General features: G+C 73.4%; 54 protein-coding genes, 1 pseudogene and 1 riboswitch (1 of these 56 cut by a window edge). Of the genes and pseudogenes, 15 read left to right on the forward strand and 40 right to left on the reverse strand.

The window, feature by feature from the left end:
- The 12 genes from ACPZVR_RS21490 to ACPZVR_RS21545 form a co-directional block, all read right to left on the reverse strand.
- Window positions 1-221, reverse strand: a 221-nt coding sequence (locus tag ACPZVR_RS21490; protein WP_436701731.1) for a hypothetical protein, incomplete at its 3' end; no start/stop codon positions are given.
- Between the two features lie 39 nt (window positions 222-260).
- Window positions 261-1,271, reverse strand: a complete 1,011-nt coding sequence (locus ACPZVR_RS21495; protein WP_436701732.1) for an IS481 family transposase — start codon at window positions 1,269-1,271, stop codon at window positions 261-263.
- Window positions 1,272-1,396: 125 nt separating this feature from the next.
- On the reverse strand, window positions 1,397-2,821 hold the full coding sequence (locus ACPZVR_RS21500) for a DUF6880 family protein (RefSeq protein WP_436701733.1): 1,425 nt from the start codon (window positions 2,819-2,821) through the stop codon (window positions 1,397-1,399).
- A 289-nt stretch (window positions 2,822-3,110) separates the two neighbouring features.
- Window positions 3,111-4,586: a flavin-containing monooxygenase gene (locus ACPZVR_RS21505; protein ID WP_436701734.1), complete on the reverse strand. Its 1,476-nt coding sequence runs from the start codon at window positions 4,584-4,586 to the stop codon at window positions 3,111-3,113.
- 126 nt (window positions 4,587-4,712) lie between these two features.
- The gene (locus ACPZVR_RS21510) at window positions 4,713-5,447 is read right to left on the reverse strand and encodes an SDR family NAD(P)-dependent oxidoreductase (RefSeq protein WP_436701735.1); all 735 of its coding nucleotides are present in this window, start codon (window positions 5,445-5,447) and stop codon (window positions 4,713-4,715) included.
- Complete coding sequence (locus tag ACPZVR_RS21515; RefSeq protein WP_436701736.1) at window positions 5,447-6,388, reverse strand: alpha/beta hydrolase; 942 nt, start codon at window positions 6,386-6,388, stop codon at window positions 5,447-5,449. Before ACPZVR_RS21515 ends, ACPZVR_RS21510 begins: the two co-directional genes overlap by 1 nt.
- Before the next feature lie 58 nt (window positions 6,389-6,446).
- Window positions 6,447-7,829 carry a glutamine synthetase family protein gene (locus tag ACPZVR_RS21520; protein ID WP_436701737.1) on the reverse strand — a complete coding sequence of 461 codons (1,383 nt, stop codon included), beginning with the start codon at window positions 7,827-7,829 and terminating at the stop codon, window positions 6,447-6,449.
- Window positions 7,826-9,091, reverse strand: a complete 1,266-nt coding sequence (locus ACPZVR_RS21525; protein WP_436701738.1) for a glutamine synthetase family protein — start codon at window positions 9,089-9,091, stop codon at window positions 7,826-7,828. Before ACPZVR_RS21525 ends, ACPZVR_RS21520 begins: the two co-directional genes overlap by 4 nt.
- Window positions 9,088-10,179 (reverse strand): hypothetical protein, encoded by a 1,092-nt coding sequence (locus ACPZVR_RS21530; RefSeq protein WP_436701739.1) that lies wholly within the window; start codon window positions 10,177-10,179, stop codon window positions 9,088-9,090. The genes ACPZVR_RS21525 and ACPZVR_RS21530 overlap by 4 nt, the downstream gene beginning before the upstream one ends.
- The gene (locus ACPZVR_RS21535; protein WP_436701740.1) at window positions 10,176-10,955 is read right to left on the reverse strand and encodes an SDR family NAD(P)-dependent oxidoreductase; all 780 of its coding nucleotides are present in this window, start codon (window positions 10,953-10,955) and stop codon (window positions 10,176-10,178) included. The genes ACPZVR_RS21530 and ACPZVR_RS21535 overlap by 4 nt, the downstream gene beginning before the upstream one ends.
- Window positions 10,956-10,958: 3 nt before the next feature.
- Window positions 10,959-12,239, reverse strand: coding sequence for a YlbE family protein (locus ACPZVR_RS21540; RefSeq protein ID WP_436701741.1), 1,281 nt, complete (start codon window positions 12,237-12,239; stop codon window positions 10,959-10,961).
- Window positions 12,233-12,964, reverse strand: a complete 732-nt coding sequence (locus tag ACPZVR_RS21545) for an SDR family NAD(P)-dependent oxidoreductase (protein ID WP_436701742.1) — start codon at window positions 12,962-12,964, stop codon at window positions 12,233-12,235. The genes ACPZVR_RS21540 and ACPZVR_RS21545 overlap by 7 nt, the downstream gene beginning before the upstream one ends.
- A 217-nt stretch (window positions 12,965-13,181) precedes the next feature.
- Here ACPZVR_RS21545 and ACPZVR_RS21550 point away from each other — a divergent pair, with 217 nt between their 5' ends.
- A complete protein-coding gene (locus tag ACPZVR_RS21550; RefSeq protein ID WP_436701743.1) occupies window positions 13,182-13,916 on the forward strand; it encodes a FadR/GntR family transcriptional regulator in 735 nt (244 codons plus the stop codon).
- Here the strand turns inward: ACPZVR_RS21550 and ACPZVR_RS21555 are convergent.
- Together ACPZVR_RS21555 and ACPZVR_RS21560 are read right to left on the reverse strand one after the other, a co-directional pair.
- Window positions 13,906-14,679, reverse strand: a complete 774-nt coding sequence (locus ACPZVR_RS21555; RefSeq protein ID WP_436701744.1) for an SDR family oxidoreductase — start codon at window positions 14,677-14,679, stop codon at window positions 13,906-13,908. The two genes, ACPZVR_RS21550 and ACPZVR_RS21555, sit on opposite strands and share 11 nt — an antisense overlap.
- Before the next feature lie 56 nt (window positions 14,680-14,735).
- Window positions 14,736-16,262: an APC family permease gene (locus ACPZVR_RS21560; RefSeq protein WP_436701745.1), complete on the reverse strand. Its 1,527-nt coding sequence runs from the start codon at window positions 16,260-16,262 to the stop codon at window positions 14,736-14,738.
- Window positions 16,263-16,446: 184 nt separating this feature from the next.
- Here ACPZVR_RS21560 and glsA point away from each other — a divergent pair, with 184 nt between their 5' ends.
- Both glsA and ACPZVR_RS21570 read left to right on the forward strand, forming a co-directional pair.
- Window positions 16,447-17,394, forward strand: a complete 948-nt coding sequence (glsA, locus tag ACPZVR_RS21565; protein ID WP_436701746.1) for a glutaminase A — start codon at window positions 16,447-16,449, stop codon at window positions 17,392-17,394.
- Between the two features lie 43 nt (window positions 17,395-17,437).
- Complete coding sequence (locus tag ACPZVR_RS21570) at window positions 17,438-18,208, forward strand: gamma-glutamyl-gamma-aminobutyrate hydrolase family protein (RefSeq protein ID WP_436701747.1); 771 nt, start codon at window positions 17,438-17,440, stop codon at window positions 18,206-18,208.
- Here ACPZVR_RS21570 and ACPZVR_RS21575 read toward each other — a convergent pair.
- The 15 genes from ACPZVR_RS21575 to ACPZVR_RS21645 form a co-directional block, all read right to left on the reverse strand.
- The gene (locus ACPZVR_RS21575; RefSeq protein WP_436701748.1) at window positions 18,205-20,847 is read right to left on the reverse strand and encodes a DUF4153 domain-containing protein; all 2,643 of its coding nucleotides are present in this window, start codon (window positions 20,845-20,847) and stop codon (window positions 18,205-18,207) included. The two genes, ACPZVR_RS21570 and ACPZVR_RS21575, sit on opposite strands and share 4 nt — an antisense overlap.
- Window positions 20,844-21,539 carry a response regulator gene (locus ACPZVR_RS21580; RefSeq protein WP_436701749.1) on the reverse strand — a complete coding sequence of 232 codons (696 nt, stop codon included), beginning with the start codon at window positions 21,537-21,539 and terminating at the stop codon, window positions 20,844-20,846. The genes ACPZVR_RS21575 and ACPZVR_RS21580 overlap by 4 nt, the downstream gene beginning before the upstream one ends.
- Before the next feature lie 134 nt (window positions 21,540-21,673).
- Entirely contained in the window at window positions 21,674-22,897 is a 1,224-nt protein-coding gene (locus ACPZVR_RS21585) for a CynX/NimT family MFS transporter (protein ID WP_436701750.1), read from the reverse strand.
- Window positions 22,898-22,955: 58 nt separating this feature from the next.
- Window positions 22,956-24,122 carry a DUF418 domain-containing protein gene (locus ACPZVR_RS21590; protein WP_436701751.1) on the reverse strand — a complete coding sequence of 389 codons (1,167 nt, stop codon included), beginning with the start codon at window positions 24,120-24,122 and terminating at the stop codon, window positions 22,956-22,958.
- A gap of 107 nt (window positions 24,123-24,229) precedes the next feature.
- Window positions 24,230-25,837 (reverse strand): class I adenylate-forming enzyme family protein, encoded by a 1,608-nt coding sequence (locus ACPZVR_RS21595; RefSeq protein ID WP_436701752.1) that lies wholly within the window; start codon window positions 25,835-25,837, stop codon window positions 24,230-24,232.
- Entirely contained in the window at window positions 25,834-27,072 is a 1,239-nt protein-coding gene (locus tag ACPZVR_RS21600) for a saccharopine dehydrogenase family protein (RefSeq protein ID WP_436701753.1), read from the reverse strand. The genes ACPZVR_RS21595 and ACPZVR_RS21600 overlap by 4 nt, the downstream gene beginning before the upstream one ends.
- The gene (locus ACPZVR_RS21605) at window positions 27,057-27,890 is read right to left on the reverse strand and encodes an ABC transporter ATP-binding protein (protein ID WP_436701754.1); all 834 of its coding nucleotides are present in this window, start codon (window positions 27,888-27,890) and stop codon (window positions 27,057-27,059) included. The genes ACPZVR_RS21600 and ACPZVR_RS21605 overlap by 16 nt, the downstream gene beginning before the upstream one ends.
- Window positions 27,884-28,828 (reverse strand): ABC transporter ATP-binding protein, encoded by a 945-nt coding sequence (locus ACPZVR_RS21610; RefSeq protein ID WP_436701755.1) that lies wholly within the window; start codon window positions 28,826-28,828, stop codon window positions 27,884-27,886. The genes ACPZVR_RS21605 and ACPZVR_RS21610 overlap by 7 nt, the downstream gene beginning before the upstream one ends.
- Window positions 28,825-29,700 carry an ABC transporter permease gene (locus tag ACPZVR_RS21615; RefSeq protein WP_436701756.1) on the reverse strand — a complete coding sequence of 292 codons (876 nt, stop codon included), beginning with the start codon at window positions 29,698-29,700 and terminating at the stop codon, window positions 28,825-28,827. Before ACPZVR_RS21615 ends, ACPZVR_RS21610 begins: the two co-directional genes overlap by 4 nt.
- On the reverse strand, window positions 29,697-30,650 hold the full coding sequence (locus tag ACPZVR_RS21620; RefSeq protein WP_436701757.1) for an ABC transporter permease: 954 nt from the start codon (window positions 30,648-30,650) through the stop codon (window positions 29,697-29,699). Before ACPZVR_RS21620 ends, ACPZVR_RS21615 begins: the two co-directional genes overlap by 4 nt.
- Complete coding sequence (locus tag ACPZVR_RS21625) at window positions 30,623-32,284, reverse strand: ABC transporter substrate-binding protein (protein WP_436701758.1); 1,662 nt, start codon at window positions 32,282-32,284, stop codon at window positions 30,623-30,625. Before ACPZVR_RS21625 ends, ACPZVR_RS21620 begins: the two co-directional genes overlap by 28 nt.
- Before the next feature lie 29 nt (window positions 32,285-32,313).
- On the reverse strand, window positions 32,314-33,963 hold the full coding sequence (locus ACPZVR_RS21630) for a CocE/NonD family hydrolase (RefSeq protein ID WP_436701759.1): 1,650 nt from the start codon (window positions 33,961-33,963) through the stop codon (window positions 32,314-32,316).
- Window positions 33,964-33,982: 19 nt separating this feature from the next.
- The gene (locus ACPZVR_RS21635; protein ID WP_436701760.1) at window positions 33,983-34,612 is read right to left on the reverse strand and encodes an MSMEG_1061 family FMN-dependent PPOX-type flavoprotein; all 630 of its coding nucleotides are present in this window, start codon (window positions 34,610-34,612) and stop codon (window positions 33,983-33,985) included.
- Window positions 34,612-35,595, reverse strand: a complete 984-nt coding sequence (locus ACPZVR_RS21640; protein WP_436701761.1) for a PDR/VanB family oxidoreductase — start codon at window positions 35,593-35,595, stop codon at window positions 34,612-34,614. The genes ACPZVR_RS21635 and ACPZVR_RS21640 overlap by 1 nt, the downstream gene beginning before the upstream one ends.
- Complete coding sequence (locus tag ACPZVR_RS21645) at window positions 35,592-37,265, reverse strand: amidohydrolase (protein ID WP_436701762.1); 1,674 nt, start codon at window positions 37,263-37,265, stop codon at window positions 35,592-35,594. The genes ACPZVR_RS21640 and ACPZVR_RS21645 overlap by 4 nt, the downstream gene beginning before the upstream one ends.
- A gap of 134 nt (window positions 37,266-37,399) precedes the next feature.
- On the opposite strand from ACPZVR_RS21645, the gene ACPZVR_RS21650 reads away from it, so the two are divergent.
- The 5 genes from ACPZVR_RS21650 to ACPZVR_RS21670 all read left to right on the forward strand — a co-directional run bounded on the left by ACPZVR_RS21650 (window position 37,400) and on the right by ACPZVR_RS21670 (window position 41,894).
- Window positions 37,400-38,113 carry a TetR/AcrR family transcriptional regulator gene (locus ACPZVR_RS21650; protein WP_436701763.1) on the forward strand — a complete coding sequence of 238 codons (714 nt, stop codon included), beginning with the start codon at window positions 37,400-37,402 and terminating at the stop codon, window positions 38,111-38,113.
- Window positions 38,114-38,132: 19 nt separating this feature from the next.
- A riboswitch (cobalamin riboswitch) is annotated at window positions 38,133-38,340 on the forward strand.
- Between the two features lie 59 nt (window positions 38,341-38,399).
- On the forward strand, window positions 38,400-39,395 hold the full coding sequence (locus ACPZVR_RS21655; protein ID WP_436701764.1) for an ABC transporter substrate-binding protein: 996 nt from the start codon (window positions 38,400-38,402) through the stop codon (window positions 39,393-39,395).
- Window positions 39,395-40,492 carry an iron chelate uptake ABC transporter family permease subunit gene (locus ACPZVR_RS21660; RefSeq protein ID WP_436701765.1) on the forward strand — a complete coding sequence of 366 codons (1,098 nt, stop codon included), beginning with the start codon at window positions 39,395-39,397 and terminating at the stop codon, window positions 40,490-40,492. Before ACPZVR_RS21655 ends, ACPZVR_RS21660 begins: the two co-directional genes overlap by 1 nt.
- Window positions 40,489-41,265 carry an ABC transporter ATP-binding protein gene (locus tag ACPZVR_RS21665; RefSeq protein ID WP_436701766.1) on the forward strand — a complete coding sequence of 259 codons (777 nt, stop codon included), beginning with the start codon at window positions 40,489-40,491 and terminating at the stop codon, window positions 41,263-41,265. Before ACPZVR_RS21660 ends, ACPZVR_RS21665 begins: the two co-directional genes overlap by 4 nt.
- The gene (locus ACPZVR_RS21670; RefSeq protein WP_436701767.1) at window positions 41,262-41,894 is read left to right on the forward strand and encodes a (2Fe-2S) ferredoxin domain-containing protein; all 633 of its coding nucleotides are present in this window, start codon (window positions 41,262-41,264) and stop codon (window positions 41,892-41,894) included. The genes ACPZVR_RS21665 and ACPZVR_RS21670 overlap by 4 nt, the downstream gene beginning before the upstream one ends.
- A 107-nt stretch (window positions 41,895-42,001) precedes the next feature.
- Here the strand turns inward: ACPZVR_RS21670 and ACPZVR_RS21675 are convergent, their stop codons facing one another.
- The 7 genes from ACPZVR_RS21675 to ACPZVR_RS21705 form a co-directional block, all read right to left on the reverse strand.
- Complete coding sequence (locus ACPZVR_RS21675) at window positions 42,002-42,631, reverse strand: hypothetical protein (RefSeq protein ID WP_436701768.1); 630 nt, start codon at window positions 42,629-42,631, stop codon at window positions 42,002-42,004.
- On the reverse strand, window positions 42,628-43,077 hold the full coding sequence (locus tag ACPZVR_RS21680; RefSeq protein WP_436701769.1) for a MarR family winged helix-turn-helix transcriptional regulator: 450 nt from the start codon (window positions 43,075-43,077) through the stop codon (window positions 42,628-42,630). The genes ACPZVR_RS21675 and ACPZVR_RS21680 overlap by 4 nt, the downstream gene beginning before the upstream one ends.
- Window positions 43,078-43,210: 133 nt before the next feature.
- Complete coding sequence (locus tag ACPZVR_RS21685; RefSeq protein WP_436701770.1) at window positions 43,211-44,632, reverse strand: cytochrome P450; 1,422 nt, start codon at window positions 44,630-44,632, stop codon at window positions 43,211-43,213.
- Complete coding sequence (locus tag ACPZVR_RS21690; protein WP_436701771.1) at window positions 44,632-45,123, reverse strand: GNAT family N-acetyltransferase; 492 nt, start codon at window positions 45,121-45,123, stop codon at window positions 44,632-44,634. Before ACPZVR_RS21690 ends, ACPZVR_RS21685 begins: the two co-directional genes overlap by 1 nt.
- A gap of 65 nt (window positions 45,124-45,188) precedes the next feature.
- Window positions 45,189-45,443, reverse strand: a complete 255-nt coding sequence (locus ACPZVR_RS21695; RefSeq protein ID WP_436701772.1) for a hypothetical protein — start codon at window positions 45,441-45,443, stop codon at window positions 45,189-45,191.
- Between the two features lie 2 nt (window positions 45,444-45,445).
- Window positions 45,446-46,024 carry a TMEM165/GDT1 family protein gene (locus ACPZVR_RS21700; protein ID WP_436701773.1) on the reverse strand — a complete coding sequence of 193 codons (579 nt, stop codon included), beginning with the start codon at window positions 46,022-46,024 and terminating at the stop codon, window positions 45,446-45,448.
- A 249-nt stretch (window positions 46,025-46,273) separates the two neighbouring features.
- Window positions 46,274-46,633, reverse strand: a complete 360-nt coding sequence (locus ACPZVR_RS21705; protein ID WP_436701774.1) for an ArsR/SmtB family transcription factor — start codon at window positions 46,631-46,633, stop codon at window positions 46,274-46,276.
- A gap of 95 nt (window positions 46,634-46,728) precedes the next feature.
- On the opposite strand from ACPZVR_RS21705, the gene ACPZVR_RS21710 reads away from it, so the two are divergent.
- Together ACPZVR_RS21710 and ACPZVR_RS21715 are read left to right on the forward strand one after the other, a co-directional pair.
- Window positions 46,729-48,051, forward strand: a complete 1,323-nt coding sequence (locus tag ACPZVR_RS21710) for an NAD(P)-binding domain-containing protein (RefSeq protein WP_436701775.1) — start codon at window positions 46,729-46,731, stop codon at window positions 48,049-48,051.
- 37 nt (window positions 48,052-48,088) lie between these two features.
- A pseudogene (locus tag ACPZVR_RS21715) lies at window positions 48,089-49,192 on the forward strand (MFS transporter); the annotation flags it as partial.
- A gap of 103 nt (window positions 49,193-49,295) precedes the next feature.
- Here the strand turns inward: ACPZVR_RS21715 and ACPZVR_RS21720 are convergent.
- Window positions 49,296-49,982 carry an arsenate reductase/protein-tyrosine-phosphatase family protein gene (locus ACPZVR_RS21720; protein WP_436701776.1) on the reverse strand — a complete coding sequence of 229 codons (687 nt, stop codon included), beginning with the start codon at window positions 49,980-49,982 and terminating at the stop codon, window positions 49,296-49,298.
- 37 nt (window positions 49,983-50,019) lie between these two features.
- Between ACPZVR_RS21720 and ACPZVR_RS21725 the strand changes: the two genes are divergently transcribed.
- The 3 genes from ACPZVR_RS21725 to ACPZVR_RS21735 all read left to right on the forward strand — a co-directional run bounded on the left by ACPZVR_RS21725 (window position 50,020) and on the right by ACPZVR_RS21735 (window position 51,526).
- Window positions 50,020-50,748 carry an aquaporin gene (locus ACPZVR_RS21725; RefSeq protein ID WP_436701831.1) on the forward strand — a complete coding sequence of 243 codons (729 nt, stop codon included), beginning with the start codon at window positions 50,020-50,022 and terminating at the stop codon, window positions 50,746-50,748.
- 20 nt (window positions 50,749-50,768) lie between these two features.
- Complete coding sequence (locus ACPZVR_RS21730; RefSeq protein WP_436701777.1) at window positions 50,769-51,185, forward strand: arsenate reductase ArsC; 417 nt, start codon at window positions 50,769-50,771, stop codon at window positions 51,183-51,185.
- Window positions 51,186-51,307: 122 nt separating this feature from the next.
- Complete coding sequence (locus ACPZVR_RS21735) at window positions 51,308-51,526, forward strand: amphi-Trp domain-containing protein (protein WP_436701778.1); 219 nt, start codon at window positions 51,308-51,310, stop codon at window positions 51,524-51,526.
- 18 nt (window positions 51,527-51,544) lie between these two features.
- Here ACPZVR_RS21735 and ACPZVR_RS21740 read toward each other — a convergent pair whose 3' ends face one another.
- Both ACPZVR_RS21740 and ACPZVR_RS21745 read right to left on the reverse strand, forming a co-directional pair.
- Window positions 51,545-51,781, reverse strand: coding sequence for a hypothetical protein (locus tag ACPZVR_RS21740; protein ID WP_436701779.1), 237 nt, complete (start codon window positions 51,779-51,781; stop codon window positions 51,545-51,547).
- A gap of 95 nt (window positions 51,782-51,876) precedes the next feature.
- The gene (locus tag ACPZVR_RS21745) at window positions 51,877-52,710 is read right to left on the reverse strand and encodes a sigma-70 family RNA polymerase sigma factor (protein ID WP_436701780.1); all 834 of its coding nucleotides are present in this window, start codon (window positions 52,708-52,710) and stop codon (window positions 51,877-51,879) included.
- A gap of 43 nt (window positions 52,711-52,753) precedes the next feature.
- Here ACPZVR_RS21745 and ACPZVR_RS21750 point away from each other — a divergent pair, with 43 nt between their 5' ends.
- Window positions 52,754-53,374, forward strand: coding sequence for a hypothetical protein (locus ACPZVR_RS21750; protein ID WP_436701781.1), 621 nt, complete (start codon window positions 52,754-52,756; stop codon window positions 53,372-53,374).
- A gap of 25 nt (window positions 53,375-53,399) precedes the next feature.
- Here ACPZVR_RS21750 and ACPZVR_RS21755 read toward each other — a convergent pair whose 3' ends face one another.
- The gene (locus ACPZVR_RS21755) at window positions 53,400-54,875 is read right to left on the reverse strand and encodes a SulP family inorganic anion transporter (protein WP_436701782.1); all 1,476 of its coding nucleotides are present in this window, start codon (window positions 54,873-54,875) and stop codon (window positions 53,400-53,402) included.
- An 82-nt stretch (window positions 54,876-54,957) separates the two neighbouring features.
- Here ACPZVR_RS21755 and ACPZVR_RS21760 point away from each other — a divergent pair, with 82 nt between their 5' ends.
- Window positions 54,958-55,066 carry the 5' portion of a MerR family transcriptional regulator gene (locus ACPZVR_RS21760; RefSeq protein WP_436701783.1) on the forward strand. It continues 263 nt past the right edge of the window, so 109 of the gene's 372 nt are visible here — the first part of the coding sequence; its start codon is at window positions 54,958-54,960; its stop codon lies beyond the right edge, outside the window.

The following is a 55,066-nucleotide window of genomic DNA, read 5'->3' on the forward strand; positions in this document are numbered from 1 at the left end:
TCCTTGGTCGAGGCCCATCCGAGTTCGCGCACGACGTCGGTCGCGTCGAGTCGGGCGATGCCGCGCAGCAGTGCCGCGTCGAGGAGCGCTCGTGCGGTGGTGATCGCCTCCACGCCGGCGACCGCGTCGGGTCCGGACAGCGAGTTCCAGTCGCCGGCGGCGAGGTCCCGGGCGTGCTCGACAACAGCCGTGGCCGTGTCGAGCGCTCCGGAAGAAGTCATGCGCTCATCCTATCGAACGTATGTTCGAATAGTCAAGGCCTAGGTGTGATGCCCAGCCAGGTTGTCCAACCTGGTGATGGGCGCGGCCTTCCCGATTGCTGAGTGGGGCCGGTGGTGGTTGTACTCGTGGACCCATGCTGGCAGAGCCGCGAGCCGGGCTGACTCGGAGTTGTAGAACTTCTTGAAGGCCCAGCCTTCGGCCAGGGTCCGGTGGAAGCGCTCGATCTTCCCGTTCGTCTGGGGACGGTAGGGCCGTGTCTTCTTCGGCGTGATGCCCAGGTCGGCGCAGGTGTCGCGCCAGAGGTGGGACTTGTAGCAGCTGCCGTTGTCGCTAAGCACCCGCTGCACGGTGACGCCGCGGTCGGCGAACCAGGCGACCGCGTTCTTGAGGACCTCGGTCGCGGTCTCCTTGGTCTCGTCGTCACGGGCCTCGACGTAGGCGACGCGGGAGTGGTCATCGATGACGGTGTGCAGGTAGCAGGTGCCGATCAGCGGGTTGTGCCACTTGTTGCGCGGCTTGCCGGTGCGTTCAACGGTCGCTGAGCGGTTTGTGTAGCCCTGTTGGCGGCCGACGTAGCGCCAGCCGCCGCCGTCGGGGATCTTGCCGAGCTTCTTGACGTCGACGTGGATCAGGTCGCCTGGCTTCTCGTGTTCGTAGCGGCGGATCGGCTCCCCGGTGGCGCGGTCGATATGGGAGAGCCGGTTGATCCGGCACCGGACCAGGACCGCGTGCACGGTCGAGGAAGCCATGCCGAGCTGGTCGGCGATCTCGACCGGCCCGAGGCGCTGCTTCCAGCGCAGGTGCACGATCTTGCGGACCATCGGTGCCGGCGTCCGGTTCGGTTGATGGTGTGGTGCCGAAGACCGGTCGTGCATGCCGGCCGGGCCTTCGTTGCGGTAGCGGTCGGCCCACTTCTTCGCGGTCCGCCACGAGACGTCATAGCGCTCAGCAGCACGGGCCGGTGGCCAGCCGTGGTCGACGATGAGGCGCGCGAGCCTGAGACGGGCGCGTGGGGTCAGGGCTGCGTTGGCGTGGGTAGCGTGTGACACGAAGGCCTCCTGCGGTGGCGGAGCGGTTCCTAGACAGCTCCACTCCACACCGGGGAGGCCTTCGTCCATCTACAGGTCAGAGCGTGTCGTCACACGATCTCGACCAACGTGCCTGGGCATCACACCTAGGTCAACCCGGCCCGATCCAGAGCCGCCATCAAGGACGGGCGACGACGGTAGGACTCCCGGATCACGGCGAGATAGGCCACGAACGGCTCCACTGCGCCGCCCTTCTCATGGAGCTCTCGCATCTGCACCAGCCGTTCGGCGATCACCGGATAGCGTTTGGTGTCGGCGTGCCTGAGGTCCTCGTCGACGTGACTGCGCAGGAGACGAGCAGCATCGAGAGGCCGCGAGTCGGCGCTGGCCCCGACCAGCGGCTCCCAGCTGTAGCCCGCGCCGAACTCCCGCTCGGCCTGCCAGGCCAGGTCGAGATCGTCCTCGGCGATCGCGATCTCGATCAGGGCTGCTCCGTTGCGGTACGGCGTCGTGGCGTGGGCGCGTGCGGTTGCGAGCGCCCAGTCCCGCTCCGCATCCCGTCGACCCACCTCGTCGGCGAACCCGGTGAGCAGCCGGAAGGTCCCGATGCCGGGCTCGCGGGCGAACTCGGCGCGCAGCACATCGAGCGCATCCTCGATCCGGTCGACCGAGCGATAGACCTGCGCGACGTCATACGGAAGGAGACCGTGCATCCCGCTCGGGCCATGACCGCGCACCTTGCCGGCCGCGACCGCGCGATCGAGCCACTGGAGCATCTCCTCGACGCGGCCGGCGGCGCGGAGGCGCTCGACGATCCCGGCATGGTCGACCCGCTCGCCACCGGCGAGCAGCGTTATCGCCGCATCGACGTCGCCGTCGTGGTCGGCGAGCTCGACCAGCATCTCGACGACCTCGCGTCTGGCCCACGCATCGGCATCAGCGCGCTGCCGAGCCAACGACTCGATGCCGCGCCGATACTCGGTCAACGCCTTCTCGTCGAATGCCGCGACGAAGTCGTCGAGCACTACCCGCGGCCAGCCGGGCGACTCGCCGCGGAACTTCACCAGCCATCTCGCCAGCCTCGTGCGGTCCGGCGCACCCTCCCGGCACGAGCGGGCGTAGAGGCTGACCGCGCGCTGGCAGGCATCACCGATCACGCCGCCGGAGTCGTCGGCCTGGCCGGCGAGCCTCTGTAGCCGCACGGTGGCCTTCTGCAGCGCCGGGGCCACCGCGTCCGCCGCACCTCGATCGAGATGCTCCTCGAGCTCGTCGAGGATCTCCTCCGCGGCTGCCGCGAGCTCGAAGGACCGGCGGTAGTCGATGAAGCCACGGGTCGCCAGTGCATCCCGCACGCCCTTCACCAACTCGGCCACGGCGTTCTCGTCCGGGCGCCTCAGGAGCAACGACCGGCGGACAGCGTCGTCGCGCGCCGCGACATCCAGAACGATGGCCCTCAGATCGTCGACGGACATGGTGGCGACCACCGTCGCCACCTCGTCCTCCGCTTCGGCGGGCCCCTTCTCGTCGGCTCGCCCGTCACTCGGTCGGCTGTCGACGACCGCGAGGCCCACGGCCACCAAGTGCTTGCAGAAGTGACCCTTGGAGCGGTGCGGGCAGGTGCAGGTCCCGTGCACGTCACCGTCGTCCCAGGCGATCTCCACGAGGTAGACCCGGCGGGCCTGGATGGTCGCCGTGGCCCCCGAACCGACCACGCGCAGACCGCGGACGTAGCCGACGTACTCCTCACCGCGCCGGAAGCTCGTCGAGCCGGCGGCGGCGAGCAGCGACTCCTCGGTCAAGACGGCGGCCACGCCACCCAACCTAGATGAGCACCCCGACCGTCGGTCGGCGCCCTGTGTGTTAGTCGATCCGCACCGCCCACCGCCGCAGCAGCCGCGTGGCGAGGATGTAGGCGGTGGGCCCCTCCGGCCACTGCGACACGATCTTGCCGCTGCCCGCCTGGAAGTAGTTGTCCGTCGCGGCCCACACGGTGCGGCGCAGCCGGCGCTGGAGCCAGGTGTTGAACCGGCGCATGGCGTCCTCGCGCACGCGGATCCGGCGACGCTCGCCCCCGAGCCGGGCGATCAGGCTGGCCGCGAAGGCCGCCTGCGCCTCGTAGAAGTGGACGAGGGGGATGGAGTTGGTGTTGGGGCCGTACATCATGAAGAAGTTCGGGAACCCGGGGACCATGAGGCCGAGGAACGCCTCGGGCTCACCCTGCCACTGGTCGTGCAGGGAGCGGCCGCCCTCGCCGTAGACCCGGAAGTTGCCGAGGTAGTTGGCCGCGTCGAAGCCGGTCGCCAGCACGACGAGGTCGAGGTCGTGCTCGTCGCCGTTGGCGTCGACGACGCCGGTGCGGGTCAGCTCCTTGACGCCGTGCGGGACCAGGGTGACCTTCGGGTCCAACAGGGCCGGGTAGTAGGTGTCGCTGATGACGGTACGCCGGGCCTCGAACGGGAAGTTCGGCGTCGCGTGCTCGATGAGCTCGGGGTGGCCGGCCAGCGAGGTGTGCAGGAACTCGAGGGAGGCCTGCTTGCGCCGGGTGTTGGACCGCCCGCCGATGCGGGCGTGGCCGGAGCGGAACTGCCGCAGGTCGTAGTCGAGGTAGAGGCGCAGCCGACGCCAGGCGTAGACGGGCGCGAGCCGGTTGAGGCGGCGTTCGCACGGCGTGAAGGCCCGGGCGTTCTTGGGCAGCAGCCAGTTGGGCTCGAGCTGGAAGATCTTCACCTCGCGGGCCGCGCGGGCGGCCTCCTGGATGATCTGGACCGCCGAGCTCCCGGTGCCGACCACGGCGACCGAGCGCCCCGCCATGCTCAGGCCCTCGGGCCAGGTCGAGGTGTGGCAGAGGTCGCCCTCGAAGGCCGTCTCGCCGCGGGCGAACGGCGGCACCGCGGGGATGTTGAGGAAGCCCACGGCACTGATGACCGCGACGAAGGGGCCGTGCTCGACGCCGTCGGCGGTGCGCAGCGTGTGGGTGGCGGACGCCTCGTCCCAGCGGACCTCGTCGACCTTCGTGTCGAGCCGCACGTGCGGGGTCACGCCCCACTTGTCCGCCGTGCGCTCGAGGTAGCGCTGCAGCTCCTGCCAGCCCGCGTGGGTGCGGGTCCAGTCGCTGCGCTCGAAGGAGAAGGAGTAGACGTGTGACTCCAGGTCGACCTCGGCGCCCGGGTACCGGTTCTTCCACCAGGTGCCGCCGATGCCCTCGGCCGACTCGAAGACGACGTAGTCGATGCCGCGCCGGCTCAGCGCGACGGCGGCGGCGATGCCGCTGAAGCCGGCCCCGATGATCGCGACCCGGTGCTCAGGTGCCGGGTGCGCGGGTGCTGCTGAGTTCACCGCTGTCTCCTCCGTGCCAAGCCATCCAAAGGCTTATTGGTCTATTGTTTAGGTCTTTTGTGGGACTGTCAAGGAGCGCCCGGCGTCGCCGGAGCGACGTCCGTCACGCCGCGCGGGCGGCCCGCGCTACTTGATCTGCGCCGTCCAGCCGCCGTCCACGACCAGGTCGGTCGCGGTGACGAACGCGGCGTCGTCGGAGAGCAGGAAGGCCACGGCGCCGGAGATGTCCTCCGGCAGCCCGAGCCGACGCAGCGGCGTGCGGCTCTCCATGTCGAGGCGGCGCTCGGGCGCCCGCTCGTAGAGGAAGTCGATCATCGGGGTGAGCACCGCTCCCGGACACACCGTGTTGCAGCGGATGCCCTCGGGGCCCAGCTGCAGCGCCAGCGACCGTGAGAGCGAGACGACCGCGGCCTTGCTCACCTGGTAGGCGTCGAGGGGTGAGTCCATGCCGCGTACGCCGGCGGTGCTGGCCACGTGCACGATGCTGCGGCCCTGGCCGTTGCGCACGAGGGGGACCGCGGCGGCGGTGAGGCGGCGCAGGGCATGGAGGTTGACGCCGAGCGTCGTCTCCCAGACCTGCTCGGAGGTCTCGAGGAACGAGCCGTCGTCGTCGAAGAGGGCGACGCCCGCCGCGTTGACGAGGTGGTCGAGGCTGTCCCAGCCGGCCAGCAACTCCCGGGGGTCGCCGGACAGCAGGTCGAAGGGGACGTACTCCGCGCCCGTCGGCAGGTCCACGTCGCCGGCGGGACGCACGTCGGTGGCGCGCACCCGCATCCCGTCGGCGACCAGGCGGCGGACGATCGCCGCCCCGATCCCGCCGCCCGCCCCCGTGACGAGCGCGGTGCGGCCGGCGGCGGACATCAGGAGCCGTCCCGCGAGAACGCCGCCGCGAGCCGCTCGCCGGCGAAGCGCATCGAGTCGACCGCCGTCGGGAAGAGCTCCTCGAGGCCGAAGAAGCCGTGGATCATGCCCGGCGTCTCGCACACCTCGACCGGGACGCCCGCGTCGGCCAGTGCCTTGGCGAACAGCGCGCCCTGGGGGCGGATCGGGTCGCACTCGGCGAGGATCACCGTCGCCTCGGGCAGGCCGGCGAGCTCGGCGTCGAGGACGGAGACCCGCGGGTCGGTCGCGTCGGCGGGCGAGGCGAGGTAGTTGTCCTGGTGCCATTGCAGCTCGTCGCGGTAGAGCATGATGCCCTCGTAGTCGGCGTCGAAGCCGATGCTCAGGTCGCAGGTGGTGACCGGGTAGACGAGCAGCTGGTGACGCAGCGCGACGGCGCCGGACTCCCGCAGCGCGACCGCGGTGGCGGCCGCCAGGTTGCCTCCGGCGCTGTCGCCCGCGACGGCGACCCGCGACGCGTCGACCCCGGCCAGGCGACCCGGCTCGGCCGCCCAGACCACGGCGTCGTACGCGTCCTCGGCCGCCGTCGGGAAGCGGGACTCCGGTCCGCGCCGGTAGCCCACGCTGAGGACCGCCGCGCCGGAGGCGAGCGCCAGCAGGCGGGTCGTCGTCTCGTGCGACTCGATGCTGCCCAGCAGCCAGCCGCCCCCGTGGAAGTAGACGGTCAACGGCAGGTCGCCCGTGCCCTCCGGCACGAACAGCCGAGCCGGGAGCTCCGCGCCGTCGCGGGTCGGGACGACGACGTCGACCACCCGGGCGACCGGCGGCTTGGCGAGGCCGCCCAGGTCGGCGTCGAAGTTCGCCCGCGCCTCCGCGACCGGCAACAGGTGTGCGTTCGGCCGGGGCGAGGCGTGGGCGTCGTCGATGAGCTTCTGGGCGAGGGGGTGCAGCGGCTGGGGCATGACGGCTCCGATCGTCGGTGTCGTGTCGTGTCGGTGGGGCGGGCGGGGCGGGCGCGGCTCAGACGCGCTCGTAGTAGCGCTTGACCTCCCAGTCGGTGACGGCACCGGACTCGAAGGAGGCGAGCTCGGCGGCCGCCGAGGCGTGCAGGTGCTCGAACACCTCGTCGCCGAAGGCGGACCGGGCGAGCTTGGAGTGCGAGAACCGCTCGACCGAGTCGTGCAGCGACGAGGTCATCGTCTCGACCGACCGGTTCCCCCAGGCGTTGCCGGCGAACACCGGCGGGGTCGGGTCCCCGGCCTCGATCCCGGCCAGGCCCGCGGCGATGGTGGCGCTGAAGGCGTAGTAGGGGTTGACGTCCGCGCCGGGGATCCGGTTCTCCACCCGGTACGACGCCCCGCGGCCCACCAGCCGGAAGGCGCACGAGCGGTTGTCGTGCCCGACCGCGATCGCGGTCCCGGCGAACTGGTCGGGCTGGAAGCGCTTGTAGGAGTTGACCGTGGGCGCGAACAGCAGGCCGAGCTCGACGGCGTGCGCCAGCTGCCCGGCGACGAAGGAGCCGAAGCGCGGCGACATGCCGCCGGTCTCCTCCGACCAGCACAGCGGCGAGCCGTCCTCGGCGTCCCACATGCTCACGTGCAGGTGGCACGACGAGCCGACCTCGTCGATCTTCGGCTTCGCCATGAAGGTCACCGTCAGGTCCGAACGGTGCGCCAGCTCCTTGATGCCGTGCTTGAAGAGCACGTGGCGGTCGGCCATCTCCAGCGCCGCGCAGTAGTCGAGCGTGATCTCCTGCTGCCCCAAGCCCCACTCGGGCTTGGAGGACTCGACGGGCACGCCGAACCTCGGCATGTCCTGCCGGATCCGGTGCACGAACCATTCGTCCCGCCCGCCCTGCACGACCTGGTAGTCCGAGCGGTAGTCCGACAGCATCCGCAGGTTGCGGTACTCGGCCTGCCAGGCCTCGGCCGGCGAGACCGCGGCGACGAAGAACTCCAGCTCCGAGGCGAACTGGAAGGCCAGCCCGTGCTCCCGGGCCCGGGCCAGCTGGTGCTTGAGGATCGTGCGCGGCGCCACGGGCAGCAGCACGTCGGCGTCGCCCTCGTAGGCGTCGCAGATCACCAGGAGGGCGTGCGGCTCCCACGGCACCCGCCGCAGGGTCGCGAGGTCGGGCACCAGCCGGATGTCCACCCAGCCGTTCTCGGCGTTGGACACCGGGAGGTCGAGGGGGTTCATCTCGAGGTCGACGGCGAAGACGAAGCTGCTCGCGTTGACGCCCTGCCCCTGCAGGCACAGCGTGCGGAACGCGTCGATCGTCAGCCGCTTGCCGACCAGCCTGCCGTACGGGTCCGGAGCGGCGCAGATGACGGTGTCGACCTCGCCCCGGCGGGCGAGGTCCTCGAAGGTGTCGAGGTCCACGATCGGGCCAGCGGGTTGGTTCACAGGTGCTCTCCGTAGCGTCGAAGTTCCCAGTCGGTGATGGTCGTCCGCAGCCACCGCTCGTAGCGGGCGGCCTCGTCGCGGCGGGTGGCGACATAGCCCCGGACGAAGTCCTCCCCGAGGACCGTCTTGGCGTGGTATGACGCCTCGAGCCGGTCGGCGGCGGTCCGGAGGTCGGCCGGCAGCGGCTCGGCGTCCGGGCGCGGTCCGGGCGGCGGGAGCGTGAGCCCCTCGTCGATCCCGACCAGTCCGCCGCCGAGCAGCGCCGCCGCGACCAGGTAGGGGCTGGCGTCCGCGCCGGGGCGCCGGTGCTCGACCCGCGCGCCCGGCACCGAGTCGAGCAGGACCCGCAGCGCGGTGCTCCGGTCGTCCGGGCCCCATGTCGCCGACTCGGCCACGAACATCTCCTTGTCGAGACGCTTGTAGGAGTTGACGAACGGGAGCACCAGGGCCGACAGGTCGCCCATCGTGGCCAGCAGTCCGGCCAGGTAGCGCTCCGCGAGCGGCGAGGCCTCGCCGGGGCGCTCGGCGAAGACGTTCTGGCCGTCCCGGGCCAGGCTGGAGTGGACGTGGCCGCCGGCACCCGAGCGGTCGCCGTACGGCTTGGCCATGAAGGTGGCCCGCAGGCCGCGGTCGGCGCACAGGTCGCGGAAGTACTGGCGGGCGCGGGCGGCCCCGTCGGCCGCGCGCAGGGCGGGCTGCGGCTTGAGCGCGAACTCGAAGAACCCGGGCCCGAGCTCGGCGTGGAACGCCTCGACCGGCGCCCCGACGTGCTCCATGCGGTCGACGAAGGTCGTCGCGAGCTCCTCGGTCTCCCGCAGCCGGGTCAGGCTGTAGGCGTTCTCGGTGCGACCGAGCGGGGAGCGCGTCGCGGCGTCCTCGATCCACAGCTCGTACTCGAAGCCGAGCACCGGCTCGAGGCCGAGCTCGGCGTACCGGTCCGCCAGGCGGCCGACCAGCCCTCGCGCCGAGGCCGCGATCGGTACGCCGTCCGCGTCGACCAGGTCGCCGATGGCCGCGGTCACGGAGCCGGTGCGCCAGGGCAGCTCGACGACCGTGTCGGGATCGACCCGGACCCGGGCGTCCGGATAGCCGTTGGCCGCGTTGCTGGTCGGGGTGTCGGTGACCTCGTCGGTCAGCGACAGCCCGTGCACGATCGTGCAGAACGCGAGCCCCTCGCCGTCCAGCTTCTCGGTGCGCACCAGCTTGCCGCGGAGCCCGAGGTCGTAGTCGGGCACCTCCAGCTGGGTGAGCGCGACGCTCATCGCGTCCCTCCTTCCGCGCGCGGGCGGCGCCGGGGACTGCGGCCGACCCGCTCGTAGCCAGCGTCCGGCACCAGCGCGGGATCGCGGTAGATCCACCAGGTGCAGGTCGGGTTCTCCTCGGTGGCCGGCCAGGTCGGCGCGTCGATGACCCGGGTCGGGTAGCCGAGCCGGTCGATCGGCATCACCTCGTTGAGCTGGCAGCAGTGCACGCAGTAGGAGCAGACGCCCACCTTGTTCCACGCCCAGTCGTGCGGCCGCGTCGTCACCGCGAAGCCGTACGGCGCCGCCGCCCGCGGGCTGCCACCGGTGATGCCGGCGGCCAGCGAGCGTCCGCCGGAGCCGCACGGGGCGAACCGGAAGCCGATCCGGTCCGGCTCCTCGATCACCTCGACCGCACCACTGCGGTCGGGGCCGGTCAGGTGGGCGTGGAAGCCGTCGAAGACCGCGACGGCGAGCTGCCGCGCCGACTCCGCCCAGGGTTGGCTCGCCAGCGCGTAGCGGCGCTCGTGGGCGTCGTACCAGTCGGCCATGAGGTGGTCCCACAGCTCGCCCAGCGCGTCCTCGCCGACCAGCCGGACCGCCAGGTCGACCATCCCGGAGACCAGGTCGACGGCGTCGTCGTGGATGCCCTGCCAGCAGGCGCGGGCGTCCTCGACCGCGGCGGCAGCGGCGGTCCCACCGTCGCGACAGAGCCGGGCGGCGTGCTCGGCCCGCTCGACGTAGGTGCCCCAGCGCTCGGCGATCCCGTCCGCGGGCTCCTGGCCGAGGAGCCGGAGCAGCCGGGTCTCCTCGCGCTCGAGCACGGCCGGGTCGATCCCGCGCGCCCGCACCCAGGCCGCGGTCGTGGCGGGCCAGCGTCCGTAGACGTCGCGCAGCTCGTCGGCCTCCAGGACCGACACCTCGAGCAGCTGCGCGGCCTCCTCCCCCCGACCGGCGGCCAGGGCCCGGCCGGCCGCGGCGAAGGTGCCCTCGCCCAGGTCCTGCCACGAGCCGGTCCGGGTCGCCCGGCCGAGCGACGGCTCGTCGGCGACCGGACCGGGGCCCGCGACCAGCGGGTCGGGCAGGATCGTCGGTGTCTCCGCGCTCATGTCAGCTCGAACCCTCCGTCGATGCGCAGGTCCGCACCCGTCACGTACGACGCCTGGTCGGCCAGCAGGAAGGCGATCGCCGCGGCGACCTCCTCGGCGCGGGCGAACCGGCCGAGCGGCACCCGCGGCGCCAGGGCCGCCGGCAGCTCCGCCGCCGTGCCGTGGGCCGCGGCCATCGGGGTCGCGACGAAGCCCGGCGAGACGGTGTTGACCCGGACTCCGCGGGCCGCCAGCGCCCGGCCCGCCGTGCGGGTGAGCATCGCGAGCCCGGCCTTGGAGGCCGCGTACGCCGGGTTGGGGTCGGGGTTGCTCAGCGCGATCACCCGGTGCGCCTCGATCGACCCGACGTTGACGACCGCGCCGCCGGCCTCGGCGAACCGCGGTCCGGCCGCGTCGAGCACGCGGTAGGCACCCACGAGGTTGACGTCCAGGGTGCGCAGCCAGCTCTCGGCGCCGACGCCCGAGAAACCGGTCTCGTCGAGGATGCCGGCGCAGTTGACGACGTACGAGAGCGGGACGTCCGCGCGCAGCCCGTCGAGCGTGGCGCCGAGGCCGTCGGCGTCGGTCACGTCGACCGCGGCACAGCGCCGGCGGCCGTCGTGCCCGCCGTCGGCCGCCGGGGCGATCCGGTCCAGGCACAGCACGGTGAGCCCGGCGTCGAGCAGGAGCGCCGCGGTGGCCGCGCCGATCCCGCCGGCGGCGCCGGTCACGACCGCGACCTCGCCCGCGTAGGTCAGGCTGGTCGCGCGCGGGTTCTCGGGCAGGGAGTCGGGCATGGCTCAGTCTCGGCCATACCGGTCGGCATGCGCCGCCTGGGCCGCCTCGAAGCAGGCCCGCGGCGCGCGGATCACGCCCGCTCCGATCTGGCCGCCGTCGCGTCCGGCCAGGCCGACGTCCATCACGGGCAGGATGTCGGTGGCGAGGACCTTGCGGACGTCGACCGCCGTCGGGGTGCCCCGGAAGGAGAAGAGCGGGATCCGGTAGTCGGGGTTCTCCCCGTGCGTGATCTCGTACATCTCCTTGTTGCGCTCGATCATCACCTCGGGCGAGCCGCCCTGGTAGTCCTGCAGCGACAGCGCGCAGGCCTGGGCGAAGCCGCCGAGACCCACCGTCTCGGTGATCGGTGACTCGCCGCCCATCCAGGTGATCTCGTCCTCGGTGTGCCCGGCGAAGAGCTTGCCCTGGTGGATCGGCGGCGGGCCCTCGAACCACTGGTCGCCGAGCCCGGCGACCTTGATCGCGAAGCCACGGCAGCTGAACGCCATCGCCGAGACCAGCGTGGAGCCGGCGACGTCCTTCATCGCGTCGGCGCTGGCCTTGGAGGCCGCCATCGACAGGCGCAGGAAGAAGTAGTCGTTCTCGGCGAGGTGCAGCATCGTCTCGCGGACGTGCGGCAGCCCCTCCTCGATCATGTCGAGGACGGCCGGCAGGATCTCGCGGTTGAACAGCACGGACGCCGCCGCGTTGCGGCTGTGCACCTCGTCGCCCATCCGCAGCGCCCGGGCGATGAGCGGCTTGAGAGCGATGCCGCCCTGTCGGCGGATCGCCTCGCCGACGACCGGCGCCAGCACCTCGTTGACGTGCAGGAGTCGCTCGTGGACGCCCTCGTCGTAGCAGCCGTAGTTGAGCCGGCGCGGCTCCTTGCCCTCGTAGAAGTTGCAGAACCCGACGTTGCCGTGGGTCCGGTTCTCGACCACGAAGACCGGCATCGAGGCGGTGTAGATGCCCGCCAGCGAGCCGACCGCGCCGTAGTCGTGGCAGGCGCCGACCCGGATCGCACCGCTCTCGAAGCCGGCGATCGCCTCCTCCCGGGTGGCGGCGAGCCCCTCGAAGAGGGCGCCGCCGACCAGCGCCTCGCGCTGGCCGCCGGTGTACTCCGACCAGGCCATGGGCGCCCCGGACGTGAGCACGAGGTCGTCGGTGTAGCCGGGGATCACGTCGCGGGCCGGGCGGACGTCGACGACCCACGGGTCCGCCGCGGTGAGCCGGTCGAAGGCCTCGGCGTTGGCGGCGTCGACGTCGACCACGGCGCTGGTCGCGAGCCCGCTCGTGGTCACCATGCGACGACCCCGCCGTCGACGAGCAGGGTCTGCGCGGTGATGAAGGAGGCCCGGTCGGAGAGCAGGAACTCCACCGCCTCGGCGACCTCGTGCGGCTCACCGATCCGCTTGAGCATGGCGTACGACGCGGACACCTCCTCGCCGCCGGAGACCCGGGCCATCGACGGGCTCATCGGCGCCCGGATCACGCCCGGCGCCACGTTGTTGACGCGGATGCCGCGCCCGGCGAGCTCCTCGGCCGTGTAGCGGGTGTAGGCCGCGATGCCGGCCTTGGTGGCGCCGTAGACGGAGGCACCGCGGAACCGCCCGAAGTGACCGGTGAGGCTGCCGACGTTGACGATGGCGCTGCCGTCGGTGAGCAGCGGTGCGCACACGTCGGTGACCCGCGCCATGCCCGCGATGTTCACCTGGAACATCAGCTCGAGCTTGGCCTCGTCGAGCTCCCCGAGGAACGAGTCCCGCAGGATCCCGGCGCAGTTGACGACGCCGCGGAGCGTCTCGCCCGGGGCGACCGCCGCCGCGACGGCCTGCTCGACGCTGGCCCGGTCGGTCACGTCCATCACGACGGACGTCGTCCCGGCGAGCGCCGGGTCGTCGGGGTCCAGCGCGCCGACCGCGTCCTGGAGGTCGGCCGCGACCGGCTCGAAGCCGCCCTCGACGAGACGACGGCAGATGGCCTGGCCGATGACACCGGCACCGCCGGTGACGATCACTTTGCGACTCACGAACGGGTCCCTTCCGGACGGGCGAACAAGATGGGTCCAGTTTGTGGGCCATTCGAACTAAAGGTCAAGTCTTTAGGACTTTTATTTCGGACCTGCCGCTCACGGGCCTCACCGATTGATTGGCTCAGACAATCGGGCTTTCGACCGGCGCGGTCCGCTAGCCTGTGCGGTCTCGGAGTGCTCTCATCGCGGGCTCCAGGAAGGAGGACGGCACCCCATGGACCCGGAATCGCTCGGCCTGACGCCCGTGCGGCAGATCGCCGCGCACGAGCTGGTCCTCGACCAGATGCGCCGCTCGATGGAGAGCGGCCAGTTCCGCCCCGGTGACCGGCTGCCCTCGGAGCGCGACCTCGCCGAGATGCTCGACGTGTCCCGCACCGTCGTCCGCGCGGCCGTCGCCGTGCTGGAGCGCGAGGGGCTCATCGTCGTCCGCCGCGGCCGCGGCGGCGGCTTCATCGTGCAGGCGCCGACCTACGACGCCGCGGAGACGCGACGCATCATGAAGGCCAACAAGGCGGCGGTGCGCGACGCCTTCGACTTCCGCGTCATCGTCGAGGGGGCGGCCTCCCGGCTCGCCGCCGAGCGACGCCGCGCCAAGGAGCTGGCCGAGCTGCGCTCGCTGCTCACCCAGATGGACGCCGCCCTCACCGCCTCCCTGGAGGACCAGACGCCGCACAAGGTGATCGAGTTCCAGACGCTCGACACCGCGTTCCACATGGGCATCGCGCGCGTGGCGCGCAACCCCGCCCTCTACGACTCGGTGGCCGACGCCCGCCGTCGGATGTGGGCGCCCGTCGGCGCGATCTTCGGCCGGCTGGAGGAGAACGCCAACGACCGCCACGAGGACATCCTCGACGCGATCGCCGACGGCGACGGCGACCTGGCCGCGAGCACCATGGCCGCGCACATCAACGACACCCGGCACACGCTCGAGGCCTGGCTCAAGCGCTGACGGCGTCCGGGTGCTCCGGGAGGACCTGGCCCCCGTCGACGACCAGCTCCTGCCCGGTCACGAACGCCGCTCCCGGCCCCGCCAGGTACACCGCGGCCGCGCCGATGTCGTCGGGCTCGCCGAGCCGGCCCGCCGGGATCACCCGGGTCATCGCCGCGATCGCCTCGGCACCCAGACCGGCGAGGCCCTCGGTGCGGACCGCGCCGGGACTGACCGCGTTGACGGTGATCCCGAGGGGCGCGAGCTCCAGGGCCGCCGTCCGCACGAAGCCCAGCTGGCCCGCCTTGCTCGCGGCGTAGACGGCGAGGCCGGGATAGCCCGTGGTCGGCCCGGTGATCGACGTCGTCACGACCACCCGCCCGCGACCCGACGCGGCCAGGTGCGGCACCGCCGCCTGCACCGCGAAGATCGTGCCCTTGAGGTTGGTGGCGAGCACCTCGTCCACGGCCTCCTCGGTCAGGTCCTCGATGCGCTGCTCCGGATAGACGCCCGCGTTGGCGCAGAGCACGTCGAGCCCGCCGAGCAGGTCCGCGGCCTCGGCGACCATCCGGTGACAGCCCGCCCGGCCGGCGACGTCGGCGACCAGGACGTCGATCGTCACGCCGTCGCGGGCAAGGCGCTCCCGGGCGCCGGCCAGGCGCTCGCGGCTCCGACCGCTCACGACCACCCGGGCCCCGGTCGCGGCGAACGAGCGGGCGATGCCCACGCCGATGCCCTGACTGCCACCCGTCACCAGGACGCGCTGGCTCTCGGTCTCCGGCACGCTCTCCTCCTTCGCTCGCGAACGGTGCCCGCCCGGCCCGGATCCGCGGATCGGGCTCAGACGACGGTGTCGTGGACCTCGTCGAAGACCGTGCTGCCGATCCGGCCGTAGAGCTGCGGCCGGTTCGAGCGCAGGTACGCCGCGACGGCCATCGAGCCCACGAGGAGGCCGACCACGATCCAGGGGATGAGCTTGAAGAACAGCGTGTCGGAGGCGGCACCCGCCGCGGCCTTCATGTTCGACAGCATCAGGTAGGTCACGAACAGCATGCCGAGTCCGCCGATGATCGGAGCGGTCAGCGTCCGCCACCAGTGCGCCGTCTCGGGGTGCTCCCGCTTGACGTGGAAGTAGACGATCGTCGAGACCGAGCAGAGGGTCTGCACGATGAGCAGGCAGATCGTCGCCAGGATCGCGACCAGCACGAACAGGGTGGCGTAGGGGTCGGCGTCGGTGGCCCAGCAGACCGCGAGCAGCACGACCGCGAAGCCGGTCTGCACGAGCGAGGCGACCCACGGCGACGCGTGCCGCGGGTGTGCCTCGCCCATCCGGTGCCACAGCAGCCGGTCCCGACCGAACGCGAAGAGGTAGCGCGCCGCGGAGTTGTGGATCGCGAGCGCGCAGGCGAACGAGCCGAAGACGACCAGCCACTCGAAGGCGGTCACCGCCCAGCCGCCGACGTACTCCCGCGTGGGCGCGTAGAGGAGGTCGAAGGGAGCCGGTCCGGAGGCCAGCTCGACCGACTTCTCGGCGCCGTTGGCGCTGACCGTCATCCAGGAGATGAAGGTGTAGAAGACGCCGATGCCGATCACGGCGATCAGCGTGGCCTGCGGAACGATCCGCTTGGGGTCCTTGGACTCCTCGCCGTAGATGGCCGTCGACTCGAAGCCGACCCACGACCAGAAGGCCATGAGGAGACCGAGGCCGACCACACCGCCGGCGACGTCGTTGGTGCTCAGCGCGCTCAGCGGGTTGACCGAGTCCCAGATGATGCCGTCGGGACCGCCGCCCTGGAACAGCACCGTGAACGCGGTGCCGGCGAGCACCGCGATCTCGAGCACCAGGACCAGGCCCAGCACCTTGGCCGCGACCGAGATGTCGAAGTGCGACAGGACGGCGATCGCAACAGCCGCCGCGACGGCGTACGGCTGCCACCCGAGGTCGACGCCGAGCTGGACGGAGAACGCCTGGTCGGCGAACACGGAGAAGATGCCGATCAGGCCGGCCTCCATCGTCATGTAGGTGAACATCGACATGACGCCGGCGGCGAGGCCGGGGATGCGGGACCAGCCGCGCGACACGAACGTGTAGAACGCGCCCGCGGCGGTGATGTGACGGGCGAGGGCCACGAAGCCGACGCTGAAGATGGTCAGCACGACGGTGGCGATCATGAACCCGGCGGGCGCTCCGACGCCGTTGCCGAAGCCGACCGCGACCGGCAGGTTGCCGGTCATCGCCGTCGTCGGCGCCGAGAACGCGACGACCATGAAGACGACGCCGACCAGGCCGATCGCCCCGGGCTTGAGCCGGGCCTGCTGGGTTGAGGACTCGTCGACTCCCGACGGTGAAACAGGGTTTGCAGACATGCGCTGCCACCTTTCGATCAGATGCCGGGAGACTAGGCCGGAAAAAGGTCTAAAGACAAGACCTACAAACCTATTCGTTCGAAGATTTACGCCGGCGAAACGGGCCACCAAAAGGTCTATTGACTAGTCCTTATGTCTCCCCTACGCTCGGCGCGGGCGGAGGACGAGGAGGAGGACGACGATCGTGAGCACCTGTGGCGTGGCCGAGAGCCCGAGCACGACGGAGCGGTCCGGCGACGAGCTGGTCGCCCACGCGCACGCGGCCGCCGAGCGTGGCCGTGCCGCCGCCGTCGCCGGCGAGGTGTCGGCGCAGATCCCCGAGCTCGGCCGGGTCGATCCCGACCGGTTCGGTCTCGCGGTGGCGCTCCTCGACGGGACCGAGATCCGGGTCGGCGACGCCGAGCAGCCGTTCTCGCTGCAGAGCGTCACCAAGCTCTTCGCGCTCTGCGCCCTGCTCCGCGAGGAGCCGACGGCCTGGGAGCACGTCGGCTGGGACGCCTCGGACGCCGGCTACGGCTCGGTCTCCGAGCTCGAGGCGCACGCCGGGCGTCCGCGCAACCCGTTCGTCAACGCCGGTGCCCTCGTGGTCACCGACCGGCTGCTCCACCACACCGGCGATGCCGCCGGAGCCGTCACGGACCTCCTCCGCGACCTCGGCGGCGAGCACGTCCGCCGCGACCGGCGGGTCGCGCTCTCCGAGGCCGCCCACGACCACCGCAACCGGGCCATCGCGCACGTGCTGGCCGAGCACGGCCGCCTGCTGCACGGCGTGGACACCGTGCTCGCGCAGTACTTCGAGCAGTGCTCGATCACCGCGTCCGCGCTCGCCGTCGCCCGGGCCGCGCTGCTCCTCGCCGACCGCACCGGCCGACGCGGGCCCCTCGACGCCGGCGCCGTACGACGGGTCAACGCCGTGCTCCTGACCGCCGGGATGTACGGCGCCGCCGGCGACATCGCCTACCGGGTCGGGCTGCCCGCCAAGAGCGGGATCGGCGGGGGCGTCGTGGCCGTCCTCCCCGGGGTCGGCGCGATCTGCGTGTGGAGCCCGCGGCTGGACCGCACCGGCAACTCCACCGGCGCCGTCGCCGCCATCGAGGAGTTCGCGCGCCTCGCCGGATGGTCGGTGTTCTGAGCATCCGGACCGCACCCCGACCGAACCCGCACTTGGAGACCCCGTGACCACCCCGCCCCTCGACCGGCCCCTCATCGGCATCACCTACAGCTCCGCCGAGCTCGCGGAGTTCCTGCTGTGGCGCAGCATGTTCCGCGGCGTCGTCGCGGCGGGCGGTGTGCCGCTGGCGATCGACTGCCGCGACCCGCAGCCGCACATCGCCGACCTGGTCGCGCGCCTCGACGGCCTCGTCATCAGCGGCGGCGGCGACGTCGACGCCCGCCGGTACGGCGGCGACCCGGCCGACCCGCTGCTGCGCGGGGTCAACCCGCACCGGGACGACGCCGAGATCGCCGCCCTCGACACGGCCGTCGCCCGCGGCCTGCCCGTGCTCGCGATCTGTCGCGGCGCCCAGCTCGTCAACGTCGCGCGCGGCGGGACCCTCCACGTCGACCTGGGCCGCGACCTGCCCTCCGAGCTGCGTCACCGGGAGAGCGAGGAGGCGCTCGGCGAGCCGCTGCACGACGTCGAGGTCGTCGCCGGCACCACGCTCGCCGCGTGGACCGGCGGCGGCACGATCGGGGTCAACAGCCAGCACCACCAGGGGATCCGCACGCTCGCCGACGGCCTGGTCCCGAGCGCCTACGCCCCCGACGGGCTGGTGGAGGCGTTCGAGCACCCCCCGACCCGGCTCACCGCGATCCAGTGGCATCCCGAGGTGCTCTGGCCGTCCCAGGCCCACGCGCTCGACCTGCTGCGCGGGTTCGTCGGCGCGTGCGGCGGCGTGGGCGCGGACGGGACCCGGGTCGCCTCCGCCGAACGGACCGGGACCTAGTCCCCGTCCCCCGCTTCCCCGCCCCCGGCGAGATCCGCACAGCCGGCCGGCGCGCCTCCCGGCACCGTCCCCGTGCGGTCGAGCGCGTCGGCCGCCCGGGCCCGGCCCAGGTTCCACTCCAACCAGTCGTCGTCGGCGGGGACCCGCCCGGCCAGCGCACAGACCCGGTCGCGACCGGTGCGCTCGGCGAGGGCCGGGACGGCGTCGTCGGAGAGCTCGCGCAGGTAGGTCCAGTCGACGCGGCCGGTGTCGTCGTACCGCGCCAGGTTGTGCCGCGCGATCCACGCGTCCGGGTTGACCAGGGCCAGGGCGAGGAGGCCGGCGGCGCCGCTGAGGAGGGCGAAGCGCGGCAGCCAGGCGCCGCGCAGGCGGATCCCGCTGACGACGACGGCCAGGACCAGGACGCCCAGCCAGCCCTCGAAGACGTCAACGAGCAGCCGCAGCCGGGTGAAGCCGTAGGCCTCCTGGTAGACGTCCATCCGGTAGAGCGCCGACGCGACCACGACGAGGGTCTCCAGGCACAGCGCGCCGAGCCCGACCCGCAGCCAGAGCCGGTCCGACGGCGTCTCGCGCGGCGCCTTGCGGGCGGCGACCGCGATCACGAGCAGGGTGAGCACGGTGGCGACGGTGAGCTGGGCGAAGCCCTCGTGGACGTACTCCGCGTAGGTCAGGCCGGTCGTCCGGCGCAGGTAGGCGTGTCCGCCGAAGACCACCGTCGCCTGCGCGGCGAGGAAGACCGCGAACATGGCGACCACGACGAGGACCGGCGCCAGCCACTCGTAGCGGCGGGCCACGCTGCGGGCCGCCGGGACGTCGCGGTCGACCCGCGGCGGGTTGAGGGCGAGGTACGCCGCAGCGAGCACCGTCCCGCCGACGGCCACCGTGACGAACCCGCGCAGGACGAAGGTGTCGACGGTGAGATCGGGCAGCAGGGCGTCGACCCACTCGGCGACCAGGGCGTCCGCGGACGCGAACAGGGCACCGAAGACGACGAGCCCCAGCGCCGACCAGAGCACGGTCCGCAGCGCCGCGGCGCCGTGGCCGATCACCGGCAGCGCGGCGATGGTGCGGCCCAGCCAGGGCATGCCGCGCAGGCCGGCGACGGGCCACATCAGTCCGGCGAGCACGAACCCGCCGAGGCCGCGCCCGCGGGTGACCCCGCAGACGCAGAGGACCGCGCCGGCGAGCAGGCAGAGCACGACCACCCACTCGGCGTCGCGCACGACGGCCGTCGCGGCCAGGAGCACGCACAGCCCGGCGCAGGTCAGCGTGAACGGGTCGTGGCGGTCCCTGCTCGCGGCGAGCACGACCGCACCGGCCGCGAGCAGCACCACGACGGTGCCGATGCCGAGCGCGCGCTCGGGCAGGACCAGCGCCCCGAGCAGGCCGGTGCCGAGCGCGCCCAGCAGCAGTCCGGCGCGGGCGGGAACGTCGCGCTCGGGCCAGAAGCCGCCGAGCAGGTCGTCGGTCACCGACGGCGGCGGTGGGGCCGGCGCCGGCCGGGGCGGCGGCGTGGGGCGGGGGGCCGGCGTGGGACCCGACGTGGGGACGGGCACCGCCCCCTCCGATGCGGGTACGGCGGCCGGGCGGGCCGCGGGCTCGAGCGGCAGCTCCACCCGCACCCGCGCGCCGACGGCTCCGGCCGGCGGGTCGAGCAAGCCGATGGTCCCGCCGTGCAGGTCGGTGACCCACCGGGCGATGGCGAGGCCGAGGCCGGTGCCACCTGTGTCGCCGGTGTCGCGCAACGTGCCGAACGCCTCGAAGACCCGCTCCCGCGCGTCGGCCGGGATCCCCGGGCCGTCGTCGCGGACCTCGAGGAGGTAGCTGCCGTCGTGCCGCGCGGCGGTCACCACCACCGTGCCGCCGGCCGGGCTGTGCCGGGAGGCGTTGTCGAGGAGGTTGGCGACCAGCTGGTGCAGCCGGGCCGGGTCCGCGGTCACGACGAGGTCGGCCGGGGTCACGCGCACGTCGTACTCCACGTCGCGGCCGAGCACCGCGGCCTCGGCGACGCATCGGTCGAGCAGCTCGGCGATCCGAACCGGTCGGGGCGTGAGCGGCGCGCGGCCCGCGTCGACGCGGGCGAGGTCGAGCAGGTCCTCGACGAGACCACTCATCCGCTCCGCCTGGGTCAGCGCGGTCGCGAGCACGGTGGAGTCGTCGGGGACGACGCCGTCGACGACATTCTCCAGGACGGCCCGCAGCCCGGCGAGCGGCGTCCGCAGCTCGTGGCTGACGTTCGCGACCAGCTCCCGGCGCTGGCGGTCGACCCCGGCGAGGTCCTGGGCCATGGTGTTGAACGCCCGGGCCAGCTCGCCCACCTCGTCCCGCCCGGTGTCGAGCACCCGGACGTCGTAGTCGCCCCTCGCCATCCGGCGCGCGGCGGCGGTCATCTGGCGCAGCGGCGAGGTCATGCCGACGGCGAGCAGCTGGGTCAGCGCGAGCGCGAGCCCGATGGTCACCGGGATGGTCAGCCAGGCGGGGACGCCGCCCGCCCGGCCGAGCGCCGCGACGAGGGCGGCGAGCGTCGCGCTGGCCGCCACCAGCAGGCCCAGCTTGACCTTGATCGAGCGCACCCCGACCAGCGGCTGGGGAGCGGGATGCGCCGACGCGGGTCCCGGGACCGGGGGATGCCCGCTCACCGCTCCGGCACCTCCAGCGCGTAGCCCACGCCGTGGGCGGTGCGCACCAGGTCGGCGCCCACCTTCGCGCGCAGGCCCTTGACGTGGCTGTCGACGGTGCGGGTGCCGGTCGCGCCGTCCCAGCCCCACACCTCGGCGAGCAGCTTCTCGCGGGTGACGACCGCGCCCGGGGTGGCGGCGAGGCACAGCAGCAGGTCGAACTCGGTCGGCGTCAGCCGCACCTCCTCCTCGCCGCGCCACACCCGGCGCGCCGGCGCGTCGACCCGCAGGTCGCCGAGCTCGAGCGCCCGTCGTCCGGCCAGCTCCGCGGCCCGGTCCACCCGGCGCAGCAGCGCGGCCACCCGCGCGACCAGCTCGCGCATCCGGAACGGCTTGGTCAGGTAGTCGTCGGCCCCGACGCCGAGCCCCACGAGGACGTCCGCCTCGTCCGCGCGGGCGGTGAGCATGAGCACCGGCACCGGGCGGTCGGCCTGGATCCGGCGGCACACCTCGTGGCCGTCGTACCCGGGGAGCATGACGTCGAGCAGCACCAGGTCGGGCTGGTGCTCGGCGTGCGCGGCGACCGCGCCCGGTCCGTCATAGGCCCGCACGACGTCGTACCCCTCGGCCCGGAGCCGGTCGGCGACGGCCTGGTTGATGACCGGGTCGTCCTCGACGACGAGGACCCGGCGCTGCACGCTCTGCGCTGGCATGCCTCCGAGGCTACGAGCGCGACGGGCCGGGAGGAGGGGACGACGTGTGCAGGTTCTGTGCAGATCACCGTCGGGACGTGATCCGTCGCGCGGGCTCCGGCCCACGGGACGCGTGACGTCGCGGCGCGAGCGGGTCAGGCGCGGGCGGCCAGCTCGTCCTCGATGGAGCGGTCGCGGGTGGCGTAGAGGCCGCACAGGTAGAGCGGCACGCACAGCGCCAGCAGGACCAGGATGGACACCGTCCAGGTCCCGGTCATGGCGTGCAGCACGCCCACGCCGAACGGGCCGGCGGCGGCGATCAGGTAGCCCGAGGACTGGGTGAACCCGGAGAGCGCGGCGGTGCCCTCGGGGGTGCGGCTGCGCAGGCCGATCAGGGTCAGCACCAGCGGAAAGGTGCTGCAGCCGATGCCGATGGCGAGCGCCCACAGCCAGCCCAGCGGCCGCGGGGCCGCCAGGAAGCCGAGGTAGCCGATCGGGTAGCAGACGATGAGCGCCGTGAGCAGCCAGCGCTGGTCGCGGAACCGGCCGGCGAGGATGGGGATGAGCAGCGACAGCGGGATGCTCGCGCCGGTGACCACGCCGAGCAGGACCCCGGCCGTCTCCGCGGAGTAGCCCGCGTCGCGGCACATCTGCGCGAACCAGCCGAAGACGGCGTACGCCTGCAGCGACTGGAGCCCGAACGCGACGGCCATCGCCCACCCCAGCCGGGTGCGGGCGATCGCGGTGATGCCGAGGCCGCGGGTACGCCGGCCCTCGTGCAGGTCGTGCCCGAGCAGGCCGATCCACGGCAGGATCGCGATCGCGGCGGTCACCGCCCAGGCTCCGAGTCCCCGGGTGTAGTCGACGTCGCCGCCGGTGCCCGCGATCGGCACGCTGAGGGCGGAGGAGAGGGTCAGCCCGATCGCCATCGACGTCGTGTAGACCGCGGTGAGCAGACCGACCCGGCCGGGGAAGTGCAGCTTGACTAGCGAGGGCATCAGCACGTTCGCCGCCGCGGCGCCGGCGAGCGCGGCGAACGACAGGACCAGGAAGAGCCAGCCCTGGTGCACGTGACCGCGCCACCACAGGCAGCCGGCGAGCAGGACCAGACCGAGCAGCGCGACCCGGTGCAGACCCAGCCAGGACGCGAGCCGGGGCGCCGCGCCACCGACGAGCGCGAAGCACAGGACGGGCAGGGTGGTGAGCAGCCCGGCCTCGAAGTCCCCGAGCGGGACGCCGGCGCGGATCTCCTCCAGCAGCGGGCCGACACTCGACGCGGCCGGCCGGAGGTTGAAGGCCAGCACCACGATCCCGAGGACGACCAGGAGACGCTGGAGGCGGGTGTCCCGCACGACGACGGTGGAGGGCGGTGCGGTCACGAGGTCATGTAACACGGCCGGCCCGGCGCGGATTCCGGCGGGCTCCGGCCGGCGGCGCTCAGCGGTAGGTGACGCGGCGGACCAGCACCTCGAACGGTCCCCGACGCCCGCGGCGGGCCAGTGCGTCGGCCACGACGACCGACGCGACCCAGGTCGCGACCGCCAGCAGCGCCGTGGCGGCGACGCTGAGCGTCCCCGCGAGGTCGAGGAGGTACGGCGTGAACACCGTCGCCCACACCACCGACTGCAGGAGGTAGCAGGTCATCGACCGCTGACCGGTCGCGGCGACGGCGTCGATCAACCGGCCGCGACGGCCCTCCACCAGCCCCTCGAGCGGCCGCGCGGCCAGCGTGATGAGCGCGGCATAGCCGAGACCGCCGGCGACGCCCGCCGCGTCGTGGAGCGGCCCGATCAGCGTGAGCACGTCCGCCGACGGCACGGGCGTCACCCCCGCCAGCATCAGCGCCACCGGCTGCGCCCCGGCGACCGCGACGGTGATGCCGACGGCGGCGACGGTGGTGAGCAGCCGGCGGTAGCGCTCGGGCTGCTCGAGCACCCGGCGCCGCCCGGCCCACAGGCCGAGGAGGTAGGGACAGGCGAACCCGATCGGCCCGAGCAGCGCGACGACGGCCACCGCCGCCGGCCGCTCCGCCAGCTGGGTCGCGAGGTCGGGCGGCAGCATCGCGACGTCGGGCGGGTCGGTGCCGACCGACGACGAGCTCGCCGACGGGAGCGCGGTGAGGACGAAGAGGAGGCCGGCCACCGCCAGCAGCCAGCGGTCCGACCAGCGCACGGCGAAGACGCCGACGAGCAGCAGCACGCCGTACATCGCGAGGATGTCGCCGACGTAGAACAGCAGGCCGTCCACCACGCCGACGGCGATCAGGACCGCCGCGCGGCGGCGGAGCAGCCCGCGCACCTCGCGCGCCGTGGCTCCCGACGCCGCGCGACGGCGGGCGATGTGCGCGACGCCGTAGCCGAACAGGAAGCCGAACATCGGGAACGCCCGGCCGTCGACGAAGGTCGCGATCACCCAGGTGACCGCGGAGTCGAGGGCCGAGCCCGCCATCGGGAAGCCGCCGCGGATCGTCGCTCCGGCGGACGTGCCGGTCAGGAAGTAGTGGCTGTTGGCGAGCGCGATGAACAGCAGCATGCCGCCCCGCGCGAGGTCCGGCCCGAGCACCCGCGCCGAGAGCGCGACGGGACCTTCGCGGGTGATGCTCACCCGTCCAGTCAAGTGGCCCGACGCGCTCGCCACATCGGTCCCCGGTCGCGGTCGGCCCCTACTTCGGTCGGTTCCTCAGCCGCCGGGCGCCAGCGCGGCGAACGCCATCACCGCGAGCCGGGCTCCTTCTCGGGGACCGGCAACTCGCGGAGCATCCGGCGCATGATCTTGCCGCTCGACGTCTGCGGCAGCGCGGGGACGAAGACCACCGACCGGGGCGTCTTGTACGCCGCCAGCTCGGCCCGGGCGCAGGCGATCAGCTCCTCCTCCGTGGCCCGGCGTCCGTCGCGGAGCACGACATAGGCCCGCGCGACCTCGCCCTTGACCTCGTCCGGAACCGGTCCGACGGCGACCAGCGCGACCGCCGGGTGGCCGGACAGCACGCGCTCGATCTCGGCCGGGTAGACGTTGTAGCCGCCCGAGATGATCAGGTCGCGACAGCGATCCACCACCCACAGGTTGCCCTCGGCGTCGCGGCGGACCAGGTCGCCGGTACGCAGCCAGCCGCCGGCGAGCACCTCCGCGGTGGCGTCGGGCCGGCCGAAGTACTCGGTCATCACCAACGGTCCGCGCATCCAGAGCTCGCCGGGCCGGTCGACGGCGGCCTCGACGTCCGGACGGTCGAGGTCGGCGACCCGTGCCTCCATCCCCGGGAGCGGCCGGCCGATCGAGCCGTGCACCCGCTCGGTCCCGACCGGGTGCGTGGTGCCCAGGCCGGAGAGCTCGGTCATCCCCCACAGCTCGATGAGCGGCGCGCCGCTGGCCCGCTCCCAGGCGGTCATCGTGGAGACCGCCATGGTCTGCCCACCCACGGTGCAGCGGGTCAGGGTGGCGAGGTCGGCCGGGTCCAGCGCGGGGTCGGCGAGCATCATCGCGTACATCGCGGGCACGCCCTCGAAGAGGGTCGCGCGGTACTCGGCGACGAGGTCCATCGCGGCGCGCGCGGCGAACCTGCCCATCAGCACCACCGTCCCGCCGGTCCCGAAGGTGCCGTTGAGGACCACGCTGCCGTAGACGTGCGGCAGCGGCAGCGCCGTGACGACGACGTCTGCGACGGTCTTGGCGTGCGCTTCGGCGCTGAGCCGCCAGTTGAGCAGGACGGCTCGTTGCGACGGGACGGCACCCTTCGGGTGCCCGGTCGTGCCGGAGGTGTAGCCGATCACCGCTGGGTCCTCGGGCCGGAGCTGGACCGACGCCGGGGTCTGTCCCGAGGCCACCACGTCGTCGAAGGCGACGATCTCAACACCCTCGGCCTCGATACTCTCGTCCCCGTCCGCGCCTGCGCCCGAGTGCGCGTCGAGGACGATGACCGCCCACAGCCGGCTCAGAACGGCACCGTCGAGCGCGGCCAGCACCGCGGCCGTGGTGCACAGGATCCGGGCGTCGCAGTCGCGGAGCACGTAGGCCAGCTCGCTGGTCGTCAGCATGGCGTTGACCGGGTTGACGACCGCGCCGCCGCGCAGGATGCCGTGGTAGGCCTGCACCCACGCGGCGCTGTTGGGGGCGTAGAGCGTGACCCGGTCGCCGGGCCGGACGCCGTGCTCCTGCAGCCAGCCGGCGACCCGGTCGACCCGGTCGACCCGGTCGGCGTACGTGAACGAGCGGCCGTCGTGGACGAGCGCCACCGCCTCCGGCTGTGTGCGGGCGGCCGTGGCGAGCAGGTCCCCGGGCAGGGCGGGGCTCGCCGCACCGGCCGGGAACGCGGCGGCACTCATCGCGGGGTCCGCTCCTCGAGGCCCCACGGGGAGTCGTAGCCGTCGGGCGCGGCCAGCAGTTCGAGGAAGGGCACCGGGTCGAATGCCTCCGGGCCCAGGACGCCGGTGCCCTTCCAGGCACCCGTCGCCAGCAGCTCGAGCGCCACCACGGGGTTGACCGCGGTCTGCCACACCACGCACTGCGTGCCGTACCGGTCCATGCTCCAGGCGTTGTCGACGACGTGATGGAGGTAGACCTCCCGCGGGTTGCCGTCGACGCCCGTCCCGATGACCCACAGGCCCGCGCAGGTGGCCCCGCTCATCGCGGAGCCGAGCCGGGCCGGGTCGGGCAGGCAGGCGGCGACGACGTCGCGCGGCGAGACCTCGACGTCGCCGACCCGGACCTTGTCGGTACGGTCGAGGCCGAGCTTGTGCAGGACCCGCAGCACCTCGATGAACTCCTCGCCCAGGCCGTACTTGAAGGTCACCCGCTCGGCGTCGACCCACCGCGGCATGAGCACGACCTCCTCGTGCTCGACGTTGACGCACTCGACCGGCCCGATCCCACCGGGGAAGTCGAAGACCTCCGGCTCGGAGAACGGCTCGGTGGTGAACCAGCCGCGCTCGCGCTCCCACACCAGCGGTGGGTTGAGGCACTCCTCGATCGTCGTCCAGACCGAGAACGACGGGGCGAAGCCGTGGCCCGCGACCTGCAGGTTCGAGCCGTCCCGGGTGCCGAGCTCGTCGATCGACGAGAACAGGTGGTCGGCGGCGTAGCGCGCGAAGACGTCGGACAGGCCGGGCTCGACGCCGATGCCGACCAGCGCGAGGCGGCCGGCCTCCTCCCACTCCCCCGCCCGGGCGAACTGGTGGTCGCCGAGCATCACGCCACACCGCTCGTACGGCTGCTCGGGGTGCGGCGAGGAGAGGCTCATCGCCATGTCGAGGTAGTCCGCGCCGGCCTCGAAGGCGGCGTCGAAGATCGCCTCGACGAAGCGCGGGTCGACCGCGTTGAGCACGTGGGTGATCCGGTGCTCACGGATCGCGGCGACCAGGCCGGCCCGGTCGGAGGCGTCGAGCCGGATCGCCCGGAGCCGGGAGTCGGGCTCCGCACCGGGCCGGCAGTTCGCCACGGTCGCGCGGGCGCGGGACTCGTCATGGTCGGCGACGACGAGGGACTCGAAGAAGTCGCGGGTCGTGGCGATGCGCACGAAGGCGTCGCCGACGCCCCCGGCGCCGATCAGGAGGACGCGCATGGAGGGCTGTTCCTTTCAACCTGGTGGGGGACGGTGCCCGGGCGGGCGCCGTCGGACCGGGGCGGCACGGCCGCCCGCAGTCGCTGGGTGTAGGGCGCCGACGGCCGGTCCAGGACCTGCGCCACCGCGCCCTGCTCGACGACATCGCCGGCCTTCATCACCAGCACCCGGTCCGCGACCTGGCGCACGACCGCGAGGTCGTGGGTGATGAAGAGGTAGGCCGTGCCGGTGGCCGCCCGCACGTCGGCGAGCAGGTTGACCACCTGGGCCTGGATCGAGACGTCCAGCGCGGAGACGGCCTCGTCGAGGATGATCACCGGGGGCCGCGGCGCCAGCGCGCGGGCGATGGCGACCCGCTGTCGCTGGCCGCCGGAGAGCTCGGCGGGCCGGCTCTCCAGTTGCCGGGCGCTCAGCCCGACGGCCTCGCCCAGCTCGCGCACCCGCGCGGCCCGCTCCGCCCGGTCGCGTACGCCGTGCAGCGCGAGCACCTCGGCCAGGGCGTCGCCGGGCGACTGCCGCGGGTCGAGCGAGGCATAGGGATCCTGGAAGACCATCTGCAGCAGCCGGGCCCGGCGCAGCCGTTCGCTGCGGCGCCGGGCCGGCCGACTGACATCGTGGCCGTCGAGGACCACCCGTCCCGCCGTCGGCGGGAGCAGGCCGGCGATCATCCGCGCGGTCGTCGACTTGCCCGACCCCGACTCGCCGACGATCGCCAGGCACTCGGCGCGCTCCAGGTGCAGGTCGAGACCGGTCACCGCGACCGTCGTCGCGCCGCGGGGGCCGGGGAACTCCTTGCGGAGCGCGGTCACGGTCAGCACGGGATCCTCCCCTCGCGCACGCACCGGACGGCGTGCTGGGTGCCGGTCAGCGGCGGGACCGCCGTACGGCAGGCATCGACGGCCCGGTCGCAGCGCGGGGCGAACGCGCAGCCGGCTCCGGCCTCGTACGCCGCGACCGGGTGCCCGGCGATGGCCGGCAGCCGCGGCAGCCGGCGATCGATGTCCGGCCGGGCCGCGAACAGGGCGCGGGTGTAGGGATGGCGCGGGTCGGCCGCCAGCGCGCCGGCCGCGGCGACCTCCTGGACGGTTCCGGCGTAGAGGACCGCGATCCGGTCGCACAGCTGGGCGGCGAGGTCGAGGTCGTGACTGATGAAGACCAGGCCCGTGCCCCGCTCGCGCCGCAGCTCGTCGAGGATCGCGACGACCTCGGCCTGGGTGGTGACGTCGAGGGCCGTGGTCGGCTCGTCCGCGAGCACCAGCGCCGGGTCGGCGAGGACCACGGAGGCGATCATGATCCGCTGGAGCATCCCTCCGGACAGCTGGTCGGGATGGCGATCCAACAGCCGGCGGGGCTCGGCGAGACCGACCCGGTCGAGCAGTGCCAGCACCTCGGGCAGCCGCGCGGACCGGGCCCGGCGGGCGGTCGTCTCCAGCAGGAAGTCGCCGATCCGCTGGCGCGGGTCCAGGTGGGCACGGGCGTCCTGGAAGACCATCCCGAGTCGCCGGCGCGGCACGTCGCGGCGGGTGCGGCTGCGTGCGAGCGGTGCTCCATCGAACCGGATCGTGCCCGACCGGACGGCACCGGCGGGGAGCAGGCCGGCCACCGCGCGGGCCAGCATGGACTTGCCCGCTCCGGACTCCCCGACCAGGCCCAGCGCCTCGCCGGGGGCCATGGCCAGGGTGATGTCGCGCAGCACGGTGCCCCGTCCGGGCAGCTCGACGACCACCTCGTCGACCTCCAGCAGCGGGATCGTCATCGCTTCTCCTTGCGGGCACGGGCGAGCGGGCGTCCCTCGGTGAGCCGGTCGCCGAGGAAGGTCAGGGCGACCACGGTGGTCACGATCGCCAGCCCGGCGTACACGGCCTGCTCGGGGTGTCCCTGGAGCAGCGCGGACGTGTCGCTGACGAGGACGCCCCAGTCCGCGGCGGGCGCCTGGACCGCGAGGCCCAGGAAGGACAGCGAGGCGAGGTCGACGAGGGCGAGCGCGAACGCGACCGGCACCTGGGCGAGGACGACGCCGAGGATGTTCGGCAGGGTGTGCCGCACGCAGATCCGCAGCCCGCCCATGCCCTGCAGCTCGAGGGCCTCCACATAGGGCAGGTGCCGCTGCGCGCGGGCCGCGGCCCGCGCCGTGCGGGCCACATAGGGCAGGTAGGCGACGGCCAGGGCGATCACGGCCGGGGTGAGGCCCGGCTCGAAGACGGCCACCGCCAGGACGGCGACCAGGATGCCCGGGACGGCGAAGATCACGTCGAGCACCCGCGCCAGGGTGGCGTCGAGCAGGCCGCCTCGCCAGGCGGCGCTCAGGCCGATCGGCAGTCCCACGGTGAGACTCAGGGCGACCACGAGGGCCGGCCCGCCGAGGCTGGTCCGGGCACCCCACAGCAGCCGGGACCAGATGTCCCGGCCGGTCGCGTCTGTGCCCAGCCAGTGCTCGGCGCTCGGTCCGGCGTACGGGTGCAGGAGGTCCTGCTGGTCGACGGGATAGGGCGCGACCCAGGGAGCGAGGGCGGCGAGCAGGACCAGCGCGGCCACGACCGCCAGTGCGATCCAGCCGACCGGGCCGAGGACGCCGCGCGCGTGGCCCCGGCGCGGCCGCCCGGCGGGGAGGGCGAGTGCCAGCGTCATGCGGCCCTCCTGCGCTGGCGTGGGTCGAGGCCGCGTGCGGCCAGGTCGACGAGGGTGTTGGTGACCACGAAGACCACGACGAGGAGCAGGCTGATCGCCTGCACGGTCGGGAAGTCCTGGCGATTGACGGAGCTGACCAGCAGCGAGCCGAGACCGGCGATGCCGAAGGCGTTCTCGACGACGATCGCGCCCGCGAACAGCGCCGCCACCAGCAGCCCGCCCGCGGTGACCACCGGGCCGGCGGCGTTCGGGAGGATATGCCGCGCGACGACCACCCGCGCGGGCAGACCGCGGGCCCGAGCCGTGATGACGTACTCGCGACCGCTCTCGGCGCGGACGCTGGCGCGGGTGACCCGGGCCAGCATGGCCGAGGAGACCAGGGCCAGCGAGAGGGCGGGGAGTACCAGGCCGCGCAGCCCGTCGGCGCCGTACGCCGGGAACCAGCCCAGGCCCACGGCGAAGACCGCGATCAGCAGGGTCGCCGAGACGAAGGTCGGGATCCCGGCGACGACGGCGACGACGGTCGTCAGCACGGTGTCGAGTCGGCCGGGGCGCAGACCCATCGGCACCCCGACGGCGATGCCGATCATGACGAGCAGCAGGCCGGCCAGGCCCACCAGCGCGAGCGTGGTGGGAGCGGTGGCCCCGAGTCGGGTCGCGACCGACTGGCCGCCGACGAAGGAGGTGCCGAAGTCGCCGTGCGCGACCGAGCCGAGCCAGTGCAGATAGCGGATCAGGAAGGGATCGTCGAGGCGGTACTGCTCCCGGACCGCCGCGCGCACCTCGTCGGTCGGGGTGGTGGAGCCGAAGAGCACCGACTCCGCGTCGCCCGGCGCCGCGTAGAGACTCGCGAACACGACGAAGCTGGCCGCGAGGATGCTGACGCACATCGCGCCCACGGTGCGCAGCAGCTCCCGGACGGTCACGGTGCGCCGACCGACGCCGTCCACGCGGTGCCCATGTACGCGAAGGTCAGCGGGACGCCGGTGATGCCTTCGTCGAGATAGACCGCGGCCCGCGGCGCCACGAGCGGGATCCAGGGCAGCTCCTCGGTCAGGATCGCCTGGGCGGCGATCACCAGGTCGGCCCGGGCGTCGTCGTCCGGCTCGCCGAACGCCTCGCGGAGCAGGCGGTCGACCTCCGGGTTGTCGTAGCCGCCGTAGTTCTGGCTGCCGTCCTTGTTGCCGATGAAGCCGTACATGAACGCGGGCTCCTGCACCTGCGTGTAGTTCATGGTGAGGAAGGCGTCGTAGTCGGCACGCACCGACGCGTCGGAGAAGAGCGAGTAGTACTGGGCCAGCGGCAGCGCGACGATCTCCATGTCGAGGCCCAGCTCCTTGGCGGCCTGCTGCACGACCGTCGCGGTGGTCCGGTACATTTCGATGCCGCCCGGATAGGCCAGGGTGAGGCGCTCGCCGCTCAGCCCGGCCTGGTCGACGGCTGCCCGGCCGCCTCCGGAGGCGTCCTTGCTCGCCTGCTCGATCTCCTCGTACGCCGCCCGGTAGCGCTCCTGCGCGTAGCCCCACAGCCCGGGACCGGCGACGGCGTACAGCGGGTCGGCCGCGCCCGCGAAGGCGGTCCGCACCAGTGCCTCCCGGTCGACCGCGCCGGACAGCGCCCGGCGTACCGCGGGGTCGGCCAGGGGCCCCTCGGCCAGGTCGCTGACGATGATGTCGAGGTTCTGGGGCGTGCTGCCCTCGGCGCCGAGCCACAGCTCGCCGCTGCCCGTCTCACGCAGGCTGGGGATCACCTCGGCCGGAATGTTGAACCCGCCGTCGACCGCGCCGGTGCGGATCGCGTTGGCCAGCGCCTTCGCCTCGGCCGGGAACTCGAAGCGCACCTGCTCGGCCAGCGGCTTCCGCTCGCTGTTCCAGTAGTCCGGGCTGCGCTCGAGCGTCAGCGGGCCGACCCCGTCCCAGGAGTCGAGCACGTACGGACCGGTGCAGAGCACGCCCGTCCCGGGGGTGCCGAGGTCGTCGGGGTGCGCCTCGGCGAACGCCTTGCTGATGATCGCGCCACCGAGGGTGTTCATGCCCTTGAGGAAGACGGCGTTCGGCTCGGTGAAGGTCACCTCGACCTGGTCCGTGCCGTACGGCTCGATCGTGGCGACGCCCTGGTAGAGGATCGAGTACGACGACGCGAGGGCCGGGTCGAGGTTGCGCCGGAGACTGAACAGCACGTCCTCCCGGGTCATCGGCGTGCCGTCGGAGAAGGTCACGTCGTCGCGCAGGGTGAACCGGACGGTGCGCGGGTCGACCTGCTCCCAGGCCGAGGCCAGTCCGGGGCGCGGCTCGTAGCCGGGGCCGGTGTCGAGCAGGCTCTCGCACAGGTTGGGGATCACGGTGAGCTCGGGATAGTCGGCCACCTTGATCGGGTCGAGGGTGGCGGGGCTGCGGTAGTCGCCGTACCAGGTGAAGGAGTCGACGGGGCCGGTCGCGGCCGGCGTGGTGGTCGTGTCGGTGTCGAAGGTCGCCTCGGGCCCCGAGCTGTCGGAGTCGTCGGAGCTGCAGGCGCTGAGCCCGAGTGCGACAACGGCGACGAGGGCCAGGGCCGGTCGGAGCTCGGTACGGCGGAGTGTGGGCATGACGGTCCCTCTCGGTGGGTGAGGACGGCTCAGAGCGCCGTGACGACGCTGAGCTGGAGGTGGGTGTGGCCGGCGCCGAGTCGCAGGCGGTGACGGGTGGGCTGGATGGACACGGCGTCCCAGGGGCTGTCCGCGGTGCCGGGATGCGGTGCATAGAGCGGGAAGTCGCTCGCGCTGACCTGGAGCCGCAGGCGGTGTCCGGGCCGGAACCGGTAGCCGGTCTCGCCCAGGTCGACAACGCCGCCGGCGGTGCCCTCGACCCGGCGCTGGCCGCGCACCACCAGCCGGGTGGTGCCGTCCGGGGCGACGTCGTGCAGCTTGACGAAGACGTCGGTGCTCGGGCCCGCGACGTCCAGGTCGACGACCGCGTGCACCGGGCCGGCGAGGTCCAGCGGCTCGGACAGGGGGGCGCCGGTGAAGGTGAGCACGTCCGGCCGGTCGTGGACGACGCTCTCGTCCGGGTACTCGATGAGGAAGGTGAAGGAGTCGACGACGGTCGACGGCACCGGGTCGGCCGGGTCGTGGACCCACTCCGCGTGCTCGGCCGCCCGCGGGGTGGCGTCGAGCGCACCGCCGTCGGCGGACGCGGTCGCCGCGGCGCCCTCGGCCGGGTAGAGCCGCAGCGTCGACGCGGTGACCGGCGGCCAGGAACCGGCGGTGCGGACTCCTAGATGGCCGTGCCACCAGGTGGCCCGGTCGACGGCGCCCTCGCGGCCCCGGACGTGCACGTCGAAGAAGTCCAGGGTGCGGCCCAGGTAGCGCGGCAGCATCGCCTGCAGGACCGCCGGGTCCAGGCCGTGATTGCGCTCGGGCGGGACCGGCGCGTCGTCGAGGTGGAAGGAGTAGTGGTCGCACGCGTCGGCGTCGAGATAGGCGAGGTGGCGCCAGGCGGGCTGGGCCAGCTGCTCGCGGTAGTCCTGCATGGAGAGGTCGAGCAGGTTGTCGAACCAGCCCACCCGGTGCAGGACCGGCACCGGCCGGGCGGCGAAGGGGGGCCGGGCCGCCAGCTCGGGCGTCGCCGGGCCGCCGGAGAGCACCCGGTCGAGGATCTGCGAACGGGCGCCGATCGCCGAGAAGGCGGACTCGAAGAGGTCGCGCAGCGGCCGCACGGTCCAGTCGACCTCGTAGTCGTAGGCGGCGTTGTCCACCCAATGGTGCGCGAAGTAGTTGGCTTGGTAGAGGCTGGTCGCCCGCTGCTGGGGTGCGCCGCCGCCCCAGGACCCGATGGCCATCCCGGTCACCCGCGGCGCGATCGCCCGCAGCGCGGGATGTCCACCGGCGACGCCGGCCCACTGCGTGTAGCCGTGGTACGAGTCGCCGACCATGCCGACCGTGCCGTCCGACCAGGCTTGGGCCGTGACCCACCCGAGGGTGTCGAAGGTGTCCGCGACCTCGTTGCGGAACGGGTAGGTCTCGCCCTCGGAACGGAACTTGCCCCGCACGTCCTGGACGACCAGGACATAGCCCCGGTCGAGGTAGTGCGGCGCGATCTGCTCGATGGCCATCCACGCGCTGTTCTTGTCGTACGGCAGCCGACAGACCACGGCGGGATGGCGACCGGGACGGTCGGGCAGGTAGACGTCGGTGGCGAGCCGGACGCCGTCGCGGGTGCGGACGAGGTGCTGCTCGGCGACGTCGCTCAGCGGTGCCGGCTCGATCCGGGTGAAGGGCAGGGACATGCGGGATGCTCCGGTTCTGTCAGAGGTTGCGCTGGTAGTCGTCGGCGAGGTCGTCCTCGAGGAGGGCGGCCGTGAGTCCGTCGATGCCGATATGGGCGGCGGCGATGACGCCGCCGCTGGGCAGGAGGTCGGCGAGCTCCTGGCGGCCGCTCTCCCACAGCCCGCCGCGGAGGTTGGCCTTGCCGCAGTGCAGGTAGGCCTGCTCGACCTCGATCACGGTGGCCAGCGACGGGACCCGGCCGCGGGCCTCGAGCATCGGCATCAGCTCCGGGTCGTCGCTCGGGTAGGCGCGGCCGTTGACGCGGAGCGTCTCGGCGTACCCGGGGACGAGGAAGAGCATGCCGACGGCCGGCTCGTGGCAGATGTTGGTGAAGGACTCGGCGAGCTGGTTGCCGGGGCGGTCCGGCAGGACCAGGGTCCGCTCGTCGAGGACCCGCACGAAACCGGGGTCGTCGCCGCGCGGCGAGCAGTCGGCCAGGCCGTCGGGACCGACCGTCGCCAGGACGCAGTACGGCGAGTGCGCGACGAAGAGCTGGCAGTAGGGATCGAGGTGGTCGAGCACCTTGGCCTCGATGGCCGGGTCCGGGTGGCCGACCAGCTCGCGGACCCGGGCGAGGTCGACGCGGCGGGGGCGGGTGTGCACGGTCATCAGAGCTCCAGCTCCAGGTGTGCGGTGAGGGCGCGGGAGACGCAGGCCGCCATCACCCGCGGCGCCTCCTGGGAGGCCAGGCCGACGTGGTCGCGGTGGTCGGGCTCGCCGGCGCGCACCACGACCTCGCAGGTGCCGCAGAGGCCCTCGCGGCAGGAGCCGACCACAGGGAGGCCGGCGGCGGACAGCACGTCGAGGAGCGAGCGGTCGGCGTCGACGTGCAGGTCCAGGCCGCTGCGCACGCACCGGACGTCGAAGGGCTGTCCCGGCGGGGCCTCCGTGCCCGGGGCCCGGAACCGCTCGCCGTGGAAGGCGAGCTCGGCCCTCTCGGCGCAGAGCTCCTCGAGCGCGTCCATCATCGACGTCGGTCCGCACGCGTAGACCCGGGCCTCCCCATGCCGGCGCAGGTGGGCGTCGAGGTGGCCGGACAGGTCGAAGCGCCCGTCCGCGCCGGACGCCCACACCGTGCTGCGCACCGTGCTCGGCACGACGGTGGGCTCGGGCGCGTCCAGCCGGGTGAGCCGGTCGACGAACGCCATCGTGGCGCGCTCCCGGCCGACGTACGCGAGGGTCCACGGGATGCCGTCGGCCTCGGCCCGCCGGACCATCGGCAGGATCGGGGTGATCCCGATCCCGCCGGCGACGAAGGCATAGGAGTCGGCCGGGAGGAAAGGGAAGTGGTTGCGCGGCGCCGAGATCCGGACCCGCTGGCCGGGCCGCAGGAAGCGGTGCACGTAGTCCGAGCCGCCCCGGCCGCGCGGGCAGTGCCGGACCGCGATCCGGTAGCGGACGTCGACCGGGTCTCCGCACAGCGAGTACTGGCGCTCCAGGCCGGGCAGCAGCCGGATCGTGACGTGGGCGCCCGGGGTCCAGGCGGGCAGCGGCGGCCCGTCCGGCAGCGGCGCCAGCGCGACCGCGACCACGCCGTCGGCCTCCCAGCTCAGTTCGGCGACGACGACCTCCAGCTCCTCGGGCGTGCTCATGCGTACTCCCGGGCGTGCACCCGGCGGCCCGCGACGAAGGTCTCGTCGACGCCGGCCAGCGAGATCTCGTCGTGCCCACCCTGGAACGGATCGCGGTCGAGGACCACCAGGTCGGCGTCCCGGCCCGGCGCGATGCTGCCGAGCGTGTCCTCCAGGTGGTTGATCCAGCTGGAGCCCGCCGTGTAGGCGGCGAGCGCGTCGACCAGGGTGAGCCGCTGGTGCGGCGTGAGTGGCGCGCCGTCGGAGCCGCCGGGCGCCATCCTGTTGACGGCGACGTGGATGCCGAGCATCGGGTCGGCCGACGAGACCGGCCAGTCGCTGCCCGCCACCAGTGTCGCCCCGGCGGCGCGCAGCTGCTGGAACGGGTACTGGCGCTCGGTCCGCTCGGGGCCGAGGAAGGGCGCGGTGAGGTCGGACATCTGCGGGTCGAGGTGCGCCCACAGCGGCTGCATGTTCGCGGCGGCCCGCAGCGAGCGGAAGCGCGGAATGTCGTCGGGGTGGATCACCTGGATGTGGGCCAGGTGGTGGCGGTTGTCGCCCCGGTGACCTCCTGAGACCGAGGTCGGGCGGGTCGCCCGAGCCCGCTCCACCGCGTCCAGCGCCTCCCGGACGGCGCGGTCGCCGATGGTGTGGAAGTGCGCCTGGAAGCCGAGGTGGTCCACCGCGCCGACCCCGGCGGCGAGCTCCCGGGGATCCAGGTAGCTCAGCCCGCTGCCGGGCGAGGCGCCGTCGGGCGGCCCGAGATAGGGCGCCAGCATCGCCGCGGTGAAGTTCTCGCACACGCCGTCCTGCATGAACTTCACGCTGGTGGCGCGGAACCGACCCGAGCCGGTGCCCGCACGGCGCTCGAGGAGCTCCTCGACCTGGTCGACGCCCCGGGTCGGGTCCCACCACTGGGCCCCGACGACCCGGGCGACCAGGGTCCCCGCGGCCTCCGCGCGGCGGTAGATGTCGTACGTGTCGGGATAGTGCAGGTAGGCGCCGACCAGAGCGTCCTGCCAGGAGGTGATGCCGAGCTCGAGCATCCGGCGCTGCCCCAGCTCCAGGGCCCGGTCGTGGTCGGCGGCCGTCGGCGCCGGGGTGTGCCGCGCGACCAGGTCGGCGGCCGCCTCGTGCAGTGAGCCGGAGGGGGTGCCGTCGGGTTCGCGCTCGATCCGGCCGCGCGGCGGGTCCGGGGTGGTCGCGGTGACACCGGCCCGGCGCAGTGCCTCCGTGTTGACCCACGCGCCGTGCCGGTCGCGGTTGATGAGGAATGCGGGCCGGTCGGCGCAGACCCGGTCCAGCTCCTGGCGGGTCGGCGTCCCGTCGGCGAAGTGGTCCATCGACCAACCGCCACCGACGATCCACTCCTGCTCGGGATGCGCGGCGGCATACGCGGCGATGCGGTCGAGGCATTGCGTGGCATCCTCGGCGCCGACGAGGTCGCACTGCTGCAGCTCCAGGCCGGCGAACACCGGATGGGCGTGGGCGTCCACGAAGCCCGGCACCAGTAGCCGGCCGCGCAGGTCGACGACCTCTGTCCGCGGGCCGGCGAGCTCCCTCGCGGCCTGGTCTCCCACCGCCAGCACCCGCCCGCCGGCGACCGCGACCCCGTCGGTGAAGGAGCGCGCCGCATCGGCGGTGAAGACCGGGCCGCCGACGAAGACGGTGTCGGCGTGGAGCTGGGGCATCGGGGTCCTCCTGGGTCGCTGTGGAGAGGAGTACAGCGCGTCCCGGCACGCTAAGTCAATACCTTTGACTAAGAGACTGACTTGAAGGCGCCCTGCGCGCGGGACGGTCCGCGACGGGTGGCATGATGCGGCCCGTGAGCACACCGAAGGCCTCTGGCACCGCCCGGCGACGCCGGCTGCCGCGCGGCGCGCTGACCCCGGAGAGGATCGTGACCGCGAGCCTGGCCCTCCTCGACGAGCAGGGTCTCGCGGCGTTCACGATGCCCCGTCTCGGACGCACCCTCGGCGCCGACCAGACCGCGGTGTACCGGCACTTCGCCAGCAAGGACGACCTGGTGCTCGCCGTCGCCGACCGACTGCTCACCGAGGCCTTCGAGGACTTCGAGCCCGCCGTCGACGACTGGCGGGGCACGCTCGTCGACGTGTGCCAGCGGGTCCGCACCACCTACGTCAGCCATCCCGCCGCCGCCGTCCTCAGCGGCCCGCGGATCACCACCGGGTCCTCGGAGATGAAGGCCGCGGACGCTGTCGTCGGCGCCCTGCGCGCGGCCGGGATCCCCGACCGCGAGCTCGCGCTGTACTACCGCGTGATCGCCGACTTCGCGCTGCTGTGGTCCGGCGGGCTGGCCGGCTTCCGGATCCTCGACAAGAGCATCCAGGAGGCCGAGCGGACCACCTGGACGACCGCCTACGCCACGGCGCCCGACCAGTTCGGCAACCTGCACTCCATCAGCGGCGATCTCGACCGGATCGAGAGCGAGCAGGTCTTCGACACCGCCCTGGAGCTCCTGCTCGACTCCATCGCCGCGCGGGCCGCCCGCGCCCGGACCGAACGCGGCACCGCCTGAGATTTCGGGAGGCCCGCGTGCTAGCGTCCGCCTCGCCAGTCGTACTCACGAGCATCGTGGGTCAGGGAACCCGGTGAGAGTCCGGGACTGACGCGCAGCGGTGAGGGTGACGGGCGGGGCAACACGTCACTGGTGACGGACGGCGGACACTCGGCCGACCGGCACTGGGAAGGCGCTCCGTCCGGTCGATCCCGAGTCCGAAGACCTGCTGGCCGTGGACCCTCCCGGGTCCGCGTCACCCACCCAACAGGCTTCGCGCACGAGCCTCGGACTGAGAAGAGTGACCATGACGTCCCGTCGTACCCGGGTCCGCCCGACCCTGCTCGCCGTCCCCCTGACCCTCGCGCTGACCCTCGCCGGCTGTGCCGGCGCCCCCGAGCCGGAGCGCAAGAAGGCGGCCGGCGACGCCTTCCCGGCGCGAGTCTCCAGCTGCGGCTTCGAGGCCACCGTCACGGCCCCGCCGGAGCGCGCGGTGTCGATGAACCAGGGCGCGACCGAGGTGATGCTGGCGCTCGGCCTCGCCGACCGGATGGCCGGCACGGCCTACCTCGACGACGCCGTCCCCGCGAAGTGGCAGGACGCGTACGACGAGGTCCCGGTGCTGTCCGCGGAGTACCCCGACAACGAGACCCTGCTCGCGGCCGAGCCCGACTTCGTCTACGCCTCCTATCTCAGCGCCTTCGACGCGGACGCCGCCGGCCCGCGCGAGGAGCTGGCCGTGCTCGGCATCGCGTCGTACAACTCCCCGTTCGGCTGCGGCAAGGGCCACGACCGCGTGGAGATCGCCTTCGACTCCGTCTGGGACGAGATCGCGACCGTGGCCGCGGCGTTCGGCGTACCCGAGCGGGCGGCGGCGATCCAGGAGGAGCAGCAGGCCGCGCTCGACGACCTCGCCGACCGGCGACCGGGGGCCGGCCGCACCGTGTTCTGGTACGACTCCGGTGACAAGACCGCGTTCGCCGGTGCCGGCCAGGGCGGTCCCCAGCTGATCCTCGACGCGGTCGGTGCGACCAACGTGTTCGCCGACCTGGAGGGCAGCTGGGCCGACGTCAGCTGGGAGCAGGTCGTCGCGGCCGACCCCGACGTGATCGTGGTCGCCGACGCGAGCTGGTCCACCGCGGCCGACAAGATCGCGATGCTCGAGAAGGACCCGGCGCTCTCGGACCTGCGGGCCGTCCGGGCGAAGGCGTACGTCGTGCTGCCGTTCTCCGAGTCCACGCCCGGCGTCCGGCTCGCCGACGGCGCGGTGTCGGTCGGCGAGCAGCTGAGCGCGCTGGGCTGATGCTGCAGCCCAGCCGGTCGACCCGGCTCGCCCGGTCGCCCCGGTCCGCCCGGCCGGCGCGGAGCCGGCCGCGCACCGGGCTCCTGGTCGGGGTGGCGCTGGTCGCCGCCCTGGCCGTCAGCCTGGTCGTGGCCGTCGGGATCGGGTCGGTGCACGTGCCCACGGGCGACGTCGTGGACGTCGTGCTGCGCCGGCTCGGCCTGCCCGTCGACGACGTGAGCGTCGTCGACGACAAGATCGTGTGGCAGCTGCGGATGCCCCGCGTGCTCGGGGCGGCGGCGACCGGCGCGGGACTCGCGCTGGCCGGGGCGGTGCTGCAGTCACTGACCCGCAACGACCTCGCCGACCCCTACCTGCTGGGCATCTCCGGCGGCGCGACGGTCGGCGCGGTCAGCGTGATCGTGCTCGGGGTGAGCGTCGGCGGGCTGGTCGGCGGCGCCGCCCTCGGCACGGCGGCCTTCGTCGGGGCCCTGGTCGCGCTGGCGCTCGTCCTGACCCTGGCCACCGGCCGCACCGGGGACCTGCCGCCGGCCCGCACCGTGCTGGCCGGCGTGGCGATCGGGCAGATCTGCGCGGCGTACACGTCGTTCGCGGTGATGATGAGCGGCGACCACGACGCGGCGCGCCGGGTGCTCGCCTGGACGATGGGCTCGCTCGCCGGCGTGCGCTGGCACAGCGCGACGGTGCTGCTCGTCGTCGCGCTCGTCGCCCTGGTCGGGATCGTCGCGTGCGCGGCGGACCTGGACGCCTTCGCCTTCGGCGACGCCTCGGCGGCCTCGCTGGGCGTCTCGATCCGGCGTACCCGCTGGGTCCTGCTCGTCGGTACGGCGCTGCTGACCGCGTGCCTGGTCGCCTACACCGGCGCGATCGGGTTCGTCGGGCTGGTGGTGCCCCACGTCGTCCGGCTGGTCGGGGGGCCGCTGCACCGCCGGCTGCTGCCCCTGAGCGCACTGGCCGGCGCCGTGCTGATGATCTGGGCCGACACCGCGGCGCGGTCGCTGGTCGAGGGGCAGGAGATCCCCATCGGCGTGGTGACCGCCGTCCTCGGTGCCCCGCTGTTCGCCTACCTGCTGCGGCGCGAGTCGAGGGCGCGATGAGGCTCGCGGCCGAGGGACTCTCGTGGGGCGTCCGGACCCGCACGATCCTCCACGACGTGTCGGTCGCCTGCGCGCCGGGGACCGTCACCGGGCTGCTCGGCCCCAACGGCTCGGGCAAGACCACGCTGCTGCACGTGATGGCCGGGCTCCGGCGGCCCGCCTCCGGCACGGTCCTCCTGGGGGACGACGACGTGCACCGGCTGCCGGCCCGGCTCCGGGCGCAGCGGATCGCGTTCCTCGAGCAGCACGCCGCGACCGGGCTGCCGCTGACCGCGCGGCAGGTCGTCGAGCTGGGCCGGATCCCGCACCGCGGGCGCTGGCCGGCGGCGCGCGGCGAGGGCGCGGCCGAGGTCGCCGAGGCGATGCGGCAGTGCGGGGTGACCCACCTCGCCGACCGTGATTGGCAGACCCTGTCCGGAGGCGAGCGACAGCGGGTCCAGCTGGCCCGCGCCCTCACCCAGCAGCCGGCGGTCCTCATGCTCGACGAACCGACCAACCACCTCGACCTGTCCCACCAGATCGACCTGCTGGCGACGGTCCGGGCGCTGGGCCGCACGGCCCTCGCGGCGCTGCACGACCTCGACCTGGCGGCGGCGTTCTGCGACCGGCTGGTCGTCCTCCAGGCCGGCCGGGTGGTCGCCGCCGGCCCCCCGGACGAGGTGCTCACCACGGAGCTGGTCCACCGGGTCTACGGCGTCGAGGCCACGGTCGGGCGCCACGACCGCTCCGGACGGCTGCACGTCGTATGGCACGACGCGAGGGCGGCCCGGTGAGTCGCGCGGTCGTCCTCGTCCCCCTGGGCGTCGACGCGGCGCGCCACGCCGAGGAGCTGCGCGAGGTGGCCGCCGCAACCGGCTCGTCGCTCGCCTTCCTCCAGGCCGGTACGCCGAGCCTGGCCGACGAGCTCGACCGGCTGGCGGCGACGGGGGCGCGCCGGATCGAGCTGGTGGGCCTCGGGCTGGGCGCGCCGACGGCCCGCTCCTGGCTGCGACGGGTCGCCGGGCACTGGCGGCGGGCCAACGCCGGCGTCGAGCTCGTCCTCACCGGCCGCGCGGTGACCGGCGAGGAGGCGCCGCTGACATCGCCGGCCTGGGAGGACGTGCCCGGCCATGCCCGGCAGGTCCTGGTCTGTCGCGGGCCCCGGTGCTCGGCCCGCGGCTCCGCGGCCACCGCGACCGCCCTCGACGCCGAGCTGCGCCGGCGCGGCCTGGGCGACGACGACGTGCTCGTCACCCAGACCGGCTGCCTGTTCCCCTGCAACCAGGCGCCGGTGCTGGTGGTCCACCCCGACGACATCTGGTACGGCGGCGTCCGGCCCGGCGTCGTACCGGACCTCGTCGACGAGCACCTGCTGGGCGGCCGGCCGCTCAGCAGTGCCCGGCTGCCGCGCCCGGGGAGCTGACCGGGGCGGGGCGCAGCTGTAACTATCTGTTCGTGTCACTACCGCACCGGTAGACCGGTAGGGCAGTCGCACGGACAGGTAGTTACAGCCTCGACCGGCCGAGGCGCTCAGCGCACGCCGGGTCCCTGCTCGGCGCGCTGGAGCAGCCGGACCACCTCGCGCGGCTCGTCGACCCAGAACCCGACCCGGTCGACCACCCGCGCACCGTCGTGGGTGGCGAGCGCGGTCGGCTCGGCGAGGGTGAGCTCGACATTGGTGCGGTTGCCCGGACCGACGAGGAGGAGCCCATCCTCCTCGTGGACCGAGCGGATCACGCCCTCGAACTCGTGCTCGGCGCCGCGGACGCGCGTGATCGCCGCCAGCGGGACGTCGACCCGGAACCGCGGGCCGTTGCGGATCGTGAGCCGGTCGGGGAGCAGGAAGTGGCGACGGACGTAGAACGAGCCGGCCATGCCGAGCATCCACAGCGCGCCCCAGAGCCCGACCACGAAGAGCGGGACCCGGACCACGTGCGCCCAGGTGGCGTCGACGGTGCGCAGCACCAGCTCCAGGGCGACCACTTCGACGACGGAGCCGAAGATCCACAGCCACATGACCGGCGCGGTCAGCCGGCTGTAGCCGAGCTGCACCGCCCCCGCCGGAGCGTCGGGGCGCCGGGCGATCCAGCGCGCCAGGTTGCGCCAGATCGCCAGCTCGACCAGGACGACGTCCTTGAGGATGCGCCAGCAGCGGTTCATGACTCGACCTCCTCCATCAGGGCGGTGAAGCGGGCGATGGTCACGTCGAGGACGGCGGTGAAGTCGGCCAGCCTCCTCGCGGAGAGGTCGCCGAAGAGCTGTCGCGCAAGGTCGTCGTAGCCGTCCTGGTTCTCCTTGATGACGGCGAGCCCCGCGGCGGTGGGCGTCACCAGGGTCGCCCGGCGGTCGCTGGGGTGCGGCTCGCGGGTGACGTGGCCGGAGGCGACCAACCCGTCCACGAGACCGGTGACGTTGCGCGGGGTCACGTCCATCGCCGCGGCGAGCTGTTGCTGGGTGGTCGGCCCGCCGAGGCCGAGCTGCCACAGCAGGTGGATCCGCGGCGCGGTCAGGCCGGACTCCTTCTCGTAGCGACCCAGGTCGCTCGAGATCAGCAGCGACAGCTGCATCAGGCGGTCGATCGCGCCGCGCGGCGTGGCCTTCTCCATATCGTGAAGTTACTACATGATTACATCACTTCACAAATGACGTGGAGCGGTGCTCGTCCTCCAACGTCTCCGATCGCGTCGACCCACCTCACACGATCGGAGGCGTTGTACCCCGACCAGGAGAGCTCGCCGGTCACGGCCGGAGCGCGGCCACCCGGACCCGGCCGCCACGGCCGGGGATCATCGTCACGTTGCGGTGGATCGGCCGCTCCGGTGCCGCGGCGTCGGCGACCAGGTCCGCCCGCCGGGCGATCTCGGCGACCACGATGCGCAGCTCCTCCATCGCCAACGCGGCGCCCAGGCAGCGTCGGGTGCCCCCACCGAACGGCAGCCACTCGTGGGCACCCGGCCGTCGGCCCAGGAAGCGCTCGGGCGCGAACCGGAACGGGTCGGGGTAGAGATCGGCGCGGTGGTGGAGCAGCAGGATGCCGACCAGCAGTCGGCTGTCGGGCGGGACGACGACGTCGCCGAGCCGCCACGGCACCCGCACCCGGCGCCCGATGAGCGGCACCACCGGCCGCACCCGCATCGACTCGGTGATGACGGCCTCGAGGTAGCCCTCGGGGTCCTCCCCCGAGCGCACCACGTCGCGCAGCCGGTCGTACGCGGCAGGCGCGCGCAGCAGCCGCTCGAAGGTCCAGGCGATGGAGTTCGCCGTCGTCTCGTGACCGGCGAGGACCAGGGTGAGCAGCTCGTTGCGCAGCTCCCGGTCGGTCAGCGGCGCGCCGTCCTCGTCGCGCACGTCGAGCAGCAGGCCCAGGATGTCGTGCCGGGCACCCGGCTCGTGCTCCGCACGCCGCGCCGCGATGACGTCGTACATGGCCCGGTCGAGGCGGCGCACCACCCACTTCTGCGGTCCGACCGACTCCTCCCGGTCGAGGTTGAGCAGCTCCGCGAACTGGGCGAGCGGACCCACGGAGAGTCGGAGGGTCTGCCGGACGACCTGGCGCAACCGGGCCTCGGCCGGCGCCGCCCGGTGGTCGATGCCGAACACACCGCTCATGATCACGTCGAGCGTGATCGCCTGGGCGGTCGCCGCCAGCGGGAACGCGGCGCCGGGTGCCCAGCCGTCGAGGTGGCGTTCGGTCGCGGCCACGATCTCGTCGCGGTAGCGGGCGATCGCCTCGCCGTGGAACGACGGCATCATCAGCTTGCGGCGCCGCCGGTGCTGCTGGCCGACCGCCGTGAGCACCGACAGCCCGACGATCGGGCGGACCGGCGACTCCCCCGCCAGCGACGGCACGACGTCCGGGTCGGCCGCGAACAGCGAGCGCACGTGCTCGGGATGGCGGGTCACCACGACCGGCTGCCGGTCGAGCAGGCTGACGAAGGAGAACGCCTCGCCCCGCGCGGTCCCCGCGAAGAGCTCACCGCCCAGGTCGGCGGTGATCCGCAGGCTCTGCCGCAGCCGGTTGGGGTGGCCGACCGGAGGCGCGGCCGCACCGGTCGTCCCGTCGGGCAGCGGGCCCGCCGGCGAGGGGTCCGGCACGGCCGGCGCGAGAGCGCCACCGACGGCGGGCCGCGCGTACCAGGGGTCCGGGCGGCCGCGGCGCATCAGGCGTCCCGGTCCGCGCGCAGGATGCTGTAGGAGTAGCAGTCGTGGAAGGCGCCGTCGCGCCACTGCGCACCCCGCACCGTGCCCTCACGGGTGAAGCCGGCCTTCTCCAGCGCCCGCTGCTCGGCGACGTTCTCGACGTCGGTCGTGGCCTCCACCCGGTTGACGGTCGTGTGCCGGAAGAACAGCTCCGCCAGCGCCCGCTGGGCGGCCGTGCCCGCCCCCCGGCCGCGGGCCTCCGGACGCAGCCAGATGCCGATCATCGGGTTGCGCGACTCCGGCATCGGTCCCCACTGCTGCCAGATCCAGCTCACGCTGCCCAGCAGCAGGCCGTCGGCGGCGTCGCACACGGCCATCCCGCCGAACTCCCGCAGCTCCGGCGAGTACGGCTCCGTGCGCGGCGGCCGCGGGCCGAAGTCGTCGTACGGCGCATCGCCGCCGGCCAGCAGCGGCAGGTCCTCGGCCACGACCGGGCGCAGCACGATCTCCATGTCCCTCATCCCCTTTCGGTGGTCCCGCAGCTGTAACTACCTGTCCATGTCACTACCTGACCGGTCTACGCATCACGTAGTGACATGGACAGGTAGTTACAGCTCCTCCACAGCAGCCCGGCCGCGGCCAGCTGCAGCGCGCCGACCACGACCGCGAGGAGCGTGACGTGCCCGTCGAGCAGCGCGCCGGCGAGGACCCCGCCGGCCAGCGCGCCGATGCCCTGCACGGCCGCGAAGACACCGTACGCCGTGGCCCGGCGCCCGGCCGGGACGAGATCGGCGAGAACGGGTGGCGGACGGGGCGGGGCCGCCGGTGTCACCCTCAGATCCAACCAGCCCCGCTGACGATGAGCAGCAGCCCGAAGAGGGCGAACAGCGCGGCGGCGCCGTACTTGATGACCCGCTCGGGCAGCTGGCGACCGAGCACCGCACCCACGCCGATCGCGAGCGCGTCGGCGGCCACCATGCCGAGGGTCGAGCCGAGCCAGGTGCCGAACCAGCCCTCCTGCGTGGCCAGGGTGATGGTGGCGAGCATCGTCTTGTCGCCCAGCTCGGCGAGGAAGAAGAAGACGCCGACCACGAGGATCGCGCGGCCGGTCGCGCTGGCCGCCTTGCGCTCGTCGTCCTCGGTCAGCTCGTCACCGCGCAGGGTCCACAGCGCGAAGCCGAGGAAGGCGATGCCCGCGCACACCTCGATGGTGCCTTGGTAGTCGCCGAAGGCGTCGCCGATGGCGTACCCGATCCCGACCGACGCGAGGTGCACGATCGCGGTGGCGGCGGTCAGGCCGATGAGTACGTCGCGGGCGCGGTAGCGGGTGGCGAAGGTCATCGCCATCAGCTGGCTCTTGTCGCCGAGCTCGGCCACGAAGATGACCGCGGTGCTCAACAAGAAGGCGTACATCTGGTTCCTCTCCGGCGCCCGGCCGGAGGAACCCGTCGCGATGACGTGCCTTCGACCAGGCACGTCCATTCATCACGGGTCGCGCATCTGGTCGAAAGTCTCGTCCGCCACCTCGGCAGGTGGCCCGCTGTGCCGGGCCCGCAGACTGCACGGGCCAGCGTGTCGACACAGCTGTTGAGGACTACTCCCCTTCGTACCGCCAGTCTAGGGCGCCCGCCGCCGGCACCGCCAATCGGGCGCCAGGAGGGGTCAGCCACCGATGGGAGCCAACGCCGCGGCGAGGGAGCGCAGCGCCTCGGGAGCGACACGGTAGTAGGCCCAGCGACCGCGCTGGTCCCGGGTGGCGAGCCCCGCCTCGACCAGCAGCCTCATGTGGTGCGAGACGGTCGGCTGACTGAGCCCCACGGGCGCGGTGAGGTCGCAGACGCACGCCTCGCCGTCGGGCGCCGCGGCGATGAGGGAGAGCAGCTTGACCCGGGTCGGGTCGCCGAGCGCCTTGAACATCCGCGCCAGCAACTCGGCCGTCTCGTCGGCGACCAGGCCGCCGGTGACGGGCGAGCAGCAGGCGGCCAGGTCGGCCGAGTGGATCACCGGCAGGGAGGAGGCCATGAGGCCATCCTGTCCCATCCATTGACAAATGTCGATACGTTGGCCAGGCTTTCGCATCGAAGAACGTCGATATATACCTGAGCCGAGGAGCAGTGATGAGTGACCTTCCCGTCGTGGTGATCGGTGCCGGTCCGCAGGGCCTGGCGGCTGCCGCGCATCTCATGGAGCGCGGCCTGAAGCCGCTGGTCCTCGAGTCGGGCCCCGGCCCGGCCTCCGCTGTCGCGGAATGGGCGCACGTCCGGCTGTTCTCGGCGTGGCCCGAGCTGGTCGACGCCGCATCGGCCCGACTCCTCGAGCCGTCCGGCTGGTCGGCACCGCGGTCCGGCTACCCCACCGGCGCCGCGTGGATCGCCGGCTACCTGGAGCCGTTGGCCGAGGCTCTCGGCGATCGGGTCCGGTACGACGCCCGCGTGACCGGGGTGTCCCGCAAGGGCCGCGACCGGCTCGTGGACGCCGGGCGCGCCACCCAGCCGTTCACCGTCCACGTCGTCGACGCGGCCGGCGCCGAGTCGCGGGTCGAGGCACGCGCCGTGATCGACGCCTCCGGCACCTGGCGTCGCCCGAACCCGGCCGGCGCTGACGGCCTGCCCGCCCTCGGCGAGCGCGCCGCGGGCGACGTCCTCTCCTACCAGATCCCCGATCGATCCCGCCCCGAGCGGTACGCCGGGCGCCACACCGTCGTCGTGGGCGCCGGCGACTCGGCGTTCAACGCCATCCACGAGCTGGTCCGGATCGCCGAAGAGGCTCCGAACACCCGGATCACCTGGGCGATCCGGCGCGTCGTCAGCAACGGTACCTTCGGTGGCGGCGCGGCCGACGAGCTGCCGGAGCGCGGGGCTCTCGGCCAGCGGGCGAGGAACGCGGTCGAGGAGGGGACGGTCGAGCTGGTCACCGGATTCCGCACCGCCCGGATCGATCGGGAGGGCGAGCGCGCCGTCCTGGTCGGCGAGGACGGGCGCGAGCTCGCTCCGGCCGACACGGTCGTGGTGCTCACCGGCTTCCGCCCCGACCTCTCCTTCCTGTCCGAGATGCGGCTCGACCTCGACCCGACGCTCGAGGCACCCCGCCGGATCGCGGCGGAGATCGACCCGAACCTCCACTCCTGCGGTTCGGTGCGCGCCACGGGCGCCGCGGATCTCGCGCAGCCCGAGCCGGACCTGTACCTCGTGGGCATGAAGTCCTACGGCCGGGCGCCGACCTTCCTCGCCCTGACCGGCTACGAGCAGGTGCGCAGTGTGGTCGCCGCGATCGCCGGTGACCACGCCGCCGCCGAGCGGGTCGAGCTCGTCCTGCCCGACACCGGAGTGTGCGGCGGTGCGGGCGTGTTCGACGACCCCGACGGGTCGGGCGGCGGCTGCTGCGCGCCGGCGCCGCGTCCGGAGGTCTTCGAGATCGGCCGGGCCCCTGCCGACGTCTGATCCCAGCGCCGCCCGCGGCGTCCTCGGCACGCTGTGCGTGACGGTCACCGTCGCGTACGGCGTGCTCTACTACGCCTTCACCGTGCTCGCCACGGGGATCACCGCCGACACCGGATGGTCCGAGACGGCCGTCACGGCCGCGTTCTCGGGCGGCAGCCTGTTCGGTGCCGTCCTCGGCATCGCGGCGGGTCGCGTCCTGCAGGACCGCGGCCCGCGGATCGTGATGACGGTCGGCAGCGTGGTCGGCACGGCGGCCGTCATGGTGATCGCGACCGCGCCGTCGCTGCCGGTGTTCGCCATCGGCTGGCTGATCGCCGGCGCCGGCAGTGCCGGCACGTTCTACCCGCCGGCCTTCGCGGCGCTCACTCAGTGGTACGGCGCCCGGCGGGTGCGGGCGATCACGACCCTGACCCTGGTCGCCGGGTTCTCCTCGACCGTCTTCGCACCGCTGACGGCCGCACTGGGCAACGAGATCGGATGGCGAACCACCTATCTCGTGCTCGGCGTCGTCCTGGCGCTCACGGCACCGGCCCACGCCGTGGCCCTCCACCCGCCCTGGCGGCCAGACGCGACGGACGCGGCCGGGCTCCCGAGCCAGCCCCGATCCGACCGGAGCATCCTGACCAGTCGCACCTTCGTCTTCCTCTCCGCCTCGGGGGCACTCACGTCGTTGGTGATGTACGCCTCGCTGGTCCATCTCGTCCCACTGCTGCAGGACCGCGGCACGACCGTCCAGCTGGCCGCCTGGGCGGTGGGGCTCAGCGGTGCGGGACAGGTCGCAGGTCGCGTGCTGTACCCCCTCCTCGACAGGTCGATGGCGCCGAACCCCCGCGCCGTCGCGATCATCCTCGTCCTCGCCACGATGGTGTTCGCGCTCGCGGCCGTCCCCGGTCCGGTGCCGCTGCTGATCCTGCTGGCCGTCGTCGCCGGGGCCGCACGTGGGCTGTTCACGCTCATCAGCGCGACGGTCGTGAGCGAGCACTGGGGTGCCGGGCGGTATGCCGCTCTGAACGGCGTCTACAACGCGCCGCTCGGGGTGGCCGCCGCCCTCGCGCCTGCCGCGGGCGCGGCGATCGCCGCGTGGACGGGGAGCACCGCGGGCCTGTTCGTCGTGCTCGGGTGCCTGGGTCTGATGGCCGCAGCGCTCGCGGCGACGTCCGGCAGCACCACCGGTGGCCGTCCGTCCGGCCACGGGAGGAGCGGGCGCGGACACCTCCTGCGCAGGGAGCGGCAGGAGGCCGGCCTCAGCCCGCCTGCCCGAGAAGAGGTGCGACCCGGTGAACCCGGCCCGCCAACTCGTCATGGGCGCGGTCGAAGGCGCCCTTCGTCCCGGCAACGACCGGGTCGGGGACGGACCAGTGCACCTGAGCGATGGCCCCGAGCTCCTCGTGGGCGCGGTCGCAGACCGTGACGACGAGGTCGCCCCCCTCCGGTGCGGGGGGGATCTGGTCGAGGCTCCGCGGCGCGATGTCCGGCAGGTCGAGGTCGTGCCGTCGGGCGGTCGCGAGGGCACCCGGGGCGACCCGCTCGGCCGGATGTGTGCCGGCCGATGTCGCCGGGATCCCGCTCGCCCGTCGCCACAGCGCGGCCGCGAGGTGGGAGCGCGCGGTGTTGGCGGTGCAGACGAAGACCAGCCGGCCCGGCGTCGCGAGCCGAGGCGCGCCGGGCGTCAGCGGCGGCTCGGAGACCAGCCGCCAGTAGCTGCGGCGCCGATCGCCCTCTGAGGACTGCCGTGCGATGACCCCCGCGCCCTCGAGGATCTTGAGGTGGTGGGCCAGGAGGTTGGACGGCGTGCCGAGCCGCGCCGACAGCTCGGAGGACGCGGCGTCACCGATCGCGAGCAGGTCGACGACCTGCAGCCGGGTCGGGTCCGCGAGCGCGGCATGCACCGCGACCCGGCGACCAAGGGCGGCATCTCGCTCAGCGTTCATTGCCTCAATGTTGACTGACTCACCTCGGCAGGTCAAGATGTGCGGCGTGAGCATCCCCCCGCTGTCGCGCCGCCTGTTGGCGGAGTTCCTCGGCACCGCCCTGCTCGTGGCCGTCGTGGTCGGATCCGGCATCGCCGCCGAGACCCTCTCTCCCGGCGATGTCGGTCTGCAGCTGCTCGAGAACTCCACCGCGACCGTTCTCGGGCTGACCGTGTTGATCCTCTGGTTCGGGCCGGTCTCGGGAGCACACTTCAACCCCGTCGTCTCGCTCGCGGACTGGTTCCTCGGCCGCCGCAGCGGCACCGGCCTGTCGCTGACCGACGTCGCTGCGTACGCCGTCGCCCAGGTCGGCGGCGGGGTCGCGGGGGCGGTGCTGGCCAACGTGATGTTCGACGTGGACCAGGGCCTCTCGGACAAGGACCGGCTCGGCAGCGGCCCACTCGTGGCCGAGGTCGTGGCGACCGCCGGCCTCGTGGCCCTGGTCTTCGCACTCGCACGCACCGGTCGGGGAGCCCTGGCCGCGCCCGCGGTGGGTGCCTACATCGGAGCCGCGTACTGGTTCACCAGCTCCACCTCGTTCGCCAACCCGGCAGTGACGGTCGGCCGGATCTTCTCCGACACCTTCGCCGGCATCGCGCCGGCCTCGGCCCCGGCCTTCGTCGGGATGCAGCTCGCCGGTCTGCTGGTCGGCGTCGTCGTCACGCTCGCGCTCTACCCCGACGCCGGTGAGCGGGCCGACGACGTCGTCGTTCCGCACAACCGCTGACCCTGATGGAGAGAAATCCGATGACCACACCCGCGACCCGGCCCACCGTCCTGTTCGTCTGCGTCCACAACGCCGGCCGCTCGCAGATGGCCGCCGGCTACCTGCAGCACCTCGCCGGTGGCCGCGTCGAGGTCCTCTCCGCGGGCTCGCAGCCGGCCGACCAGGTCAACCCGATCGCTGTGGCCGCGATGGCCGAGGAGGGCATCGACATCGCCACCGAGCAGCCGAAGGTGCTCACCGAGTCGGCCGTCCACGAGGCCGACGTCGTCGTCACCATGGGCTGCGGCGACGAGTGCCCGTTCTTCCCGGGCAAGCGCTACGAGGACTGGGTCCTCGACGACCCGGCCGGCCAGGGCATCGCGGCGGTGCGGCCGATCCGCGACGAGATCCGCCGCCGCGTCGAGGCCCTCGTCGCCGAGCTGGTCGACGGCTCCTAGCCCGCCGTCGGCTGCGGCGACGGGGCCGGGTTTGCCTCATCCCCGAGCCGTCGGGAGGGCCCGCCCGGGACCGGCTGGGTACCGTTCACGACGAACACCGACGACCAGCCAGAGGAGAACCCGTGGACGACCTGTTCGAGATCGACCAGACCCAGCGCCTGCGTCGCGAGGAGGCCGCCGCCCGGCTGCGCGCCCTGGCCGACTCCCTCGATCGGCACAACAGCGTCACCTTCGAGCGCGCGGGCCACCGGATCACCGTCGACGTCCCCGACGAGGTCGAGCTCACGGTGGAGGTCGAGATCGGCGAGGAGAACGAGCTGGAGGTCGAACTCCGCTGGTGACCCGGCGGCCGGCGCCGGTCAGTCCTCGGGCAGCTCGGCGAAGGCCGCCTTCATGTCGTTGTACCAGCCCAGCGACTTCTTGGGGTGCAGCCAGCGGTACTTCATCTCCTGCCGGGCCTGCCGGTGCGCCTCGTCACCGGCCTTGACGACCTCCTTGAGGTGCTGGTCCTGGGCGACGATCACCTCGTCGGCGTCCTTCCCGCGGTGCGCGAGGTCGCAGGGGCCGCCGAGCTGTCGGCAGGTCATGGTCTTCATCGTCGGGTTCCTTCCTCTCGGGTCCTGTCCTCATGACGTACGGCGGGCCGCGAGTGTGACCGGACGCGGCGGATCTCCTCCGGGCCGGCCCCGGGTCACCGCCGCCGCGCCCCGTCGCGCCGGGCGACCCGGGCGAGCACGTCGGGGTCGGCCCGGAAGTCGATGCGCCGCACGACGCCGTCGGCGACGGTGAAGTCGAAGGCGACCCGCGCCACGCCCCGGTCGAACCAGGCCGATCCCGGCCGCGGCCCGACGTAGACGGCCAGTGCCGCATGGGCCGCGCCGTCGAAGAAGGTCGCGACCTCCTGGCGCCCCGTGAGGCGTCGCGGGGTGCCGATGAGGACCGCGGCGTCGTCGCCGGCGACCACGGCGTCGGGCGCGAGCAGGCGGACCAGCCGGGCGAAGTCGCCCTCGCGGGCCGCGGCCATGAAGGCGTCGACGACCTCCCAGTCGGCGAGCGCGTCGTCGGAGCGGGGCTGCGCGACCTTGCCGCGCGCGCGGGAGGCCAGCTTGCGCGCCGCGACCGGCGTGACGTCGAGCAGCTCGGCGATCGTGGGGAAGTCGAACCCGAAGCTGTCGTGCAGGACGAATGCCACCCGCTCTCCCGGGCTGAGCCGGTCCAGCACCACCTGCAGCGCGATCCCGACGGTGTCGGCGAGGACGACGTCGTCGGCCGGGTCGGGGGCGGTCTCCGACAGCTCCGGATCCGCGGCCGGCATCGGTGTGCGGGCCCGCAGCCGGTCCAGGCACAGCCGGGTGGTCACCGTCGTCAGCCACGCGGGCAGGTTGTCGATCCCGGCGTCGCTGCCGTGCAACCGCAGCCACGCCAGCTGGACGACGTCCTCCGCCTCGCTCGCGTCGCCGAGCACGCGCGTCGCCAGGCCCAGGAGTCGCGGCCGCTCGGCCTCGAAGTCCTCGGTCAGGTCCATGGCCGCCAGCCTCGCAGATCGGGCCACGTGCGAGGCTGGCCCCGTGAACGGGCAGCAGCTGGCGCAGTGGCTCGAGGACCTCGCCCTGGCCGACCATCTCGGCGCGGCTGGACTGCCGACCTTCGAGCGCGACCTCGGCGGCGTCGCCCGCTGGCGGGACCCGGGCACCGGCGCCCCGTTGACCGACGACCAGCTGGCCGATCTGGACCGGGTCCTCCACCAGGACGGCGACGACCCGGCGCACGCGGTCCCGCTCGCCCTGGTGCAGCTGCGCCGGCAGGCCCACGTGCGCGCGCGGCTCCTCGCCTCGCCGACCCACACCTACGCGACGCTCGCCCGGCTGCGGGGCGTGTCGGAGAACGCCGCCCGGTTCGCCGTCCACAAGGCGGCCGGACGCGGCGCACTGCTCGTCGTGCCCCACGACGGCGGGGCGCTGGTCCCGGCCTTCCAGCTCGACGACGACGGCGAGCTGCGGCCCGAGCTGGCCCCGGTCGTGGAGCCGCTCCTCGCCTCGACGATGGACCCGTGGCAGGTGTGGGCCTGGCTGACCCAGCCCGCCGGGCTGCTCGGCGGGCTGGTCCCGCACGAGGCCGTGCGCGACCCGGAGGAGGCGCCGATCGTGCGGCACGCCGCCGTCCGGCTGGCGGAGCGCGCGGCGCGCTGAGCCCGCCGGGCCGCGGCCGGCCGGGTCAGTGCGTGGACAGCCGGCCGGTGAGCCGGTCGTGGAAGGCCGCGCTGGGCTCGTTGAGCCCCTGGATCTCCACGGTGGTGCCGCGGCGCTCGTACTTCGTGGTCACCGCGTCCAGCGCGGCGACGGTCGAGGCGTCCCACACGTGCGAGGCGGACAGGTCGATGACCACCCGGTCCGGGTCGCCGGCGTACGCGAACTGCGCGTAGAGGTCGTTGCTGGAGGCGAAGAAGAGCTCGCCGGTGACGCGGTAGTGCGCGACGGCTGACCCGTCGGCGACGACCAGCTCCCGCTCGACGTTCGCCAGGTGCGCGACCCGGCGGGCGAAGAGCACCATGGCGACGAGGACGCCGACGACCACCCCGATCGCCAGGTTGTGGGTGGCGACGGTGACGACGACGGTGGTCACCATGACCGTGGTCTCCGAGCGCGGCATCCGGCGCAGCATCCGCAGGGAGTGCCAGTCGAAGGTGCCGACCGACACCATGACCATCACCGCGACGAGCGCGGCCATCGGGATGAGCGCGACGACGTCGCCGAAGCCGACGACCAGGACGAGCAGGAAGGTCCCGGCGAGGAAGGTCGAGATCCGCGTGCGTGCGCCCGAGACCTTCACGTTGATCATGGTCTGGCCGATCATCGCGCAGCCGCCCATGCCGCCGAAGAACCCGGTGATCACGTTCGCTGCGCCCTGGCCCGCCGCCTCGCGGGTCTTGTCCGACGGGGTGTCGGTGATGTCATCGACGAGCTTCGCGGTCAGCAGCGACTCGAGCAGGCCGACGAGCGCCATGGCGACGGCGTACGGCGCGATCGTCTGCAGCGTGTCGAGGGTGAACGGCACGTCGGGCACGAACCACGCGGGCAGGCTGTCGGGCAGCGCCCCCTCGTCCCCGACGTCCGGCACGTCGACGCCGGCGAGGAGCACGAACCCGGTGAGCGCGACGATCGCGACCAGCGGCGCGGGGACCACCGCGCTGATCCGCGGGAAGCCCACGATCACGGCGATGCCGACGGCGGTCAGCGGATACACCGCCCACGGTACGTCGACCAGGTGGTCGAGCTGGGCCTGGAAGATCAAGATCGCCAGCGCGTTGACGAAGCCGACCATGACCGAGCGCGGGATGAACCGCATCAGCCGGGCGACGCCGGCCAGCGCCAGGACGACCTGGATCAGGCCGCCGAGCAGGACGGTCGCGATCAGGTGGTCGTAGCCGTACTCGCGCATCACCGGCGCGATCACCAGCGCGACGGCGCCGGTGGCGGCCGAGATCATGGCCGGCCGGCCGCCGAGGAAGGAGATCGCGACCGCCATCGTGAAGGACGCGAACAGGCCGACCCGCGGGTCGACGCCGGCGATGATCGAGAAGGAGATGGCCTCGGGGATCAGCGCCAGCGCGACGACGAGCCCGGCGAGGACCTCGGTGCGCAGCAGGCGCGGCGACCGGAGCGCGGCACGGACGGAAGGGGAGTCGCTCACGGTTCCCGCACTCTACTCTCACGTTACGTGAGAGTTGGCATCGCCCAGCACCTTCCACTGGGGCATGCGGGAGGATCGGCGCATGATGCAGATCGGCGAGGTCGCCGCCCGGACCGAGCTGTCGCTGCGCAGCCTGCGGCACTGGGACGAGGTCGGCCTGCTGCGGCCCTCCGGTCGCTCCGAGGGCGGGT

The organism is Nocardioides segetis (genome assembly GCF_051390595.1).
Classification (GTDB): Bacteria; Actinomycetota; Actinomycetes; order Propionibacteriales; family Nocardioidaceae; genus Nocardioides.

Bases quoted from the DNA above. Each gene is read 5' to 3' on its own strand.
- ACPZVR_RS21510 (WP_436701735.1), bottom strand. From the start codon at position 5,447: ATGTCCGCCGCCGGCCGCACCGCGCTCGTCACGGGGGCGGGCGGCGGG.
- ACPZVR_RS21515 (WP_436701736.1), bottom strand. From the start codon at position 6,388: ATGCCCCAGCCGCTGCACCCCCTCGCCCAGAAGCTCATCGACGACGCC.
- ACPZVR_RS21525 (WP_436701738.1), bottom strand. From the start codon at position 9,091: ATGAGCGTCGCGCTCACCCAGCTGGAGGTGCCCGACTACGACCTCGGG.
- ACPZVR_RS21530 (WP_436701739.1), bottom strand. From the start codon at position 10,179: ATGAGCGCGGAGACACCGACGATCCTGCCCGACCCGCTGGTCGCGGGC.
- ACPZVR_RS21535 (WP_436701740.1), bottom strand. From the start codon at position 10,955: ATGCCCGACTCCCTGCCCGAGAACCCGCGCGCGACCAGCCTGACCTAC.
- ACPZVR_RS21540 (WP_436701741.1), bottom strand. From the start codon at position 12,239: ATGGTGACCACGAGCGGGCTCGCGACCAGCGCCGTGGTCGACGTCGAC.
- ACPZVR_RS21550 (WP_436701743.1), top strand. From the start codon at position 13,182: ATGGACCCGGAATCGCTCGGCCTGACGCCCGTGCGGCAGATCGCCGCG.
- ACPZVR_RS21560 (WP_436701745.1), bottom strand. From the start codon at position 16,262: ATGTCTGCAAACCCTGTTTCACCGTCGGGAGTCGACGAGTCCTCAACC.
- ACPZVR_RS21580 (WP_436701749.1), bottom strand. From the start codon at position 21,539: ATGCCAGCGCAGAGCGTGCAGCGCCGGGTCCTCGTCGTCGAGGACGAC.
- ACPZVR_RS21595 (WP_436701752.1), bottom strand. From the start codon at position 25,837: ATGAGTGCCGCCGCGTTCCCGGCCGGTGCGGCGAGCCCCGCCCTGCCC.
- ACPZVR_RS21600 (WP_436701753.1), bottom strand. From the start codon at position 27,072: ATGCGCGTCCTCCTGATCGGCGCCGGGGGCGTCGGCGACGCCTTCGTG.
- ACPZVR_RS21610 (WP_436701755.1), bottom strand. From the start codon at position 28,828: ATGACGATCCCGCTGCTGGAGGTCGACGAGGTGGTCGTCGAGCTGCCC.
- ACPZVR_RS21615 (WP_436701756.1), bottom strand. From the start codon at position 29,700: ATGACGCTGGCACTCGCCCTCCCCGCCGGGCGGCCGCGCCGGGGCCAC.
- ACPZVR_RS21625 (WP_436701758.1), bottom strand. From the start codon at position 32,284: ATGCCCACACTCCGCCGTACCGAGCTCCGACCGGCCCTGGCCCTCGTC.
- ACPZVR_RS21630 (WP_436701759.1), bottom strand. From the start codon at position 33,963: ATGTCCCTGCCCTTCACCCGGATCGAGCCGGCACCGCTGAGCGACGTC.
- ACPZVR_RS21635 (WP_436701760.1), bottom strand. From the start codon at position 34,612: ATGACCGTGCACACCCGCCCCCGCCGCGTCGACCTCGCCCGGGTCCGC.
- ACPZVR_RS21640 (WP_436701761.1), bottom strand. From the start codon at position 35,595: ATGAGCACGCCCGAGGAGCTGGAGGTCGTCGTCGCCGAACTGAGCTGG.
- ACPZVR_RS21645 (WP_436701762.1), bottom strand. From the start codon at position 37,265: ATGCCCCAGCTCCACGCCGACACCGTCTTCGTCGGCGGCCCGGTCTTC.
- ACPZVR_RS21655 (WP_436701764.1), top strand. From the start codon at position 38,400: ATGACGTCCCGTCGTACCCGGGTCCGCCCGACCCTGCTCGCCGTCCCC.
- ACPZVR_RS21660 (WP_436701765.1), top strand. From the start codon at position 39,395: ATGCTGCAGCCCAGCCGGTCGACCCGGCTCGCCCGGTCGCCCCGGTCC.
- ACPZVR_RS21665 (WP_436701766.1), top strand. From the start codon at position 40,489: ATGAGGCTCGCGGCCGAGGGACTCTCGTGGGGCGTCCGGACCCGCACG.
- ACPZVR_RS21675 (WP_436701768.1), bottom strand. From the start codon at position 42,631: ATGAACCGCTGCTGGCGCATCCTCAAGGACGTCGTCCTGGTCGAGCTG.
- ACPZVR_RS21680 (WP_436701769.1), bottom strand. From the start codon at position 43,077: ATGGAGAAGGCCACGCCGCGCGGCGCGATCGACCGCCTGATGCAGCTG.
- ACPZVR_RS21685 (WP_436701770.1), bottom strand. From the start codon at position 44,632: ATGCGCCGCGGCCGCCCGGACCCCTGGTACGCGCGGCCCGCCGTCGGT.
- ACPZVR_RS21690 (WP_436701771.1), bottom strand. From the start codon at position 45,123: ATGGAGATCGTGCTGCGCCCGGTCGTGGCCGAGGACCTGCCGCTGCTG.
- ACPZVR_RS21700 (WP_436701773.1), bottom strand. From the start codon at position 46,024: ATGTACGCCTTCTTGTTGAGCACCGCGGTCATCTTCGTGGCCGAGCTC.
- ACPZVR_RS21705 (WP_436701774.1), bottom strand. From the start codon at position 46,633: ATGGCCTCCTCCCTGCCGGTGATCCACTCGGCCGACCTGGCCGCCTGC.
- ACPZVR_RS21710 (WP_436701775.1), top strand. From the start codon at position 46,729: ATGAGTGACCTTCCCGTCGTGGTGATCGGTGCCGGTCCGCAGGGCCTG.
- ACPZVR_RS21720 (WP_436701776.1), bottom strand. From the start codon at position 49,982: ATGAACGCTGAGCGAGATGCCGCCCTTGGTCGCCGGGTCGCGGTGCAT.
- ACPZVR_RS21725 (WP_436701831.1), top strand. From the start codon at position 50,020: ATGTGCGGCGTGAGCATCCCCCCGCTGTCGCGCCGCCTGTTGGCGGAG.
- ACPZVR_RS21730 (WP_436701777.1), top strand. From the start codon at position 50,769: ATGACCACACCCGCGACCCGGCCCACCGTCCTGTTCGTCTGCGTCCAC.
- ACPZVR_RS21740 (WP_436701779.1), bottom strand. From the start codon at position 51,781: ATGAAGACCATGACCTGCCGACAGCTCGGCGGCCCCTGCGACCTCGCG.
- ACPZVR_RS21745 (WP_436701780.1), bottom strand. From the start codon at position 52,710: ATGGACCTGACCGAGGACTTCGAGGCCGAGCGGCCGCGACTCCTGGGC.